Origin of the sequence: uncultured Bacteroides sp. (assembly GCF_902491285.1) — a bacterium.
Classification (GTDB): domain Bacteria; phylum Bacteroidota; class Bacteroidia; order Bacteroidales; family Bacteroidaceae; genus Bacteroides.
Genome location: NZ_CABUHK010000024.1, coordinates 1 through 57,671, shown reverse-complemented (window position 1 = coordinate 57,671; position 57,671 = coordinate 1). Strand labels below are relative to the sequence as shown.

Genomic DNA, 57,671 nt, shown 5'->3' with positions numbered 1-57,671 from the left:
CGATGCCATATCCCACTTCCAGATAAGGCTGAAGATGAGGCATAGCAAGGGCGCTGACGTAAATCCGTTCATTCTGTACGTAGCGGGTATATTTCATCAGATGCTTCAGTATAAGGAATGGAGCTTCATAAGTGAAATGTCCGCGTACATAACGGCGGGAAGAGTTGTACCAACGTCCGTCGAGCACCTGAAACACACCGCCAATTTCATCGTTCCAACCTACAGGAAGATTGTGACGGGAGAAGTTGGCAAAATCCACAAAATACAATTCATCCTGATTGGTGAATGCGCCAAATCCGAAACGATAATAGATATTACGCATCAGTCCCAACCGGATTTGATGTTGAAGGTCGAACTCTATCCTTTCATATTCGCCTGTACTTTTGAATACACCTTTGATGCCCCGCTCGTAATCGACCGAGAAGGTAGGATATAAAGAACGGAGATTTATCTTTCGTTTTCCATTCATGTAATAGTAGAGTCCCGGCGTCCATTCCACCCGGATACGAGGAGCGAAACTGATATAGGTATTCTTGAATTTCTCCATAAATTCCGGAGGCGGCATCGGATAATCACCGGTTATCACAAAGCGGGAAGGCTCCACAGCCGTTCTCTTGTGAGCGGAGAACCCCAGACTAATATCCAAACCGTTGACTACCTCCAAAGTATGCCGGAAGTTAAAATACAAGTCCTTGAAATAATCAAGATGAATCAAATCGAAATTAAAGATACTGTCCGGCATTGCTTTCAACTCGTCCAGCACCTTACTACTATAAATACGGTTACCATTACCCACATTCAGGCGGAAGAATCCCCGTTTCTGCGGCCAATATTCAAAGTCGGCATTCAATGACCAGTAGAACTCCTTGCGGGTAAAATTATATCCGAGTTTAGGCACTATACGGAGCAATTTATCTCCCCTGAAAAGACGGTTGTAGCGAAAATCCTGCCGATAAGACAAACCGTTGCTTCCACTATAACTGAACAGGAGCGGGTTTATAAACGGAGAGAAGCGGACACTTCCGATATTAGACAGATTGAATTTGTAATCTTCCACCATCAGGTCGCCCATTGTCCCCCAGAAAGACTGGCTCTTGGACGGTTTCTGTATAATAGCCGTATCACGCCTCAACCTATAATCACTGTACAGTTTCTTCTCGTTTTCATCCAAAGGGATAGGTCGCATGATGGCAAAAGTCGAAGCATCTGTCTTATAGGCATTCGTGTCGCATTGCAAAGAGAATGATTCCGACAGATTATAATTCGTCTTCTCTTTCTTGCGCACTTTCTTTTCTTTCAGTTCGATGGATTTGTAATCTAAAGAAGCGGTGTAGTTGCCATCAACCTTATTGCCAAGAAATTTAAAAAGGGCTTCCACATCATAACGCACAGGCAGAAATTCATTTTTCTTGCCTACGTCTCCCATCTTAATCCAGCAGGTGAATGTTATCAGTTCCGACCGTCCCGAAAAACGGATTTCCCGGACACTCCAGACATTACTACTGACAATCATGTAACCGCCTACCAACTGGTCACTCTTTGTCCGGGGAATAAAACGTACCCGATAATCCAGATTATTCGGGTCTCCCATCACACTGTCTATCCGGTATTTATAATATTTTTGCCCGTTCTTGGCCAATGGCGACAGTAACCGTTCGTCATTCAGCAGAGAAGAAGAGTAGATGTTCACATTAAAATATTCGAGCAATCCCGGCAGTCCTCTGTTTCCCCTTACAGTTCCCTGTGAGGCTTTTACTTTCTGATCGTATATATTGGGAGCGGTATAATGAAGGTCACTGTAAGTTTCGAGCAGATACTCGCGCACCCCCTTTTGCAAACGGAACATAGAAGGTACATAGCGAAGGATAAAATTCTTTTTCTGAATATCCATCTTACCCTTTATATATAGGTTGGCACGATAATCACTGACTATCGTTTCATATAAAGGCGCAAAAGTCATGACACGCCCAATGATGGAATCGGCAGAAATTTCCTGACGGGTATAAGGATTCATTATATAGTTACCAGCTGCCCCCTTTAAAGTAAAAGAGAACATGCATAGTATGCATCCTATCAGTATTTTATCTCTCAATCGTCGTATCTCCTTCATTAACGTAGGCAAATATAAAAAAGAATATCGAAAAGCAAGGAGATTGGGGTACTAAAAAGAGTTATTGAAGAAAACTAGTAATAAAAGACAGAGGGACTATCCAGCATTACAGATAGCCCCTCTCCTACATACATAACCATTTTAGTATAGGAAATAAAAGATAGCAAATTAAATATCATTCAATGAATTTTCATCTTCTTCTTTCTCCTTTATCTTCACATTTACTTTATCTTCATATCTAACCTGAATTTGTCCATACTGATTAATATCTACTATAATCCCCCCTTTGTCAAGTGTCCAAAAACTTATATAATTACATTTTTCTTTACGTAATGCTTGTAATTCATATCCGTCTCCTTCATAATATGGTGAAGAGAAAAACTCAAAATGATCTTTAGGCTCTCCATATTTTTTTGTAAAAAGTTCCACCATTTCATTATAATCACTTTTCAAAGATGTCCATGATTCCTGTTTTGAATAGTAAACACTAACCTTCCATACAGTCTTCGTTTTAGGAGAAGAGAGAATTAAGACTTCTACCCATTTGCCTGTAAACAAACCTTTCATTAAAGCCACATGCTCTCTTGGGGATTTTTGTAAAGTAAAACCATTCTTCTCCATTTTCTCCACAAAAGAAGACAAACTCCCATCTAAAGATATTCCCTTAAATTCAATATGAGAATCCTGAGAATAAATATAATTCGCTATAAATAGAACAAGAAACAAACTATATATCTTTTTCATAACTATATATTGATATTATTGTTTATAGATACCTCAAATAACACTTTGCCAGTTCTCTAATTAGAAATCATCTTCTATTGAAATATACTTATTATATTGAGTTAATATTGCATTGAACTCAGCCCGCAATTCATCCATCATTTCAATCGCTTTTTTCTTAGAAATTCCACGTCCCATTTTTTTAGTATCAGGAACATTATCTCCTGTAAAATATGGAATTAAAGGCACACTATATACCTTACCGGCACCCGTTTGTTCTGCTGAGACACAATTTATATCGTATATTTCTATTTTATATTTGTTATCTTTAAACCTAAACTTCGTCAAATACTCATACTTATATACACATTTTAGCCCCATCCCCACGCTAATAGAAAATTCTTTTTCCGTTTTAACTTGTATTATTCCACTATCTTTATCCTCATTCTGTATTGAATGTGTAGGATTATTCCATTTATCCGAAATAAACATCTTAGCTTTTGAGAACAATTCATTTTTGCTCAACGAAACTTCTTTGACCTCCTCTATTTTAGAAGAATTCTGCGCACATAAACCAATAGGCAAAACAACTAAAAGAAAAATAAGAATTTTATTCATAATCACATCTTTAATATTTAGAAATTCATTAAATGACAAGTACTGAAATGATAGATTAACTTATATAGAAAATCATTCTATTCTCTTATAAGTTCCACTTTCCTGACCATTGCTTATTTTCAAGACATCTTTTGAGAACAAACATTCCCATACTCTTTCCTGTCCCTCGAGCTTATTTCCACCATCAGAATAAGTGATTACAATATTAATATTGTTACCTGAGATTTTATAGGTAAACAAATAATTGGTTGCAAAATCAGCCCCGTTGAGAAGTGCGTAATATCCAGTCCCATCATTCTCGAATTTCAGGTATTTATGAACACCTTCCGTACCAGTAGACCATGTCCCTATTATTTCTTCAGAGTTCAAATCAATCCAGTCATCATCAGAAGAAGAGCAACTACCCAAACCCAATAGTATTGGGAATAACAGAATTAACACAAAATATAAATTCTTTTTCATCTTATATAAATATTTAGTTTGTTATATCGTTTGTGTTTTATTAGCAAAACCTCAAAAAGAAATAAGATTATTGCACTTTTTTTGATATAATATGGTTAGTGGAGGGATTCAGAGATAGTTTACCGTTATCTTCATCAATACTATTGTATCCATATAAAAATGATAATACCAGTAAGAAAAATAGACCTGTCTTCATATTGCCTGCTTTTAATTTGTGAATGATGCTGCAAAGTAACGTACTTCTTCACATATAATCAAACTTTTTATTATCTTTTTTCGAAAAAACGCTCTTTCCTTTGCCGCACAATATCTTTTTTCTACCTTTGCAATATTATAAACGACAAGATGTTTTTACCAATTCATAAGGAAGAATTAATCACTTCTACCACACAGATTAATAATTTCCCCTTATCTTTTAGCAATTTCATCCGCTTGAATTAATCTGTTGCACTTGGGCAACTAGCCAGATACACTTGTGCAACAATCCAGTTACACTAATCCATTCCGGTGAATGCCCAACTGCAACAAACAGTGATAATCTAAAAGGAATTATTATGAGCATACTTTACAAGACAACCCGCTTTGCAGATACTTTCAGTGGTGACAAAGAAACTAATGTACGGGTACAACTATTATCATGGGATACACTGGACACCAAAGCGTTCGTTGAGTATCTGGCCGACAAGCATAACATTTCCAAAGGCGATGTATACAAAATCCTCAGCATGGTATTGGAAGGCATAGAAGCCATTCTGAGAAATGGCAATATTCTCAATCTGGACGATTTTGGCAGTTTCTCCCTCAATGGCAGTTTCTGTGAAGACAAAGAGCCCGGCAAAAACCATCGCGCGGAATCCATAGAAGTGAAGAATATCGTATTCAAAGCGGAAAAGCGCTTGAAGAGACGGATAACTGCGGCAGGATTTGAGAAATACAATCCTGAAAGACATAACAAACGAAAATACTAAAACAATATGGAATACGACAGAACTTACTCCATCCGAAAAGGTGAGTACTTCGCGGATGCACTGAAACGCGCCGGTAAAGACTTTATCCCGACCAATTGTATCATCAACAAGTTACTGCCCGGACTGGGAGCTACACATTGCGAACTGACAGCACAGCGGAAATCGATCATTATCGAACCTAACGTACCTGTTATCGAGTCGAAAGCGAAGAAGCACAAGAACGCGCTGGCTGTCTACAAAGGGGTGACTATCCGGAAGGTAGCTGATTTTCTGGAAGAAAACCGTGATAAAGATTACAAGTTGTTGACTACTCCCGAAGGTTTCACGAAAATCAAGGAAGCAATGCAAGCGGTGGGGATAGATATGTACACAGAATGTTTCATCCTGTTTGATGAATGCGAGAAGTTAGTGCAGGACGTACATTACCGTGATTCTATCCGCGAACCGATGAACGATTTCTTTCATTTCCAAAACAAGGCACTGATATCCGCCACCCCTATCATACCCGAAAAGGATAATCGTTTCGACGGCTTTACACGCGTACTGATTAAACCGGATTACGCATATCGCCAAAAGCTGAAACTTATCACTACGAATAATGTACTGGAAACATTGCAGGAAGTGATTGAAGCGAAGCGCGGAACGGTCTGCATCTTCTGCAACAGCATCGACTCGATAGACAGTTTTTACCGATTGATACCCGAACTGAGTAATGCATGTACTTTTTGCAGCGAAGACGGGCAATACAAACTATGGAAAGGTAACCGACGCAAGAAATCAATGATGATTACCGAACTGGAACGCTATAATTTCTTCACCTCACGTTTCTATTCGGCAGTAGACATCGTGTGCAAGAATCCCCCGCATGTGATTTTCATCAGCGATTTATACGGCGCCGCACAATCGGTTATCGACCCGGCTACCGAAGCTATCCAAATCATCGGGCGTTTCCGGGGCGGAGTAAACAGTGTGACACATATTGCTTCTATCCGTCCGGAACTGGAATGTATGTCTTCATCGGAAATTGACTGCTGGATTCAGGGAGCAACTACCGTTTTCAACGGATGGAAAGCACAACTGGCACGGACGTCGAATATAGGCGAACGTACCTTATTGCAGGAAGCTATTGGAGAAAATTCCTATCTTCCTTATCTGGACGAGAACGGAAAACCCGATCCGTTCCTGATAGCTAATTTCTATGAGAAGGAACAAGTGAAACGTCTATATACATCTACCGAGCTGTTGTGTAATGCCTATCAGCAGACCAATTATTTTGAGTTCTCACATGAAGAACGCCTTATGCCGATTTCGGACAATGAGCGTATGGCAATCCAGCACCGACTGGCAAAGAAAAAGCGGGCGGAGCTTATCGTCCGCAAACTGGAAGAGATGGAGAAGATAAATAGAGCCACTGACAAGAAACTGCAAAAGCGTTACCAACGTATGTTAGGAAATCTGATTACTTCGACCGCCGACAGGTATATATACGATTGTTTCTGCCGGTTCGGAGCTGAATTTATCCGGGAATCCGATTATAACGAGAACAAACTGCGTACGGCATTGAATGTCAGCAGCGAACATACGATTAAGAAATCGGGACAAATGCGGACGGCCATCCAACGTACTTTTCCCGCAGGTTCCGAATTTTCCGTTCAGGAAATAAAAAGCATGCTCAAACAGGTATACAAGAAGATGGGACTGAATACGGGAAGAGGCATCACGACAAAGGAACTGGAACAATATGTAGAAGTGGAAAAAGGATGGAAACATGACAACAGAACAGTCAAAATACTGAAATTCAAATAATTGAAAAGAAAATGCAGTTTATCTTCCCAAAAAAGCAAAAACTCTATATAAGTTTTCTGTAAACTTCTCTTATTTCAGGGCTATTTTTAGTACTAAATCATTGATTATAAGCTCTGCCACATTTTTGTTTTTCCCCGTATAATACTTAAAATAAAAACAAAAATGTGGCATGGAATTACCCTAGTCTGCTAAATCCGTCTATTATACCAGAGGGGTATTTCTCAAAAAATATACTATTTCCCCAAATTACCCCCTAAAAAATAGGGGTACTTTCAGAAAAAACATATAATTTTGCGCCATCAACCGATAAAAAACAGACCATTTATGTCTAAAATGAGATTTTTTGCATTACAAGAGCTTTCCAACCGGAAACCTTTGGAAGTTACTGCTCCTTCCAACAAACTCTCTGATTATTATGGTAGCCACGTGTTCGACCGCAAGAAGATGCAGGAGTATCTTCCTAAGGAAGCCTATAAGGCTGTGACCGATGCCATCGAAAAGGGTACGCCTATCAGCCGCGAAGTGGCAGACCTGGTTGCCAACGGTATGAAAAGCTGGGCCAAGTCACTCAACGTCACTCATTACACACACTGGTTCCAACCTCTGACAGACGGAACAGCCGAAAAGCATGACGGCTTTATCGAGTTTGGTGAAGACGGCGGAGTTATCGAACGCTTCTCCGGAAAATTACTTATCCAGCAAGAACCGGACGCTTCTTCTTTTCCCAACGGTGGTATCCGCAATACTTTCGAGGCACGCGGTTATACGGCATGGGATGTCTCTTCACCGGCATTCGTAGTAGATACGACTCTTTGTATCCCTACCATCTTTATTTCTTATACGGGCGAAGCACTGGACTACAAGACTCCGTTGTTGAAGGCACTTGCTGCCGTAGATAAAGCGGCTACGGAGGTATGCCAGTTGTTCGACAAGAACGTGACGCGCGTCTATACAAACTTGGGATGGGAACAGGAGTATTTTCTTGTCGACTCTTCCTTATATAATGCACGCCCCGACCTCTGTCTGACCGGACGGACATTGATGGGACATTCTTCTGCCAAAGACCAGCAGTTGGAAGACCACTATTTCGGTTCTATCCCGCCGCGCGTCACTGCATTTATGAAAGAACTCGAAATAGAATGTCATAAACTGGGGATTCCCGCCAAGACCCGTCATAACGAAGTAGCACCCAACCAGTTCGAGCTGGCTCCTATCTTCGAGAACTGTAATCTGGCAAACGACCATAATCAGCTCGTCATGGACTTGATGAAACGCATTGCCCGCAAGCATCACTTCAACGTACTTCTGCACGAGAAACCTTACAGCGGCGTGAACGGCTCCGGCAAACACAACAACTGGTCTCTTTGCACCGACACAGGCGTCAACCTGTTTGCACCGGGCAAGAATCCGAAAGGAAATATGCTATTCCTTACTTTCCTGGTGAATGTGCTGATGATGGTTTATAAGAACCAGAATCTATTGCGTGCTTCTATTATGAGTGCCAGCAACAGTCACCGCCTGGGAGCCAACGAAGCTCCTCCCGCTATTCTTTCCTGCTTTCTGGGTTCACAACTTTCGGCAACTCTTGACGAAATTGTACGCCAGGTGGGAAACGAGAAAATGACCCCAGAAGAAAAGACAACGCTGAAACTGGGTATCGGACGTATACCCGAAATTCTGCTCGACACAACCGACCGTAACCGTACCTCCCCTTTCGCCTTCACCGGAAACCGGTTTGAGTTCCGTGCCGCAGGTTCTTCTTCCAACTGTGCCGCCGCCATGATTGCTATCAACGCTGCCATGGCAAACCAGTTGAACGAATTCCGCGCATCGGTGGAAAAGCTTATGGAGGAAGGAGTAGGCAAAGACGAAGCTATCTTCCGTCTGCTGAAAGAGACAATCATCGCTTCCGAACCGATCCGTTTCGAAGGCGACGGCTATTCCGAAGAATGGAAACAGGAAGCTGCACGCCGCGGACTGACCAACATCTGCCACGTCCCGGAAGCTCTGATGCACTACGTTGACAATCAATCCAAATCCGTACTTATCGGCGAACGCATTTTCAACGAAACGGAGTTGAACAGCCGTTTGGAAGTGGAATTGGAGAAATACACCATGAAGGTTCAGATTGAAGGCCGTGTATTGGGCGACCTCGCTATCAACCACATCGTGCCGACTGCCGTGGCTTATCAGAATCGCCTGCTCGAAAATCTTCGCGGAATGAAGGAAATCTTCTCTGCCGAAGAATACGAAGTGTTGAGCGCCGACCGTAAAGAGTTGATTCGTGAGATCTCCCACCGGGTGACCTCCATTAAAATACTGGTCCGTGAAATGACCGAAGCGCGAAAAGTAGCCAACCACCTTGAAAACTACAAGGAAAGAGCATTTGCATACGAAGATAAAGTGCGTCCGTATCTCGACCAGATACGAGATCACATCGACCATTTAGAAATGGAAGTAGACGATGAAATATGGCCTCTACCGAAGTATAGGGAACTGTTATTTACTAAATAAAATGTTTTCAAGATTGCACGAAAGCTACCGCTTTTGTGCAATCTTTTTATAGATTCGTTCATTTTCTCATTTTTTATTTTTACTTTTGTGCTGTATAACACAGTTTTGTAGCACCCATGGTAAAAATGAACATGTCAGACATCGATATTTCGGAACCACTATCCGATATGATAGCTCCTTTGAATAATGAACAAAAGGAGTTTCTGATGAATAATTATACGATACAGACCTACAAAAAGAATGAAACCATCTATTGTGAAGGCGAAACACCATCTCATCTGATGTGCCTCATCAGTGGCAAAGTCAAAATCTTTAAAGATGGCGTAGGGGGTAGAAGTCAGATTATCCGCATGATTAAGCCACGCGAATACTTTGCCTATCGTGCCTATTTTGCCAAACAGGATTTTGTAACTGCCGCCGCTGCTTTCGAGCCTTCTGTTGTCTGTCTTATACCAATGAGTGCCATTACTACTTTAGTTGCCCAAAATAATGACTTGGCAATGTTCTTTATCCGCCAGCTTTCTATCGACCTTGGCATCTCCGATGAACGCACTGTCAATCTGACCCAAAAACATATCCGCGGACGTCTCGCAGAATCCTTGATTTTCCTGAAAGAAAGTTATGGACTGGAAGAAGACGGTTCAACCCTGAGTATTTACCTGTCACGCGAAGATTTGGCAAATCTTTCGAATATGACTACTTCGAACGCTATCCGCACGCTGTCCCAGTTTGCTACGGAGAGACTGATTACTATCGACGGAAGAAAGATAAAAATCATCGAAGAAGAGAAATTGAAGAAAATAAGCAAGATTGGATAACATACCGCTTATCGCAATCCGACTCTAAATAGTGAGCATATATATAGAAAATATCATTGCAGACATAAAACGGGGTAACAAAAACGCTTTCAAAAAGCTATTTGATGACTACTACCCTATTCTTTGTGTTTTCTCCTCCCACTATATTGATGACAAAGAAGTCTGCAAAGATATCGCACAAGATGCATTACTAGCATATTGGGAACGAAAAGAAGATTTCAATGACATCCCGAAAGTAAAAAGTTTCCTTTATACCGTCACCAGAAATAAATGTCTGAATCATCTCAAACATGAACAATTAGAAATTCCTGTTTTCTCTGGACAAGAAGAGTTTGATAACGGTTTCGAAGCAGCCATAATTGAGCAGGAAACATTCCGCATAGTTCGCAAAGCGGTAGAAGAATTGCCTACTCAAATGCGGAATATCATCTTATATTCTATGAAAGGCTTAAAAAACCATGAGATTGCTAACAAATTGCAAATCTCAGAAGGGACTGTCCATACGTTAAAAAAAATAGCCTATCGCAAGCTCCGCGAAACTCTCAAGGGCATAAATTATACCTTATTACTCTTTTTATGTAAATAAAGTGACTTTTTGATTACCCCGTTTTTTCGATTGGATTGTTTTATATACAAACAAATCCTAAAAACGATGAATTCATTCAAAGAAAACTTTAGAATTGCAAAAATCCTTGCTTCTCTATTCACTCATTCATCTATCCCGGAGGAAGAAAAAGCCTACCATGAATGGATTAATGAAAATCCGGAGCATCAAAAGCTAGCCAAACGAATATTGAATGAGGAAACGTATGAAAGAAACACACAGTTAATTAAAAGTTTCTCTTCGCAAAAAGCATGGGACAGAATCTACCCGCTACTAGGAGGAGAAAAATCATCCGGTTTCCTTTCATGGAGAAAAAGTCTGAAATATGCGGCTCTTATCCTGCTGCTGATAATACCGGTTTCCTACCTTTTATATAATTGGGTATCCGGAGAACCAATCGGCGAAATCACTCCGGGAACCCATGGTGGAGAATTGACTTTAAGTAATGGAACCACTTTCAATCTTTTTGATAATATTCTACCGGAAGGTGCAACTGAAGTATTCATCATTGACTCCAAAGGGATTAATTATCAGACTCCTGCCAACAATCCCAAAGTGAAGGATATCAAAAATACGCTTCGTACATTGCATGGAATGGAATGTCACATTGTCCTTTCGGATGGAACAAAAGTACATTTGAATGCAGAATCCCAACTGACTTACCCGATTTGTTTCAACGATAATGAACGTATCGTACAGGTTGAGGGTGAAGCTTATTTCGATGTTGCTCCAGATAAAACACATCCGTTTATCGTGCAAACACCGCATACTTCTATTCAGGTGACAGGAACTTCTTTCAACGTAAGGGCTTATGCGGATGAAGAAGTAGAAAGTACAACACTAGTCAGTGGAGCTGTAAAAATTAACAGTGAAAATGACGTATTTGAATTAATCCCCAACCAGCACTACACTTATAATAAAAGTACTAACACAAATATTGTCACTAATATAAACACAGACCTGTATACATCCTGGAAGTCCGGTTCATTCATCTTTTTAAATATTCCTCTTGAGAATGTAATGTCATATCTTTCTAAATGGTATGGATTCCAATATTCATTCGAAGATGAAACTGCCAAACAAGTACGAATCGGGGCTTACCTTAATCGTTACGAAAACATGAACCCGATTATCGACATGATAAAAGGATTAAACTTGGTAAATATCAAGCAACGAGAAGGCATCTTACATATTTCCTATAAACAATAATAATATACATATATAACTAACGCATTATGAAAAGACGAACGCAATTCCTATCACGGGAGATATCTCATGTAAGCAGAAACATTGTGAAACTCTGCTTTTTATGGATACTCTCCCTTTCTTCACTTATGATTCAAGCGCAAGACAACCAAAGAATCTCTATCGACTTAAAAGGAGAAACTTTGGAATCAGCACTTTGGTATCTACAAAATCGTACAAAATTTATCTTTATGTATGCCACGGAAGATATTGCTAATGTAACTGATATCACTGTTAAGGCTAAAGATAAAACTATTACTGAAATTCTAGATGAATGTCTGGAAGGTACAAATTTGACTTATGAAATTTCCGGTAGTGCAATCGTAATAAAGAAAAGGCAAAATCAAAAAGTAACCATCAGCGGTTGGATTCGCGACACCAGTGGTGAGGCATTACCTGGGGCCACTGTTACAATCCGGGGATCTAAACATGGGGCTATCGCCGGACTAGACGGACATTATACTTTCAATATTCCGGCACAGGAGGGATTGATCCTTACTTTTTCTTTTATCGGAATGGAAAAGAAAACGGTAAAATATACGGGTAAGAAAACAATCAATGTCACCTTAAGTGGTTCCAGTACAGAAATTGATGAAGTTGTAGTGACCGGATATCAAAATATTCAACGTCGCGACCTCGTAGGTTCTATAACTACGATCAAAGCGAAAGATATTATAATGCCTTCTTATACTACTATTGACCAGATGTTGCAAGGACGTGTAGCAGGTATGGTTGTCACTAATTCAAGTAGCCGTGTAGGTACTGCTCCTAAAATTCAGATTCGAGGAACCAGTACGCTGCAAGGAAATCGTGATCCATTGTGGGTAGTAGACGGCATTATCCAAGAAGATTTCCAAGTAACACTAGATAACGGTGAACTGATGACCAAAAACTTAAAGGATATCATCGGTAATCAAATTTCATGGCTAAATCCTGCCGACATCGAAAACATCACAATTTTGAAAGATGCTTCCGCCACTGCTATCTATGGTTCGAAAGCATCTAATGGGGTAATCGAAATCACAACTAAAAAAAATACTACTGACAGACTGACAGTGAACTACTCTACCAATTTCAACATCGGACAACGTCCCAATTATGGAATGTTCAATTTTATGAACTCTCAAGAACGTATCCGTTTTTCACAAGAGGCATTCGATGCCGGCATCTCTTACATAACAATGCCCTACAAAGATCCTAACACTTATGAAGGTCTGTTACGTATGTTACAGGAACACGATATTTCAGACATCGAATACAGAGCACTTTATAACGCCATGGAAACCCGCAATACAGACTGGTTCAAACGTCTGACACGCCGCTCGTTCAGCCATACTCACAATATTAGCGTTTCTGGTGGAACAAATAAGTTCAGCTATTCGGCATCTATGGGGTATAACAACAGCGAAGGTCAAGAAATAGGGAATGATAACGAACGTATGACCGGACGTATCGCCCTCATGTTACGTCCAATAGAAAAACTAACTATCAGCCTGACATTAAACGGTAGTGTTTCTACCACCAACGGTTTCTTCGATAATGTCAATCCTATGAGTTACGCCACTAGCACGAACCGTGCCATTGATCCAGACGCTTACTATATGCAAGAGAACGGATACCACTATAAAACAGGTAATAAAGAAACTCTTTCATATAATTTCATCAATGAACGAGATAACAGTGGCTCGAAAGCGCGTTCAAATTTTATGTCCGCCTCTTTAGATGTAAACTGGCATATCCTCGACTGGTTAACCTATCAATTTACCGGAGGTTATTCAAACAATAATAGTACCAATGAAAGCTGGGCTACTGAACGTACATACTACATAGCCAACGAGTATCGTGGATACGATTTTAATTCCGTAACTCCAACCAGCCCTGAATTTAAGGCCGCACAACTTCCATTCGGAGGTAAATTGTATACAAATGATAATAATCAGTACTCTTACAATATTCAGAACAAATTACAATTCAGCAAGGCATTCAACGCTGACAACCGATTAAATGCATTATTAGGTATGGAGCTCCGTTCCTCTACAGCCAAAGGGACCGCCAATACCGTCTGGGGATATGTCCCGGACAGAGGCGAACGCATCGTAGCACCTACCATACCAAGCGAAGTAGTATCACCGGAAGGAAGTCCTACAGGCTGGGGAATATTAAAAGAAATCTATAACAGAGGTTGGCAAAGAACAAACAACACCAACAACTTCCTTTCGTTTTTTGCCACTTTCGCATATTCATTCAAAAACCGCTATGTAGTGAATGCCAATGTGCGAAATGATGCTTCCAATGTATTCGGACAGGATATCAATCACCGTATCGACCCGACTTATTCATTCGGTTTCTCCTGGAGGGCATCAGAAGAAGCTTTCTTCCAAAAGTATCTGTCATGGATCACTACACTTAATTTCAGAGGAACATTCGGTATTCAAGGGAATGCTTTGACACGCGAAAGTCCCGAACTAATCTTAAATCAACAGGGAGTACAACCCGGATACAACCGCTACTACTCTACTATCAGCCAGATCCCCAACCCATACCTTTCATGGGAACGTACCAAGAACTGGAATTTTGGTGTGGATCTAGAACTATTCCGCATGTTTTACATGAACCTAGAATATTACACCCGACGTTCCAATGCAGTAATCGGTGTTGATTTGCCATTCGAATACGGAATTGACCAGATGAAACGTAACGGTGGAATTATTTACAATAGAGGTATTGAATATACATTATCATTCACACCTATTCAGAAACGTGATTTCGCCTTGAATGTTAACCTGAATGCCTCTAAAAACTGGAATAAAGGCGGAGAAACCAAGATTGACAGAAACACAACAATGTACCTGAATGGAAACGGCACCCAAATCTTAAAAGAGGGGTATCCGTTAAGTGCATTCTGGTCATACTCTTTTGCAGGTCTTGACGGAAGTAATGGTAAACCGACATTCAACTACGTTGAAGTTCCGGAAGAAGAAAAAAGTAAAGACATCGATCCGACCACTTACCTTGTATATTCCGGAGAAAAAGAGCCGTTCTTCACCGGAGGTCTCGGTTTAAGTTTCCGCTACAAGTCTTTGTCATTGAACACTAGCTTCTCCCTTTTATTAGGTAGCCATAAACGTTTGCCGTCACCTTACAATGATTTCCGAGGGGATCATAATATGATGCCCGATCCGACTAAGAATATAAACCGGGATTTACTGAATCGTTGGCAAAAACCAGGGGACGAAGCTCACACAAATATCCCCGGACTACCGACATGGCCGTTAGGAATAGCCTGGACTTTGCCTAACACAGATAACGGAGAATCTGCCATTCCAATGTGGGAAAAATCAGATGCTATGGTAGTTAATGCTTCATTCCTGCGTTGCCGCAACATCGGACTATCCTGGCAAATGAAAAAAGAATGGTGCGACAAGATACATGCCAAAAACCTGTCTGTCAATTTCAATATGGACAACATATTTGTAATAGCCAGCAAACGCTTTAACGGCTTCGACCCGGAATTAGAGAACAGCATCATGCCACGCTCTTTTTCATTGGGACTTAATATCGGATTTTAAACAATAAACAAAGAGAGATATGAAACTTAAATATTTAATTTATACAATAACACTTACCAGTCTCACCGCTTGTGGAGATTTTTTAGAGCCCAAGTCACAGAGTCAATACATCCCCAAAGACGCTAACGCATTACAAGAGATGCTTATTGGAGAAGCTTATCCCCGACAGCAGGACACTAGATTTCTCAACTATCTGGAAATACTCGCAGATGATATCGAGCAGAATCAGGTGGAAGGCTACGGATTCACTGAAAATGACCAGGCAAAGATGGAAGTTTTTGAAATTCTGTATAGTTGGCAACCCAATATGTTCGAAATACGGGAGAAATTAGGATACCAAACGGTCAATACATGGGAAAACCTCTATGAATATATTTTAGGAGCTAATGCCGCACTTGACTATATTGATGAAGTGTCTGGTACAGAATCCGAAAAAAATTATATTAAAGCACAAGCCTACGCTTTAAGGGCTTTCTATTATTACATGCTGGTCAATCAGTATGGACTTCCTTATAATTATAACAAAGAATCGCTGGGAGTTCCTCTCAAACTGGATAGTAAAATGAGGGATGAAGGCAATATATTGATAAAACGGAACACGGTAGAAGAAGTATACCTGCAGATTGTTGCCGATATCAACGAAGCAGAACGCTTATTTCTAACTCTCTCTACCACACAGCAATATGAACCGAACTACCTCGTCAGCCTACCTATGGTGCAATTATTAAAGTCACGTGTAGCACTATATATGGAAAATTGGGCAGAAGCGAAAACGTATGCAGAGAAAGTTATCAAAGACTGGAATTTTTCATTACGTGACCTGAATACAATTCCTGCACCGGAAGCAGGTATGAAAGAACCTTATTATACATTCAATACCTATGATTCACCGGAAGTTATTTGGAGTTATGGAACCATAAGAGATCTAACAGGCGAATACGAAGGTTATATCGAAAAAAAAGACAATAATTCCGATGGAGAAGAGAACAGAAGAATGTTTAAAGCTGCAGACGAGTTGCTCAAGAGCTTCCAAGAGGGGGATTTACGCAAAGATCGTTACATCACCAGAGAGGTACAGTACAACGAAATGGTACCGGAAAACAGTACTTTTTATGATACTTATCTTCCTTATGGCAAATACAAAACACTCCGTTCTGTTCCCACTTCAGGAAGTAGTGATTATTTTGCCCTCTCTTTCCGAATAGCAGAAGCTTATCTGAACTATGCAGAAGCTGCTGCCATGAACAAGTCTGAAGGAGACGCCATAACTGCAATGAACACATTACTGGAAAAACGATACGTTGAAGGAAACGCACCTTCCTTTTCGGGATTAAGTGGAGAAGTTCTCATCACTAAAATACGTGAAGAACGCAGAAAAGAACTTTGTTATGAAGGCCAACGTTGGTTCGACTTACGTCGCTACGGTATGCTTCCCATACAACATAAATGGGAAGGAAAAGTGTATACACTGACAAAGAATGATCTTTCGTATGTATTACCTATACCTCAAGAAGTTATACAAAAGAACTTATTACTAGAACAAAACTCATTCGGACCGCAACGAACCGGAGTTCCCGTCATAGACTAAAATATAAATAACAAGAAACAATGATTACCAATTTTAAACAACAGAGAATTATGAAGCCAATATATAATGTATGGATATTACTATTCTGTCTCACATTCTCTTCCTGTTATGATGAAGATATAATCGAGCCGACACCAGACCCGCTAGCACTTGCCGGAGGGTTCGAATTTCCTCAAGGAGACAACCCGTGGGACAATGATGCTATGGAAATCTATAAGAATTTCGGAGTCAAACTGATATATAAAAATATAACAGAAAAAGATCTCAATAAAAACTGGACCAATGGCGGTCTCGGTGGTAGTTCATCAAAAACATTCGAAAATTGTCTTAATGATGAAATGGGGGCATTTTATATCACCTTTATGAAAAGCCATGTATTTCCTTATCTTAATCGGGAGGTAACTGATAGAGTATTTCCTATGTATTGGTATTTTGTATACAATTATTCTGTATTTACATCCATAATACCCGGAATATTGGAATACTACGTCGCATTATCCGAACATGATGAAAGCCAAACCGACTGTTGGATAACTTGCTTTTGGGGAGATGCTGCTCACAGTACATATGAAGCCCCAATTCCAGCATGGAGAAGCCCCATTGCCAACGATCAAGATAGCTATGCAATACGCCGTTTTAAAATTATTGATGAAGTCATACGTACAGCTATCACAAGAGGGAATATTATCATACCAGAAGACGAATTTGACGCAGGATTCGACCATTCAACTCCACTTGTAAGAGATGAAGCTATTGAAAGCAAAGCTGATCCTAACTACTATCTTAAAAGAGGATATCCAGGTTATATAAATTCATTATCTGGAAAATATTCTGAACCAAATTCAAATAATCCTCCAACAGCCAAAGAAACATTTATCGGTTATCTGCAAATAGCCATGCGATTTACAAAAGAAAAACGCGAAACGATGTGGCCTTCGGCAACTTATCCATTCTTAAGTACTAAGTTTGATTTTGTAACAAACTATCTAAAAAAATATAATATTGATTTGGAAGCTATTGCCCAAGGACCGGAAGATTGGGATATCAAACCTTATCCAGAACTACCGGAAACTGATGAAGGAGATGACGACGATGATGACCCTTGGCCAGGCTGGGATTGGTGAAATGACTGATAAAAAACTCTCTAACTATATTAAGATAATCATCTTATTAAAGAATAGACTAAATAATAACAAGATATTTTACTGTATCTTATAAACCCAAAATCATGAAATTAATAAAAAGACTTTCATTTATATTATTATTCTTATGGAGCACTACTCCTCTATGGAGCGACGACGGGTTACTATTCAAAGGAAAGTTGAGACTACTCAAACCAACCACTTTACAAGTTAAGGATTTGAATGGAAACCTCATTTTAAGTTGTTCCATTAACCAGAATGGAGTATTCGAAACTGAAAAGAAAAATATTTTACCTGATATATATACACTATATATTGGGAATACAGAGCAAAACATATACCTCGAAAACGTTCCTGTAAGTATTAATGGTTTTTTTGATGAAAAGAACCCCGAACAAAGTTCGCTTTCATTCACCGGTATCGATCCGTTTCTGACCTTGCAAACCTATATGCCCACAGAAAGAGATCCGGATATAGCAACGATTTCTACTTCTGTCAAAGGAAAACTCACTCCCAGCATGGCAGCTGCATTAGCCTATCTGGCAGATATAAATGATTACCAATCCAACAAAATGCTATTGGACATGATACCAGAGCAAGACAGAAAGTCCTTATCTGCCAAATGGTTGGTAAACAGAGTAGAGGTCCTATCCCACCAAATTATCGGTGCAGAATGTCCCGACTTTACTTTCATAGATGCCAACGGAAAAAATGTAAGTTTGAAAGACTTCCGTGGAAAAATTGTCGTACTGGATTTCTGTGCTTCCTGGTGTGGTCCCTGTCGCAAAGAAATGCGTAGTATGCTAACCATATACAACGAACTGAAAGCTGATGACCTGGAATTCATCAGTGTCTCGCTGGATGACAGCGAAGCAAAATGGAGAAAAATGCTGGATGAAGAAAAGCTTCCGTGGGTGATGCTGTGGGATAAGACAGGATTCCCTAAAAACAGTAAAACTCCAAGTGCTATCCAGAATGCTTATGGCTTCTACTCTATCCCTTTCCTTGTAGTCATTGACAAAGAAGGCAAACTTGCAGCACGAAATGTTCGAGGTGAACAAGTGCGCGAAGCCATATTAAAAATTAGAAAATAAATAAACTGTATAAATTATAACTCATCCAACAATGAAGAAACTTATATTTCCTATTGTATGCTGTTTTGTCAGCATTGCAGCATCGGCCCAATTAGTCAAACAAAAGGTAGAAACACAAAAGAAACAATCCGAACTGGACTGGTTTAACTGCTCTTTCGACCAGGACAGTGTGTACGGAGCCGAAGTAAACAAAGCATATGATTACCTGAAAGCCAACAAAAAGAAAGCTAAAAAAAGACCGGTTGTTGCATTGATTGGAACTGGAATGGACGTAGAACACGAGGACTTGAAACATGCTATCTGGATCAACCCGAAAGAAAAACAGAACCAGAAAGACGATGATAAGAACGGATTTGTTGACGACATCAATGGATGGAACTTCATCGGCGGCAAAGACGGACAGGTTATGGAAGCTCTGACACGCGAAGGAGAACGTGAATTCTTCCGCCTCAAGGATAAATACGCTGATTATGTCTTTGATGGAAAGAAATATTATAAAATCGTTAACGGAAGACGTCAGGAGGTTCCCGCACCGGAAAATATGGAAGAATACAATTACTATCGTTTTAAGGTTATGCCGGAATCCAGAATTGGAGGTACATATGGCGGCTTGCAACTTTCTTATGTTATAGAAGAATATGTTGAAAAGTTCGACAAGGACATGAAAAAACGTTTTCCGGGAAAAGAATTAACCGTTGAGGATTTCCAAAGTTGTTATGATCCCAAAGCAGAAAGAGACAGTCTTTCTGAAGTCGCCTTTGTGTTTACAGCCTACTACTTCAGTCTCTATAATACAGACAAATGGGAACCCGTATATCAGAATATGGGGAAGAAAAGCGTAGAGACAGCTAAAGCAGCCTATGCAGATGCCTTAAAGAAATATGGTACAGACAACCGTAAAGAAATTGTAGGTGACAATCCTATGGATATTAATGACACGCATTACGGTAATAACGTACTGTTAACATCAGATGCAGCAACCGGTGTAATGAAAGCAGGTGTCATTGCAGCTAAACGTGACAACGGTGTTGGAAGTAACGGTATAGCTGACAATGCGGAAATCATGACCTTGCGCATCCATCCGGGAGAAGGAGAACCTTACTTGAAAGATATGGCACTGGCCATCCGCTATGCAGTAAACCATGGAGCAGATGTTATCTTACTGCCGGAACAGAACTCCTTATATCCAGAAGAACAGAAACAATGGGTAACAGATGCACTGAAAGAAGCAGAAAAAAAAGGAGCATTAGTTATTGTTCCTGTATGGGATCTATCAGTAGACATGGATAAAAGCGAATTTTTCCCAAACCGGAAGATGAGCAAAGATGGTGAGCTTACCAATTTCATGGTGGTTGCTTCATCTGACAAGAAAGGTAATCCTGTATTGAATACGAATTACGGCGCAACGGCTCTTGATATTTATGCTCCGGGAACGGATATCTATTCTTCCTATATGGGCGATACTTACCAGAAAGGAACTGGCGAAGGAATGGCTTCAGCTACCGTAGCCGGCGTAGCTGCCCTTGTGAAATCTTATTTCCCAAAACTGACCGGTTCTCAAATCCGTGATATATTATTGAAAAGCGTCACCTCACGCAAGGGAGTAGAAGTAGAAAAAGGAATACGCGTGAACAATAGTCCTTCACAAGATTTGTTCCTTTTTGATGATCTATGTATTTCCGGAGGTATCGTAAATGCTTATCAGGCAATTTTGGAAGCAGAAAAAGTCAGTAAATAAAGATTAGCCTATGAAGTATACTCGTTTAACTGGAACCGTCATCGCCTTTTGCATGGCGGTCCCTTTATTCGCCCAACAATATAAAGCAACCATACCCTATCGGATGGTAGGCGAAAAAATGATTGTCGAAATGAAAGTAAACGGCACTGGACGCACTTTCATCTTTGATACCGGAGGACGCACTGCTCTCACGACTAAAGCTTGCCAAACATTACAAATAGTGGCAACAGACTCGATGAAGGTGACAGATGTGAACAACGTGGAAAGTTATTACAAAACTGCACGAATAGAAAACCTGACAACTCCCGATAATGTTATCAACTTTAAACATGCCCCATCACTGATCATCGACGAGGTAAAAGGTTGGGAATGTTTTGGAGTAGACGGTATCATCGGCAGCGATTTATTTGCAAATACCATTGTCAATATTGATTCGCAGACAAAAAATATCATAGTCACCTCTGCAGAAAAACCTTCTACGGTATCTTTACGGAAAATGTTGAATTTCACGAAAGAAGGTGGTATGCCAATTGTCAATGTGCAGATAGCTCCGGTCAGCAACATTACTGTATTATTTGATACAGGTAGTCCCAGCCTACTATCCCTCATTGAAAGTGATTTTGAGAAAATAAAACAGGAGGCATCCTTAGAAGTCGTTTCCGAAGGATATGGAGAAGGAAGCATCGGAGTAGCCGGACAAGCGGATAAAGCTTCTTCTCATAGAGTATATATCCCCCTGTTGTCAGTAGGAGCCACCAAATTTCGTAACTTGACGACCAATACGAACAAACATCCTTATACGTTACTAGGTGTCAAATTGCTGGAATACGGTAAAGTTACCATCGACTATCCACGAGGAAGATTCTATTTTGAAGCTTTCCAACCGGATAATAAGATCAACAATCAATGTAATAACTTCGATTTGACGGTCAAAGACGGAGACTTATATGTATCTACCGTCTGGAGCAGCACGAAGGGGGAGATAGAAGTAGGGGACAAAATTATTAAGATTAATGGCAAACCTACTAAAAAATATGACTTCTGCGAAAGTATTCTGAACGGAATACCGGAATTGAAAGAGAAAAAACAGACGAAGCTAACAATACAGACAGCTTCCGGAGTAAAAGATATTATCTATAAAAAAGAATGATATGAAAAGAATAGGAATACTGACCGGCTTATGGCTGCTATTATTTCTAAACTGCGGACTAGAAATGGTAGCGCAAATCCAAAATAAGGTTTGCGATACCATTCCTTATGAATTCATCCATGAGAAAATCATCATACCCGTCACCGTTAATGGCATAAAAGTAAAATACATCGTCGATACCGGAGGAAGAACAGGGACCATGTATGATGCAGCAACGGAAATGAAAGCTACTGCCGCAGGATATATGCGTATTTCTGATGTGAATGCACAAGGCTCCAACTATCAGGAAGCCCACGTACAGAATATCTCTATCGGAAAAAGCTATAAAATCAAACAGTTGAAAACGATGGTGCTACCTAAAAGCCCATTCTTCACAGAACTGGGAGTTGTCGGAATTCTTGGAGGAGATGCCTTCGCACAGTCGGTTGTGACATTCGATTCCCGTTCGAAAATAATGGTTATTAACTATCCGTATCGTCCCGAAAGGTTAAAAGTAACAGACGGACTTCCATTATTGGATGAAACAGAACATCATTCCATAGTCAATGTCCGATTAGGAGATAATGATTTAAAAGTGTTGTTTGACACAGGCGCCGGAGGCTTCCTGCTTTATTCTACGGACGACTGCAACAGACTGGCTGATGTTTCGCAAGTTACCAATCATGGATATGGTATCGTAGCTGCCGGGATTACAGGTCTGGGTAAACCGGTGGATATAAAGAAAGTAGCTGTTCCCTCAATCAACATTATGGGAAAAGAGTTCACGAACGTAGGTAGTACAACGACTGTCATGAACGGGACTATCATCGGAGTGGATCTACTGAAATATGGCAAAGTAATCATTGATTATATGCGCAGACGTTTTTACTTTTTACCGTTCGAAGAAGGAAAAATCGATATGGGTGGTGCTCCCGCTCTTTGGAATGTGAGTATATTGCCGCGCAATGAGAGATTCGAAATCACAACAATATGGGACAGCATGAAAGATAAAGTTGCTTTCGGCGATGAAGTGATTAACATCAACGGAACTTCTTTGAAAGATTGTCCCATGAGCCAGATGGCGGTGGAAGAAATTATGAATGCCATACCTGGCGATAACGGCTATATTATCATCAAAAAAGACAATCAAGAGAAAAGGATTGAAATCAGGAAAGAGAAATGAACTTTAAACAAAAAAATATGAAACAAATAATAACAAAAATGTATCTCTGTCTACTTGCATTCTGTATTGCCGGAGGCATCAGCGCACAAACACAGAATAGTATGACAGAGGTCATTCCATTCAAGACCATCGATGGAAAGATTATCGTAGAAGCTACCATTAATGGCGAAACGGCAAACTTTGTTCTTGACTTATCGGGACATAATGCCCTACTTCCTGAAGCTCTCAGGAAATTACGTATTAACACAGAAAAAAAAGGTACTTTCAGTTCTTATCAAGATTTTGTATTCAAACAAGTACCTGTTGGAGAAGTATATGAAATAGCAACAGTGGCTATTGGCAACAATACATTTGCCAACGATCTTCCGGCCTTCGCCCTGGAAGACGAACCCTATCTACGCAAACTGGGGGTTATGGGTGTGTTAAGCGGAGCTGTCTTCCGCACTTCTGTTCTGACCATTGATATGAAGAGGAAAAAAATTACGGTCACCCAACCCTACCGTCCTTCCTACATGAAACTAAACTATCGGGAAAACTTTAATCTGATAACTGGATTGGGAATAGTATGTCCGATAAACATTCAGGGAAAGCCTGTTTTTCTTGTATTGGATACATGGAGTGACGGACTAGTGAATCTTACCGAAGAGGATTTCAAAACATGGAGTACACAATATACAAAAGGAACCAACCAAAAAGTTTCCAATGGATATAAAGAAGCAACTCAAGAAGAGGAAGGTCTCATCTTACCTGAAACGATGTTTGTAAAAACAAAGATTGAAGATGCCATGGCAGTGAAAAACCCATTCTTGAAACGTTCCGTATTAGGTAAGAAGATCCTGGACTACGGAATTATATCCATCGACTATATTCATCAGAAAGTTTATTTCCAACCATTCGATATGGTTCCCATACCGGAAGCAGAAGCTAAAGTTACGGAAACCCGAATTGAAGACGGCAAGCTGAATCCGATTACCCGCCAATTCTTCCTTGAACACATCTTTGACTACAGAAAAGGAAATGATTTCATTTATAACGGAGACAAACCGGTAGTCATTGATTTCTGGGCTACATGGTGCGGACCTTGTATGCGCCTACTTCCGGAAATGGAGAAACTTGCTGATAAGTATAAAGGAAAAGTGATATTCTACAAAGTTAATGCTGACAAAGAAAAAGATTTATGCAGCCACTTTGGTGTACAAGCATTACCTACGTTATTCTTTATTCCTGTCGGTGGAAAACCGATTATTGAAGTTGGTGCCACTCCGGAGAAGTATGTACAAATCATTGAAGAACAACTCCTGAAATAAAAATTCTCTCTTTTATTATACAACTATAGTAATCTACAACTTTAACTAAGAGCCGGAATTAATTCCGGCTCTTTTATTTTCATATTATTGGAACTTATCATTTAAACGAGTACATTTGTCCTGTCAATTCTATTTATAACTTAACACATATTTTGACCATGAAGAAAAGTATTTCTCTTCTTCTTTTGTCTTTACTAATGATTACCCCCAGTTGCCAAAAGACAAAAGAAGCGGTGAACGAGTACAACATCGTTCCCAAACCCAACCAAATTATCCCGAGGGAAGGGCGTTTTAAATTAAGTAATAAGGTCAGACTGGTAGTTCCCCCCGATGCACCCGAAGTAAAAGAAATCGCTAATGGATTAGCCGAACGGCTGAAACTGACAGCCGGAATTTCGCTGAAAGAAACGGAAAACGCAAACGGAAAACCGGCCATCTGCTTCGTAGTAGAAGAAGGTATGTCGAAAGAAGGTTACAAGCTATCCGTCACCTCCAATCTCATTACGCTTAGCGCTTCCCAGCCCAACGGATTTTTCTATGGAGTGCAAACCATTTTCCAACTACTTCCCCCGGCAGTTTATGGAAAACAAATGGATAAAAAAGCCAACTGGTCGATTCCTGCCGTAGAAATTGAAGACGCTCCGCGTTTTGCTTACCGCGGACTGATGCTGGATGTATGTCGTCATTACGTACCGATAGAGTATATTTATAAGTTCATCGACCAGTTGGCTATGAACAAGATGAATACTTTCCACTGGCATCTGACGGACGACCAAGGATGGAGAATCGAAATCAAGAAATATCCCAAGTTGACAGAAGTTGGATCTAAACGCGAAAAGACACTGATTGACTACTATTATGTAAATTATCCGCAAGTGTTTGACGGAGAAGAACATGGAGGATATTACACGCAGGAACAAATCAAAGACGTAGTTGCGTATGCCGCAAGCAAATATATTAATGTTATTCCCGAAATCGAAATGCCGGGACATGCATTGGCTGCCCTGGCTTCTTATCCGGAATTATCCTGTGATTCTACACAGACATATAAAGTATCTCCTACCTGGGGGGTATTCGAACAAGTCTTCTGCCCAAGCGAAACGACTTTCAAGTTCTTCGAAGGGGTAATGGATGAAGTGGTGGAGCTATTCCCCAGCGAATACATTCATATCGGTGGGGACGAATGTCCCAAGACGGCATGGAAGAACAGTACTTTCTGCCAGCAGCTAATCCGTCAGTTAGGCCTGAGAGACGATGTAACTCCGAGTAAGGTGGACGGTGTGAAACATAGTAAAGAAGATAAACTACAGAGTTACTTTGTCACCCGTATGGAGAAATATCTGAATGGCAAAGGACGCAACATCATCGGTTGGGATGAAATTCTGGAAGGCGGTCTGGCTCCGAATGCAACCGTCATGTCATGGCGTGGTGTAGAAGGTGGACTGAACGCTGCCAAAGCCGGCCATAACGCCATTATGACTCCTATGCCGTATGCTTACCTGGACTTCTATCAGGAAGACCCAGCCATCGCCCCGACTACTATTGGCGGATATACTACTTTGAAAAAGACATACAGTTATAATCCTGTGCCGGACGACGCAGACGAGTTAGTGAAGAAGCATGTCATTGGTATGCAAGGTAATATTTGGAGAGAATATATGAAAAACTCCGACCGCACGGATTATCAGGCTTTCCCACGTGCAATGGCTATCGCGGAAACCGGATGGACACTGGATGCCAACAAGAACTGGAGGAATTTCTGCGAACGTATGGTTACTGTGTTTGAGCGTCTGAAAGTAATGGATACGAAACCGTGCCTCAACTTCTTTGAAGTAAACGTAAACACTCATGCAGACGAAAACGGACCTTTAATGGTATTACTGGAAAGTTACTATCCGAATGCAGAAATCCGATATACGACGGACGGCAGTGAACCTATTCCAACTTCGACTCTGTATGAATTACCTTTCGTACTCGAAGGAAATATCGACCTGAAAACCGCTGCTTTCAAAGACGGTAAAATGCTAGGCAAAGTCACTCACAAGCCGCTATATGGCAATTTATTAGCAGGAAAACCGTTTACCGCCAATTATAAGATGGGATGGACAGGCGATATATTCGATGAGAATGATGTAATGGGAGCAGACAAGACTACTTTTGGCCTGACTAACGGTAAACGAGGAAACGGTGCTTCTTATAATCCATGGAGCAGCTTCGCCGTCACTGAAGGGAAAGACTTGGAATTCACTGTAAATTTGAATCAGCCGACTTTGGTCAGCAAAGTTACTTTCGGTTCTTTGTTCAATCCTGCCATGAGAATACTTCCTGCCGGTGGAGTTGCCGTAGAGGTATCTACTGACGGAAAAGAATATACCCGGATAGCAGAAAAAGCCCTGCAACACGATTATCCGGAAACAGGAAGAATCGCTTTCACCGATTCTATCGAATTTGAACCGACACAGGCTACTTTCTTGAAAGTTAAGATTAAGAGTGGCGGACCATTGCGCAATGGCGTTAATTTCGAGAAGAACAACGGTCCGGAAGTTATTCCTGCTGAATTGTGGATTGATGAAATCGAGGCTTATTAAGCAAGTTAATCAATAAATAAAACGAGACTTTCATTTTAGACAGTCTCGTTTTTGTTTATTCTTGAAAAAGTAAATGTTCCATGATAGACTTCAAAGCCTTTGGCTGCTAAATGAGCAAGAAAACTTCTCTTAATTTTAACTGCGTTAAATATATTTGTCGTTCAACTGTATGGACGGATATATTCATTTTGCAAGCTATCTCTTTATGGCTTACGCCCCTAAAACGGCTGAGTTTAAATATACTCCTTCTCCGTTCCGGAACAGTTTCCAGTAATATATAGATGTTTTGCAGCATTTCCCGACGGTATATGTCCGCCCAAAAATTATCATTATTAGCTAGTTCATAGAATGGGAACTCCTGCACAAAACGCTCTTGATATTCCTGTTTTATCCGTTGGTGTTTGAGGATGTTTAAAGCAATATTTTTAGTCATAACCAAAAGATAGGAGTCTAGTTTTCTCTCATTGTTCACCCATATTTCCTGTTGTTCCCAAAGTTTGACAAACACGTCCTGTGCCACATCTTCTGCATCATACTCTGATTTCAGCAATCTATAAGCGTACTTTCTTATCTTAGAATAGTTTTCTAAAAAAAGAGCTGAAAATTTGTTTTCTACCTGGTTATTGTTATCTATCATGGTAATAAAAAATTTGGAGATGTAGGTAAAGCCCATCACTTTGAAGAACACAAAAAAATAGCCCCAGCATTACCTCGTATTCTCACGGATACTCGAATAAACCGGGGCTTCCCTTGTGTATTACCAATACCTATTTCACATTATTATGTAAAAAAGTCGTTTATTTTTTATCGAAGCGGACATCATGTTCCCAACGTCTGACAAGACCATCACCTGCAGTCATATCACGTCCTTGTCCGGTAGCATCCTTGAATGTATTGCCTTCGCCCTCATCCAATGGCCAAAGACCAATCAGGTTCGGATTCTTCGGATTCACTTCGAAGAACATATTATTCTGAATTTCAGCCTCCGAACGAGCATAACTCCAGAAACGTACCTGACTCATAGCACATTCAGCCGGGAAATACGTAGCACTGCTGGAAATCATCTGCAAGCCGTTAATCACCATTCCACCCTTCGGTGCGGGCACTTGCTTTCCTGCCACACGCAATCCGTCACGATAAATAATGAGTTCACTTCCATTATAAACGATAGCTAAATGATACCATTGATTGGTATTCCAGTCTCTTGCCGTCTCTGTTCCACCGTCACCATGCGCCTTAACCTGCAAGTAATTGTAAGGAGAGTTGGCATCACCAAAGCGAACATAGACTTCATTGTTGGCACGAACATTAAAAATAGCCTGATTATTCTTATTCAATTTACTCATACGTACCCATGTTTCTAGCGTATAAGTTTCAACAGAAACGCCCCAGTCAGTATCCGGATCTGTCTCCGCTTTTTCAGAACTCTGGGGTTTCATCACCGGAACAGATACATTCAACGGTTTAGACAATACATAGATAAACCGACCTTGTGCAGCAGATTTTGCAACATTTCCTTTCAATACATTGCCCAATGTCAAGGGAACGGCATAAGTAATACCATTTGTGGCGAAGTCGTCAATATGTAACTGGAAAGTGGCACTAATTTCACCGGCAGGAATAGTAACCGTAGCCCCCTGCGGCAATTGTTCCGCTGGCAACGCTTCATACTCCGTACCATTATTAGCATTATAACCTGCAATTATTTCCGGAGTAAACCCGATTTCCACTTCTACGTCTTCCGCAAGCTTTTGAGCCAGACGCACTGTGACGCTAATATCTGCACCACCGTCCATCGTGATTGTTGCAGCTTTGGCTGTACCGGCAGCATCTGCAATATACAGGCTATTTCCCTGAGCTTTGTAATCTGCATTATCGCATCCTGCAAACAGAAATGCCGACAGTACAACTATAAGACTTGATAAATAGATATATTTCATAACTTTTATGCTTATAAGATTCATTTAACCGTTATTTATTCTTCCTCACCGCCATTGGCTGTGCCATTCAGACGATCATAATAGATGCTATAAAGAGTAGTGATACCTTTACGCAAGAAATAGTATTCCGGAGAACCGTCATAATCTCCCTTGCCCTGATTATAATCGAAACCACAACGATAGAGTCCACAACCACCAATTTGCTGGTCAATATTAACCGTTTCGCCTTTTATATTATACGTCCCTTTATAAATATAATTAGCCATTGTAGTTAGGAATCCTCCACCAGTGCTGGCATAAGACTCAAAATTCTCGGTTACGATAGTTCTGCGAACAATCTCGTCAGGAGTAATGATACCTTGCTGAATCCAGTCATCCATATCTCCAAACACACCCGTCATTCTCCAATCAGCCATTCCACCATAAGCTTGTAGTACAAAGTAGTCTACATAATAAGAAAGCCATTCTTTATCCATACCGGTGCGAACACCAACTTCGCCATCAATCAAGAAAAGAAGACGTTTTTCCGGCATAGCACGGTCGCCACGGTCGCGATTGGGATCCATTGCTCCATGTCCGAACCAATAAGAAAGTTCCTCTACAAAAATGGTTCTTTGCACTGGATTAGCCCAAAGTTGCCCACGTCCCATTCCTCCTCCTGGTTCATAGTCCCAGTCATAGCCATCATAACCACACTCCAGACATGCTCTATACAAGTCTTCTGCATATGCTTTGATAGCAGGTCTAACCACTTCCGGATCCCTACTTGTACCTGCCGTATGATAAATCTCCTTATCCGGCAGGTCATCACCGACATTCTGTGAGAACAACGTTACAACAACTTTTGTCCCTTTCACTTTTTGCACATATTCCATATCAGCTCTTCTTTCCGGAGTCAGTTCGAATTTCGGATGACCGCCCCAGTTGGAAGCAATCGTTACCGAATCAGGCAAACCGCGCAAACTAGTTTCCCCTGTAGGCGTAATGCCAGTCCAACTGTCAAACCATACGAACACCTGCGGCAGTCCCGGTGTCTGTTTCCACTCGCGTAAAGCGGCATAGTATTCATCCGTCTTGACGGTTCCGTTCAAGTCAACATTATTAATAGACTCCACATCCGTACAGCTTGCTGCAAACAGCGCAACCGCAAATGAGAATCCTATAGTCTTGATATTTTTCATTTTCATATTCTTGAAATAATTTAAAGATTAATTCTTTTTAGCCCACCACAGATCCGTACTACCATTATCCGGACCACCCAACATAGAAATTGCAGCTTCCACATTTGCAGAGTTGCTGTCCTTTTCCGTAGAAGGATAAGGCAGACGGCGCACCATGCGACTGTCGGTAATAGTTCCTATATAACCGGCTGAACTTAAATTATTCTTCGGAGGAACCATTTCCGGATAACCCGTACGACGGAAGTCATTCCAAGCCTCGAAGCCGATCGGGAAGTTGGCAATCCACTTTTGGGTAATGATTTTCTGAAGTTTGTTGTCCCCATCTTCCCAAGATACAGAAGCGGCAGTTGTTGTAAATGTGTAACTATCACTACTATTTATCGCATCTGTGAATCCAGTCGGTTTCGTTGTACTCGACAGATAGTTGCCTATGCTCACACTATATTGCTCCATAGAAGTCTTGATACCTTGTTCATAATACCCCTTAGCAGCGGCTTCTCCACCGGGAATCCAGCCTTGCAAAGCAGCTTCCGCCTTCAAGAAATAGGTTTCAGCAGCATAAAAGACAGGCATCGGTGAATTACTTTCAAATGCGGGTTTTGAATAATTGGCACTTGCTCCAACAACACCCGGCTGCCCATAATTATTTTTGAAATTATCACTGTTATTACCCATACGTGCCCCACAAAAATTCTGTTTGGAAGTTGTCATGTATTTACCGATTCGAGGATCGCTATATCCGTTCATGTACGCAGAAATTGTGGCATTGACAGTCAAATCTCCCCAGTCTTGCGAAGCCAGACGGAACGGGTTATTGATAGTCTTCAAATAAGCATTATCACTGTTGGATTCAATCACCCCACTTTGAATAGCTTCCGCCATCACTTGTTTGGCATATTCCGTATCCACATCGGCAATACGCACTGCCATACGTAGTTTCAGGGAATTGGCATATTTCACCCATTTGCTGAAATCTCCCTGATACATTACATCATAATCCGCATATGCAGTGGAAGTTCCGCTAACGCCAGAAAGTACTTCAATACTCTTTGTCAAGTCAGCAATCATATTGTGATAGAGTTCCTTAGTATCATCATAAGCCACAGCAAATTCTCCCTGCCCCATCTGAGAATAAGGGATAGGACCATATGTGTCGGCTACACGGAGCATTACGCCTACCCGTATAATAGAAGCCCAAGCATAAATCGTTCCGGTACCTCCGGTCTGCTCTTTCACCTTCAGGAAGTTAGGATAGAAATCTGTAAACATATCCTTGAAAGGAGTGTCCACCCAGTTGAGTTGAGGATTGAACGAGCTGAAGTTGGTGCCATTCCATTTATTAGTACACGTAAAATAACCGCCATACTGTGAGCCTACCATCTGTTCTGTCATCTGGCTGTTGTTTTCCTGCTGCGGATTCAGCAGATAGGTCATCACGGGAAATACCGAACCGACCTTTTCAATTTCGGTCATCTGGTCATCATAAACATCCGTGGGATGCGTATTTAAATCTTCAAAGTTTCCTGTACATGAAGCCAGCAACAACGATGACGCGAAAGTTACTGCGCTTGCAGTCTTAATCATATTGATTTTTCTCATAATTCGTTCCATTTTTTTAGAATTGTACTTTTACACTGAAACCCATGTTTCTCAAACTAGGCTGCATGAAATAATCTACCCCCGTGTAGAACGTACTGGTAGACGATGCCACCTGTTCAGGGTCGAACGGAGCCTTGCAATAAATCATGGCAAGATTGTTTCCAATTAAGCCCAACGTTACATCGGCAATATTACGCAGTTTCTTTTTGGAAATAGTATATTCTAAACTTACTTCCTGCAAACGAATGTTGGTAGCGTCGTACACATAGAAGTCACTTTCACCAGAACCGGCTGCCACAATACCCAGATAATCTTTAGCGGAGATAGTTCGTCCGTTAATCACTACCCCACCGGCATCACGTAATTTCGCACTATATTCCGACACTCCGAAACGGTCCATAAACGCCTGTATACCGGAAACCACGTTACCACCGAAACGTCCGCTCAATAATACATTCAGGCGGAAACCTTTATAAGTGAACGAGTTTCTCCAACCCATATTGACTTTAGGCAGTACGGAACCAATCTTTCTGTGTTCTGTCTCAATCATAGTAGGCAATCCAGTTTTGGGATCCTGGCTGATATAACCGTTGTTGTCACGCTTGAAGTCACGGTTAGTATAAATATCACCCATAGAGCCGCCTTCTACCAAACGCAACGTCGGAGCGTTTCCGCTACCCAAACGTGCCTTTTCAACAAAGTCCATTTGAATCAGTTCACCGGTATAAGGATTCTGCACGCCATTTGCCAGCGATTTGATTTTATTCTTATTGTAAGTAAATGTCAGGTTAGAGCTCCAACCGAAATCTTTCCATTCATTGTTATAGCCCAACGCCATCTCAATACCCTGGTTCTGTACACTACCAGCCTGAATAGCTACGTCTTTGAAACCGGAACTTGCAGGAAGTGGTGCGTAGAACGTCTGGTTCTTAGTGTCAGAGGTATAGTAGGTAATATCAAAGTTCAGCGAATTGTCGAAGAAACGCATATTCAAACCAGCTTCGAAAGAGTTGGTTTTTTCCGGTTTCAGGTCAGAATTCGGATAGTGGGACATCACCTTGTAGGCATGATTCTGCGGATCGTATTCATAACGCACTTTAGTCATATACGGATCATAAGAGTTACCCACAGAGGTGTAAGATACACGCGCCTTCAGGAAGGTGAACCAATCGGGCAGTTTAATAACTTCACTCAGAATGCCGGAAAGACCTATGGAAGGATAGAAGAAAGCCTTGGTTCCTCTGTCGGAGAACGCAAATGCAGAATCCCAATCCGAACGTCCTGTAAGACTCAAATAAAGGAAACTTCTCCAACCGATTTCCGCATTGGCAAAAACTGACTGTGTCTGCCGTTTCAAACCGTCAGCTTCTACTTTATAATTATTGGTACGAGACAGATTCTCAATTGTAAAATGATTGGTCACCAATTCCAAGTTTCCGGTTATTACACTGGATTTCATACGAGTATCCTTGATAGAGGCACCAAGGTTGGCAACTATATTGAAGTCACCGAATGTCTTATTGAAATTAGCCATCACATCAGCATAAGTTTGACGGTCGAGACGGATATCCTCTTTATAGTGTCCCTTTGGGCCGGAGAATGTAGCCAATGTCCCAGCATAAAACTTTTCCGTAAAGATATTTTCGGTATTGTCAATGCTGACACGTCCCTGTACATTCAGTCCTTCCATAATGTTATATTGCAGACTGGCAGCCAGTTTATAACGCCTTCTTTCCGTCTCACGGTTCATACGGTTCATCGTCCAGTAAGGATTCTGCTGGTCAAGCCCCATTTGACCGTAAGGCCAAAATTGCGTTGTGGCACCTGTCAACGGATCGAAGTGCTCGTAAGTGGCAACATCGTCGAAACTTTCGCCACGCGGAAACAGATAAAGAGCCGGAAACGGAGACATATAAGATCCTTGGGAAATCATGTTCTTATCATTCTGAATGATATAATTCGCACTGGTATCCAGAGTAAACTTATCATTCAAAAAATTAACTGTGTTGCGAAACGTAAAGTTATAACGGTCGTAATCGTTATTAGGCAGAATACCTGTGGCATTAGTGGCAGCTACAGAAAAATAGCTCTGACTCTTGTCGGTACCGGTAGAAAGAGCTACAGAATTAGTAATGTTCGCTCCTGTGTTGAAGAATCCGGAAGGATCATAGCGATAATCCGTAGGATTCCCCCAACTATCCGATTCACCTGTCATATTACCATATCTGTTCTGAAATTCAGGCATCATCAGCGGATTGCTGAATGTAGCACTCAAACTATAACTTAAACTCGTTTTGCCGCTACGACCTTTTTTAGTAGTAATGAGCACTACTCCGTTAGCACCTTCATAACCATAAAGGGCAGCTGCAGAAGGACCAGTCAACAGTGACATACTCTCGATATCATCCGGATTAATGTCGGCAATAGATTCCGTACTACCACGAGAATTCATTGAATCCCCACTACTTGACGTATTGACGTTGTACATCGGAATACCGTCAATCACATACAACGCATTATTGTTCTGACTGATAGATTTGGCACCACGCATCACTACCTTTACACCACTACCGGGACCTGATGAACTATTATTAATCTGTACACCGGCAGCCTTACCTGCCAACGAGCTCATGAAGTTAGAACTCTTTACAGCGGTCAATTCATCACCTTTCACCTGCTGTACGTTGTACGTCAACGCCTTTTCAGAACGCTTGATACCCAAAGCTGTGACCACCACTTCATCCAATACTTCCGTATCTTCTTCCAATACAATATTTAAAGGATTAGCATTGGCTACCGTCACAGATTGGGCAGCATAGCCAATATACGAGAATTCAAGGACATCACCGGTGGAAACTTTCAAGGAGAATTTTCCATCCAGATCGGTTACCGTACCATTAGTCGTACCTTTCACCAGGACACTTACACCAATCAGAGGCTCTCCTTTGGTATCTTTCACAATACCGGAAACACTGATTACATTGTCTTGCACTTGACTGACAGCATGCGAGTCGGATGCATACACACTCCCACCACCTGCAAGCAACAAAAAGCTAAAGAGCAGATAAAAGCCTTTGCGATTCAGAGTTGTTTTCATTCAATAATAAATTTAAAATTAAAAAAGTTATTTACATGCAATAAATATATTTATTTACATAAATATTAATACAAACTATATTTTAAGCAAATAAGCACATACCCCTGAAATATCAGAAGCATATTCACCATGAGGTAATATTTCCACTTTTACCCCATCTTAAAGGTTTAACGCCACAAATATACTCATTACGAGCAAAGACACAATAAAATATATGTTAAATATCCGACAAAAACCAGCCCATTACACACAAATAAATTTTCAATACAAATCATAATATTATTAGCATACATTTTTTATTGAAGAAATTATAAATAAGCCAAACAAACTCATAAATAGTTATGGCAACGTCACCCTGCAAAAAATAACCCTTATGTACGTTATCGATTAAAAGAAGCATATACAAAACAGCACCAGGGAGATACTTATAATAAAAATCGCTCAAACCTTACCCAAGATACGAGTTTCAACGTACCTTAGGTAAAATTTAAGCGATTCTTTCTGAAGAGGACTTAAAACTTAACCTCTTACTGTTCAATTATAGTCGGAGAAAGTTATCGGATAACTTCCTCTATATTAGATAATTCCTTTTGCGGAAAGATAACGTTCAGCTTCAATAGCTGCCTTACAACCACTTCCTGCCGCTGTAATAGCCTGGCGGTAATGGGGATCGGCTACATCCCCTGCAGCAAATACTCCGGGTACCTTCGTACGTGGACTATCACCATCGGTAATAATATACCCCACTTCATCCGTGTCGATATAATCCTTGAATATATCAGAATTCGGTTTATGACCGATAGCCAAGAAGAAACCGTCAATAGGCAAATTGTAACGTTCTTCATCCGGTTCACCCCAGCGTCTTACAAGGTTTACGCCTTCTACGCCATTATCCCCATACAGACCGACAGCATTGTGTTCAAAAAGAACTTCAATCTTCTCATGATTCATCACACGCTCCTGCATAATCTTCGATGCACGCAAAAAAGGCTTACGCACAATCAAGTATACTTTGGATGCAAGTCCGGCAAGATAGATCGCTTCTTCACAAGCAGTATCGCCACCACCGACTACGGCAACCACTTTCTTGCGATAGAAAAATCCGTCGCAAGTAGCACAAGCACTGACACCCATTCCGGCATATTTCTTTTCGTCTTCCAATCCCAGATATTTAGCAGTCGCCCCGGTAGAGATAATCAACGCTTCCGTTTCGATTTCCTTTTCTCCGTCAATCGTTATTTTATAAGGAGTTTTACTCAAATCCGCCGCAGTAGCAATACCGAAACGAACATCTGTTCCGAAACGGCTGGCCTGCGCACGCAAGTCTTCCATCAACTGCGGGCCGCTGATGCCTTCCGGATAACCGGGGAAGTTCTCAACATCCGTAGTAGTAGTCAACTGACCACCAGGCTGTAATCCTTCATAAAGCACCGGACATAAATTTGCACGTCCTGCATAAATCGCTGCCGTGTATCCGGCAGGTCCTGAACCAATAATCAAGCACTTAACTTTTTCTATTTCTGCCATTTTATTATACCTTTATTGTTCTGTTATTCAAAAATATTTTATCTCAAATCAATAATCTCCACACCCGGATATTGTTTCCGGTCGAAGGTAAAAATACCATCCGCATAATTCTGCCGGGTTTGATAACTCGTAACGGTTATTTCACTACGTGTCTGTTGCCCACGTTGTTGAAGCAGAATATACAGAGGATCGTAAGTATCCTGCGTCACATAAAGAATGATACGTTCCAAATCCTGTTTCTTATCCTTAGCCGTAAGAACCACTTCCCAAACAGCCTTCCCCCGATATGTTTTCACTGCTCCCAGCTTATAAGAGAATCCTTTCTGATAGATATAAAGGAATGTATACGGATTAATCTGCTGCAATTCTTCCTGAGTCGGGGTACTGACATTCACTTCATCATTCTTTATCACATAGCTCCACTGCGTCTTCCCGTCAAACCAAGTAACTACATCAGAGGTTTTCAGCACAAACTTTTCTCCCTTCAATTGAATAGTTCCACTCTCCGATCCTTCCGCCAAACCGTTCGTCACAGCCTTTATAGTAAAATCCGCTTTCACCCCACCTGCTTTCCGAAACGCTTCGGCTGTTTTATCAAGAACAGCTTTAGCCTGCGACTGCTGTTGTTGAGCAATCACAGGCAATGACAGTAAAGCTATTAAAACACTAAAAATGTATTTTCTCATTTGTTTAATAAACGATTGATTACTGCAAATTGTTCAAACGCATTTCAAGATCATTATCATCGATGCAAAGCACATCACGCGCCTTGCTTCCTTGTGTCGGACCGACGATTCCCGCTTTTTCGAGCTGATCCATAATACGACCGGCACGATTATAGCCGATAGAAAATTTACGCTGAATCAACGAAGTGGAACCTTGCTGATGAATCACCACCAGTCGGGCAGCATCTTCAAACAACGGGTCAAGACGTCCCATATCAATCTCTCCTACTTCACCGCCTCCATCTTCACTTACATATTCGGGCAGGAAGAACGGAGTAGGATAACTTTGCTGACGGGCAATAAACTTCGTGATTTCTTCTACTTCCGGCGTATCGATAAAGGCACATTGCACACGCACCGGGTCGGCCCCCTGCAAGAAGAGCATATCTCCCTTACCAATCAGACGGTTTGCCCCCGGACGGTCAAGAATAGTACGGGAGTCCATCATAGCAGATACACGGAAAGCAATACGGGCCGGGAAGTTGGCTTTAATCGTACCCGTGATAATATTGGTAGTCGGACGTTGCGTAGCGATAATCATATGAATACCGACAGCACGTGCCAACTGGGCGATACGGGCAATCGGAAGTTCCACTTCCTTACCCGCGGTCATAATCAAATCACCAAACTCATCAATGACAACTACGATATATGGCATAAACTTATGCCCCTTCTCCGGATTCAGACGACGGTTGATAAACTTCTCATTGTATTCTTTAACATTACGTACATGAGCCATTTTCAACAAGTCATAGCGGGTATCCATTTCCACGCAAACCGAATTCAGCGTTTGCACCACCTTCGTTACGTCCGTAATAATCGGCTCACCCCCATCGGGAAGCTTGGCCAGGAAATGATTCTCAATAACAGAGTAAATACTGAACTCCACTTTCTTCGGGTCCACCAGGACGAATTTCAGTTCAGCCGGATGTTTCTTATATAATAAGGAAGTAATAATCGCATTCAATCCGACAGATTTACCCTGACCGGTTGCACCTGCCACCAATACGTGCGGCATCTTGCAAAGATCAAACATAAAGACCTCATTTGTGATAGTCTTACCCAACACAATCGGCAGGTCAAACTTGGATTCCTGAAATTTCTTGCTGCCGATAACGCTTTGTCCGGAAACAATCTTCGGATTCTTGTTCGGCACTTCAATACCAATAGTACCTTTACCCGGTATCGGAGCGATGATACGAATCCCATCGGCGGACAGACTCAACGCAATATCGTCTTCCAATCCGCGGATCTTGGAGATACGCACACCTTGTTCGGGAGTGATTTCATACAAAGTTACCGTAGGACCCACCGTTGCTTTAATTGTACTAATTTCAATACCGAAACTACGCAACGTATTGATGATACGGTCTTTATTCGCATTCTGCTCATCCATATCAATCGTCGGGTCATCATTTTCAAAATGCTTCATCAGGTCGATAGTAGGGAAACGATAGTTTTCCAAATCCTTAGTCGGATTGTAAGGCTCCATTTCCGGTCCCTGATATTCTTCTTCCGAAGCGGCTGGCTCCACTTCAAACCCAGGTTCTTCATCCTCAACAGTTTCCTTTGGTGTTGGTGAAACCGGATTAGAAACAGTCGGTTCAAACACCATAGTTACCCCTTCACTTTCGTCAGATAAAGGAGAAAGTTCTTCCGTCTCCGACCTGCTCACCAGGAAGTTTTCCTCTTCTTCCGGTTCTTCAACCTGTACATCCATCACAGGTGCCGGCGGCGTCTGCCTGTAAGTCCGCTTCAGGTTAAATTCCACCTCCTGCGGTTGAGAGTTCGTAAACTCTGGATTATTGGCATCTGCCGGAGTCGCCTCCACCTCTTCTTTCTTCTTACGTTTCAGAAAACTTAATGCGAAAAGTTTGCGCAACCAGATAACCGTGCGTGCACTAATATATATAAAGAAGCAGATAGCCGTTATCAACAGAATCATCCATACACCGGGCACACCCACCTGAGAAATCAACCAACGGCTGACATTATACCCGTGCATACCACCCAGATAGATGAAAGAATCCTGATAATGGTCCATAAAAGCAAATCCGAAAAACACCGAGAACCAGACCAGCAGCAACGTACACCCTATAAACCACTTCCATAGCCGGACAACACGTACGCGCATCAATTTCAACCCCGCCACTGCCAGAAAAACAAGGATAAAGAAAGAAGAGATACCAAAACAGTCGTTAATCAAATAACTGGCCAATTGCGCCCCACGTGAACCTGCGTAGTTCTTCACATGATTGTCGACCACCGACAGGTCAGCCGGATTTCCACTGTCAATAATACTTTGGTCGGCCGCTCCCGTAAAAAAGAACGAAGAAAAAGCCAACAATAAGTAAACGGAAAAGATGACCAGCATCAGTCCGATGACAAAATGTACAGTTTCACTTTTAACTATTGCTACGATTTTACTTGGGGAAGAGGGAGTGCGTTCCGCCTCCTTATCTAATTTCTTCTTTGCCATGAGTCTTTTATTCTATTTATAAAATTGGAATCAGATTCTGAGCTGCAAAAATAATAAAAAAATAACGAGCGCTACGCTCATTCAATCCTTTTTCTTACCTTTGCGTTTCAAATCAACGCTGATTATGGAAAAAGAAAGCCAAACGATATTTGATAAGAATGTAATTGAGTTCGTAACGGTAGCCGCCGAATTTTGCGCATTCCTCGAACGTGCCGAACGCACGAGGCGAAGCGACTTTGTCGATACATCCCTGAAAATACTCCCCCTACTCTATCTAAAAGCCTCCATGCTCCCAAAATGTGAGACTATCGGGGACGAGTTACTCGAAACGTATGTTACAGAGGAAATCTACGAGATTCTGCGCATCAACCTTTCGGAGTTACTGGGCGACAAAGACGATTATCTGGACGTATTCGTACAAGATATGGTTTATAGCGACCAACCTATCAAGAAGTCCATTTCGGAAGATTTGGCAGATATCTATCAGGATATCAAAGACTTCATATTCGTCTTCCAATTGGGACTGAACGAAACGATGAACGATTCACTGGCTCTCTGCCAGGAGAACTTCGGAATGTTGTGGGGACAGAAGCTAGTAAACACGTTGCGTGCACTCCACGATGTGAAGTACAACCAGCAGGACGAAAATGAAGTAGCGGAAGAGGATACTGAAGAAGGATTTTACGAACCAAGCGATGACGACAATTGTTGTGAAGCAGACGGTTGCCATTGCCACGAGGACGATTGCCACTGCCACGAGGACGGTTGTCATTGCCATCACGATGAATAAATAACAATGATTGTAAGAAGAACCATAGATAAAGATGAATTAAAGGAACTCCCGAAAACTATTTTTCCGGGACGGATTCATGTTATCCAGTCGGAAGCGGAAACGGAAAAAGCAGTAGCTTATCTGCAATCCAGGTCTGCAATAGGTATTGATAGTGAAACACGTCCTTCCTTCACTAAAGGACAATCACACAAAGTAGCACTCCTTCAGATTTCTTCCGAGGAATGCTGTTTCTTGTTTCGTCTCAATATGACCGGATTAACCCAACCATTAGTCGACTTATTGGAAAATCCGGGGGTGATTAAAGTCGGCCTTTCACTAAAGGATGACTTCATGATGTTGCATAAACGCGCGCCCTTCAACCAACAGAGTTGTATCGAGTTGCAAGATTATGTACGCCAGTTCGGCATTCAGGACAAAAGCCTGCAAAAGATTTACGCAATCCTGTTTAAAGAAAAGATTTCCAAATCACAGCGCCTCTCCAATTGGGAAGCCGATGTACTGAGCGACGGGCAAAAACAATATGCCGCTACCGACGCCTGGGCTTGTCTCAATATCTATAACCTGTTGCAAGAGTTGAAACAGACGGGCAATTATGAAATAGCCCCCGAAGAAAAGAAAGAAGAACATTTAATTGAATCAGATAAATAAAACATCATGCATAAAGTATACCTCAAACCCGGCAAAGAAGAGTCTCTCAAAAGATTTCACCCCTGGATTTTCTCCGGCGCAATCTCCCGTTTCGACGGAGAACCTGAAGAAGGTGAAGTCGTAGAAGTATACACCTCTAAAAAGGAATTTATCGCCGAAGGACATTTCCAAATCGGAAGTATTGCCGTACGCGTACTTTCTTTCCATCAGGAACCGATTGACCATAATTTCTGGAAACATAAGTTGGAAATAGCATACGATATGCGCCGCAGCATCGGCATCGCCACCAATCCGACGAACAACACCTATCGTCTCGTACATGGCGAAGGAGACAATCTTCCGGGATTGGTTATCGACATTTACGCCAAAACCGCTGTCATGCAGGCCCACTCGGCAGGAATGCACGTAGACCGCATGGCAATCGCCGAAGCCCTATCCGAAGTGATGGGGGATAAAATCGAAAACATCTATTATAAATCAGAAACAACGCTTCCTTTCAAAGCCGACCTTTTCCCTGAAAACGGTTTTCTAAAAGGAGGAAGCAGTGACAATATCGCGCAAGAATATGGTCTGAAGTTCCATGTAGACTGGCTGAAAGGCCAAAAAACAGGATTCTTTGTAGACCAGCGTGAAAACCGTTCTTTATTGGAACGTTACGCCAAAGACCGTTCAGTACTGAATATGTTCTGCTACACCGGCGGGTTCTCATTCTACGCCATGCGCGGCGGTGCGACACTCGTCCACTCTGTCGACAGTTCCGCCAAAGCCATTGATTTAACGAATAAGAATGTAGAATTGAACTTCCCCGGCGACCCCCGCCACGAGGCTTTTGCCGAAGATGCCTTCAAGTACCTTGACCGTATGGGTGACCAATACGACTTAATCATCCTCGACCCACCCGCTTTCGCCAAACATAAAGATGCTTTGCGAAACGCCCTGCAAGGCTACCGGAAACTGAATGCCAAGGCATTCGAGAAAATCAAACCGGGCGGCATATTGTTTACTTTTTCCTGCTCACAAGTAGTAACCAAGGATAATTTCCGCACTGCCGTATTTACCGCTGCAGCCATGTCAGGACGCAGTGTGCGTATCCTGCACCAGCTTACCCAGCCTGCCGACCATCCGGTAAATATCTACCATCCCGAAGGAGAGTACCTGAAAGGATTAGTACTCTATGTAGAGTAACCGACAAAGCGTCGGAGTCAGGTTTCCATTCAGACATCAGTCATTTCTCCGTCAGAAACCACTCCGTTGGTATAGCCAAACAGATGCTTGTAACAGAAAAAAGGAAACACTAAAGTTAATTAGAGTTAACAAACAGAAGATTTACAAGAAAACATTATGTTGTATAACATAAAACCCTTTATCTTTGCACTGTGTTTTTCATGGTATTAGATTTAAGGTTAACAAAGATTGGCTGTCTGGGATAGATAGCCTTCTTTTTTTTACACCCCCTGCTTCTTAGATTTCAACTCCAAATCTCTTCGTTTCTTAGCATTTATGCCTTTTTTATCCCCTTTTTCTCAAATTACTAGTCCACCTATTCAATGAAAATATTATATTTGCATCTATTATCAACAAAAGAGAAACACAAATTAAAAAAGTCATGAGTATAAAAGTTCGTTTGATTATTATGAACTTCCTGCAATTCTTTGTTTGGGGGTCATGGTTAATATCACTAGGTGGTTATATGGGTAGAGAACTCCACTTCGAAGGTGGACAGATCGGAGCCATTTTCGCTACTATGGGTATCGCTTCTTTGGTGATGCCGGGAATCATCGGTATTATTGCCGATAAATGGTTTAATGCAGAACGTTTATATGGACTTTGCCATATTGCAGGAGCAGCCTGTCTCTTCTATGCTTCCACGGCAACAAGTTATGACCAGATGTATTGGACAATGCTGCTTAACTTATTGGTATATATGCCGACTTTATCACTAGCGAACACTGTATCATACAATTCCCTGGAACAATATAAGTGCGACCTCATCAAAGACTTCCCTCCTATCCGCGTATGGGGAACTATCGGCTTTATCTGTGCCATGTGGGCAGTAGACCTTACGGGATTCAAAAATTCGAGCGCACAGCTTTATGTGGGTGCCGCTTCTGCATTGTTACTCGGATTCTATTCTTTCACCTTGCCGGCCTGCCGACCCACTAAATCGGAAAACAAATCACTGCTTTCAGCCTTCGGGTTGGATGCACTGGTATTATTCAAGAGAAAGAAAATGGCCATTTTCTTCCTTTTCTCCATGCTTTTGGGGGCAGCTTTACAGATTACCAATACGTACGGCGACCTGTTTTTGGGTAGCTTCGCCAGTATTCCTGAATTTGCAGAATCCTTTGGAGTGAAACATTCGGTTATCCTGTTATCTATATCCCAAATGTCCGAGACATTATTCATTCTTGCCATACCTTTCTTCCTGAGGCATTTCGGTATCAAACAAGTAATGCTTATCAGTATGTTCGCATGGGTATTCCGTTTTGGACTGTTCGGCTTCGGAGATCCGGGCAACGGACTGTGGATGCTTATCCTTTCCATGATCGTTTACGGCATGGCCTTTGATTTCTTCAACATTTCCGGTTCGTTGTTTGTTGAACAAGAAACCAGTTCTTCCATCCGTGCCAGTGCACAGGGATTATTCTTTATGATGACCAACGGATTGGGAGCAATCATCGGCGGATATGCCAGCGGTGCTGTGGTAGACGCATTCTCTGTATATGCCGACGGTAAACTGGTAAGTCGTGAATGGACGGATATCTGGCTGATATTTGCAGCTTATGCGTTCGTTATCGGCATTCTGTTTGCTTTAGTATTCAAATACAAGCACCAGCGGGAGAGTCACACCAATTAAGTAAGAAAGACAATGGATAAAAAGGTAGAATTACAAGTCATAAATATCACAAACAGCCAGGCTCAGGTAGGCGCATTTGCCATGCTATTAGGCGAAGTGAGCGGTGAACGGCAACTGCCCATCATCATCGGTCCGGCAGAAGCTCAAGCCACCGCTTTATATTTGAAGGGGGTTAAAACGCCCCGCCCGTTGACACACGATTTATTCATTACTACTCTCACTGTGTTAGGAGCCCATCTGATACGTGTGTTAATCTACAAAGCGAAAGATGGTATTTTCTACTCTTATATTTACCTCAAAAAAGATGAGGAAATTATACGTATCGACGCGCGTACCTCGGATGCAATAGCCTTGGCTGTGCGTTCCGACTGTCCAATCCTGATTTACGAATCTATCCTTGAACAGGAATGTCTGCGTATATCCGACGAAGAAAAAGTCCGTTCCGTAGAAAAAGAGAATGGCGAAGAATCTGAAGAAAGACGCAATTCATCCGGTTCCTCTTCCATATCTCTGGAAGAGGCTTTACAACAGGCTGTTAAAGACGAGAATTACGAATTGGCCGCACAGATACGGGATCAGATTAATTCAAGAAACAAAAATCAGTAACTTATATTATGCACGTATTTTATACTCCCGATATACAAAAAAGCAAAGAACTACCTGAAGAGGAGGCACAGCATTGTACCCGTGTTCTACGGCTGAGTATCGGAGATAAAATAACCCTCACCGATGGTAAGGGTTATTTCTATAAAGCAGAAATCACGGCTGCAACCAACAAACGTTGCCAGGTAACCATCAAAGAAACGATCTTTCAAGAACCGCTTTGGCCGTGCCACTTACATATTGCCATGGCCCCAACCAAAAATATGGACCGTAACGAATGGTTTGCAGAGAAAGCTACCGAGATAGGCTTTGATGAATTGACTTTCCTCAACTGCCGTTTCTCCGAACGTAAAGTCATCAAGACCGAACGAATCGAGAAAATTCTCGTTTCAGCAATCAAGCAATCACTCAAAGCCCGTCTGCCGAAACTGAATGAAATGACCGATTTCAATAAGTTCATTGCTCAGGAATTCAAAGGACAGAAGTTTATAGCCCATTGTTACGAAGGAGAGAAACCGATGTTGAAGGATATCCTGAAACCCGGAGAAGACGCCCTTGTACTGATAGGCCCCGAAGGAGATTTCAGTGAAGAAGAAGTGAAGAAAGCCATTGAGCGGGGATTCACCCCTATCAGCCTGGGTAAATCACGGCTTCGTACAGAAACAGCAGCACTGGTAGCTTGCCACACGCTGAATCTGTCAAATCAATAACCGTCCGAATCAATGATTATACAACTTTAAATAATATAAGTATGGCAAAGAAAATGATTTCACGACTCTCGGTACTGGTAGTACTGATTGTTTTTCTGGCAGCATGTTCCAAGACATCAGAGTACACCAACGTGATACCGGCTGATGCCTCGGTAGTCGCTTCTATCAACCTCAAATCCCTCGCCAGCAAAGCGGGACTGGATAATAAAGAGAATGAAGCCGCCAAACAAAAAGTACTGGAAGCACTGAAAAGCGGAATGAATGCCGCTACTTTCCAGCAATTGGAAAAAGTCATGAAGAATCCCAGCGAATCGGGTATTGATGTAGAATCCCCATTCTATGCGTTTTCCTCCTCCTCTTTTCCATATTCGACTGTTGTAGGTAAGGTAAACAATGAGGATAATTTGCACACTTCATTGGACGTGATGGCTAAAGAACAAATCTGCCAACCGGTCAGCGAAGCTGACGGATACAGCTTCACAACAATGAAAGGTAGTTTGCTTGCTTTCAACAACTTTACCGTAATGATTGTTACTGTCAACGGTACTTCCCAAATAGAAAAAGCCAAAGAAGGCATCACTGCCCTGATGAAACAGTCTGCAGACAACAGTGTTGTGAAATCCGGTGCTTTCCAAAAAATGGAAAAACAGAAAAGTGACGTTAACTTCTTCGCTTCTATGACAGCTATTCCCGCAACTTACCGCAATCAGGCAAGTATGGGCTTACCCACTGAAGTGAAGCCGGAAGACATCACTATTGTAGGCGGACTGAATTTTGAAAAAGGAAAGATTGCCCTCAAAACCGAGAACTATACAGAAAACGAAGCAGTAAAAGCACTGCTGAAAAAACAGAAGGAGTCATTTGAAAAGGTCAACGGTACTTTTGTTAAATATTTCCCTGCATCTACATTAATGTTCATTAATGCAGGTGTAAAAGGAGAAGGACTTTACAACTTATTAAGCGAAAACAAGGATTTCCGTAATACGATATCTATCGCTAAAGCGGACGAAATGAAGGAATTATTCAGTTCGTTCAATGGTGATATTTCTGCCGGACTGATTAACGTAACCATGAACAGCGCTCCGACCTTCATGCTATACGCAGATGTAAAAAACGGAAACGCACTCGAAGCTCTTTATAAGAACAAACAATCGTTGGGCTTGAAAAGAGGAGAAGATATTCTGGAACTGGGAAAAGACGAATATGTCTACAAGACCAAAGGTATGAATATATTCTTTGGAATCAAAGACAAGCAAATGTATGCCACCAACGATGAATTACTCTACAAAAATGTGGGCAAGGCAGCGGACAAGTCCATCAAGGAAGCCCCTTATGCATCGGAGATGAAGGGAAAAACAGTTTTCTTTGCCATTAATACCGATGCTATACTCGAACTTCCTATTGTTAAAATGGCAGCAGGTTTCGGCGGTCAGGAAGTGAAGACTTATCTTGAACTGGCCAATAAAATATCTTTCTTGTCTATAAGCACTGAAGGAGAAATCTGCGAAATGGACCTCTGCCTGAAAGATAAAGATGTCAATGCCCTTAAACAAATTGTGGACTTTGCCAAGCAATTTGCCGGCATGTAATAATCTGTAAACAAACGGTATGAATAGTATTCACCTACAGCAAACACTTCCCCAAGTGTTTGCTGACCGTAATTCGGTGACCTCAGACGTATGGCATCAGGATCTTATCTTCCGGAAAGGAGAAATGTACCTGATTGAAGCTGCTTCCGGCACCGGAAAATCGTCATTGTGCAGCTATATCTACGGCTACCGCAACGACTATCAGGGGATTATCAATTTCGATGAAACCAATATCAAAGCATACTCCGTGAAGCAATGGGTCGACCTGAGAAAACATTCACTGAGTATGCTTTTTCAAGATTTACGCATCTTCACCGAACTTACCGCTTTTGAGAATGTGCAACTGAAAAACAACCTTACCGGATACAAAAAGAAAAAGGAAATCCTTCGATTTTTCGAGCAACTGGGTATCGCAGATAAAACAAACGCCAAAGCCGGTAAACTTTCTTTCGGGCAGCAACAGCGTGTCGCCTTTATCCGCGCGCTCTGCCAGCCGTTCGATTTCCTGTTTTTGGATGAGCCTATCAGTCATTTGGACGATGACAATAGCCGTATCATAGGAGAACTCATTATTGCCGAAGCCGAAAAGCAAGGAGCCGGAGTAATAGCGACTTCCATCGGCAAGCATATAGAATTGCCTTATCAACATATTCTCAGCTTATAAAAGAAATGGCTATGCATTATCATAAAGTAATTAGGCACGTATTAAAATTATTAAGTATAAAACAATGAATACCCTTGTCTGGAAACTTCTCCGCCAACATATCAGTATCGGTCAACTAGCCGGTTTCTTTTTAGCCAATCTATTCGGTATGATGATTGTATTGCTCAGTGTGCAGTTTTATAAAGATGTAATCCCGGTATTCACCGAAGGCGACAGTTTTATGAAGCAAGACTTCATCATAGCAACAAAGAAAATCAGCACACTCGGCTCCTTTGCCGGAAAGAACAACACCTTTACTGCCGAAGACATCGCCGACCTGAAAAAACAGCCGTTCACCAAGGCCATAGGAACATTCACTCCTTCCCAATTCAAAGTATCGGCAGAACTGGGAGTGCGGGAAGCAGGTATTCATCTCTCCACAGATATGTTTTTCGAATCGGTTCCAGATGAATTTGTTGACATCAAGCTCGACAAATGGCACTTTGACGAAGAGACTCATACAATCCCTATCATCATCCCCCGCAACTATCTGAATCTTTATAACTTCGGTTTCGCCCAAAGCCGAAGCCTACCTAAACTATCGGAAGGATTAATGGGTCTTATCCAAATGGACATTATGATGCGCGGCAACGGACGGGTAGAACAGTACAAAGGAAATATTGTCGGTTTCTCCAACCGCCTGAATACCATCCTTGTTCCCCAAGCCTTTATGAAATGGGCCAACGAAAATTTCGCCCCGAACGCGGAAGCACAGCCTGCCCGATTGATTATCGAAGTCAACAATCCGGCAGATTCTTCCATTGCCAGCTATTTCCAAAAGAAAGGATATGAAACGGAAGACGGAAAACTGGATGCCGGAAAAACGACATATTTTCTCCGCCTTATCGTAGGCATCGTATTGGGAGTCGGTTTATTTATCAGCATCCTTTCATTCTATATCCTGATGCTAAGTATTTTCCTATTGCTGCAAAAGAATACGGCCAAGCTGGAAAGCCTGCTGCTGATTGGATACAGTCCCGGCAGAGTAGCATTACCCTATCAGTTACTCACAGTAGGACTGAACACTATCGTACTCGTTCTATCCATCGGACTGGTCTGCTGGCTACGCAGCTACTACCTTGACAGTATCAGGCTACTTTTTCCGCAACTGGAAACAGGCACCTTATGGGCAGCCATCAGCATGGGCATCCTTCTATTCATCATAGTATCGGTAATCAACATACTTGCAGTCAAAAGAAAGATACTTTCCATCTGGATGCACAAGGCATAGATGCAATAATATTGCAAAAGTTTATAATATCATACACATTCAGTATTGTTTCGATAAATCCTTTTTGCGTTCTCGAAATAAGTGGTACTTTTACGCAGTTTTCACAAAGACATATATGATATGAAAAGCAAGACTACGTTCCTTACAGATAAAGGTTTGAAGGTTTTCTTTGCCGGAATATTTTCAAGCCTGTTTACGTTATCTGCATCCGCACAAAATATGCAGGATACGATTATTGCGTATTTCAATCTCCTGAAAAATGTACCTCAGGAAAAGTTGTACCTGCATCTTGACAAACCATTCTATGGAGCTGGAGAGAAAATATGGTTCAAAGGATATTTGGTAAACGCAGTCACACACCAAGATAACACACAGAGTAATTTCATCATTACAGAACTCATCAATCGTTCCGACTCCATCATAGGACGGAAAAAGATTCGCAGGGATTCCTTAGGCTTTCACAATGCCTTTGCTCTCCCGCCTACCCTTCCCGCCGGCGATTATTACCTGCGGGCATACAGCAATTGGATGCTCAACCAAGAACCGGAATTCTTTTATTCACATAACTTGAAGATTGGTAATTCTATTGATAACACCATCGTTTCGAATATTGAATATCAGAAAGAAGACGAAACGCATTATACCGCTAAAGTCAAATTCGCAAGTAATATCCAGGAAGCTTTTAAAAACACCACCGTTCACTACCGTTACATTGAGAATGGCAAAGTAAAAGACAAAGGCAAAAGAAAGACAGATGAGAGCGGATTGATTTCCATCTCCTTACCGGATTTAAAGTCCACAGCAACGCGACATATCGAAGTCGAGTTTGACGACCCGCAGTATATATATAAGAAGACCTTTTATCTGCCTTTATTCAACAAGGACTTCAACGTTCAATTCTTCCCGGAAGGTGGCGCTTTATTGGCTGTCGCTCATCAAAACATTGCTTTCAAAGCTCAGGGAACCGATGGCTTCTCGAAAGAAATAGAAGGATTCCTGTTCGATGCCAAAGGGGATACATTGACCGCTTTCCGTTCAGAACATGATGGCATGGGAGTGTTCACATTAAATCCAACCAACGGAAACTCCTATTATGTGATAGCCAAAACCAACGACGGCATCAGCAAACGATTCGACCTGCCCGCAGTAGAGCAAAAAGGAATCGGACTGTCCATATCACATTACAAAAAGGAAATACGCTATGAAATTCAGAAAACGGAGACTACCGAATGGCCGCAAAAGTTATTTTTAATAGCACATACCCGTGGGAAACTAGCTATTCTTCAACCAATCAATACCGACAGGACTTTCGGAAGAATGAATGATAGCCTCTTCACCGCAGGCATTACCCATTTTATGCTCATCGACCAACAAGGAAACGCACTCAGTGAACGGTTAGTCTTTGTGCCCGACCGGAATCCCCACCAATGGCAAATCCAGTCCGATAAACCTACATACGGGAAAAGAGAAAAAGTATCCCTACAAATTTCAGCAAAAGATAATAACGGTAACCCCATAGAAGGCAATTTCTCTATCAGCATCACTGACCGGAGAAGCATCCAACCGGATTCTCTCGCAGATAATATCCTATCAAATCTGCTACTGACTTCTGATTTGAAAGGATATATAGAAGACCCCGGATATTATTTTCTTCATCAAGACCCCAGGACACTAAGAACACTTGACTTCTTAATGATGACTCACGGATGGCGCAGACATCACATAAAAAACGTACTGACTGCCCCCTCACTGAATCTCACTAATTATATGGAAAAAGGGCAAACCATCAGCGGACGAATCAAAGGCTTCTTCGGAAGTAATGTGAAGAAAGGGCCTATTTGTATCCTGGCTCCCAAACAGAATATCATTGCCACTACCACCACAGATGAAAAAGGAGAATTTATCGTGAATACATCCTTCAGGGATAGCACGACTTTCCTCGTCCAAGCGCGTACCAAAAGAGGATTTGCCGGAGTAGACATAGAAATCGACACTCCCAAATACCCACTTGCTTCGCACAAATCTCCATTCCGCGACGCCACGGCAACTTTCATGGAAGACTATCTGCTCAACACACGCGACCAGTATTATATGGAAGGCGGTATGAGAGTATATAACCTGAAAGAAGTACTTATCACAGGCAACCGTTCCAAGCCCCGTTCAGAAAGTATCTACACGGGCGGAATCAATACTTACACCATCGAGGGAGACAAACTCGAAAGTGGTGGAGCCCAAACCGCCTTCGATGCGGTAAGCAGACTTCCGGGAGTCAGTGTAACCAACGGCAACGAAATACATATCCGCAATAATCCCGAACAACCGGTCATTGTCATTGACGACGTCGTCTATGAAGACGACAACGACATACTGACCATGATACAAACCAGCGATATGTCTAGTCTGAGTCTTCTTCGTGGAGCCGATGCCGCCATATTAGGTTCCCGTGGTTCGGCAGGTGCCATTGTCATTACATTAAAAGATGGAAAAGACCTTCCCGCAAAACCTGCACAGGGTATTATCACGTGCACACCGCTAGGATATAGTGATTCAGTTGAATTCTACGCGCCTGCTTATGATACTCCCGAAAAGAAGAATACACAGCGTTCAGACCTACGGAGCACTATTTACTGGAATCCGTTACTGCAACTGGATGAGGAAGGAAAAGCAACCATCGAATATTATACTCCGGACAGTACTGCACCGGAAGACATAATTATAGAGGGCGTGGATAAAAACGGGAAGGTATGCCGGATAATACAAACTATAAACAAAGAATGACATACCCCGATTTATTTATCAAGCAATCCTGTTATAAAAAAGGCTTCGATAAAAAAGCGACTGAATCCCAAACAAGTAAAATTTATTTCGTAATTTTGCGGATATAAAAGAATGAAGCTATGCCGGACTATGATTTAATCGCCATACTCGGACCTACAGCCTCGGGTAAAACACCTTTTGCCGCTGCTTTGGCCAATGAACTCAACACGGAAATTATCAGTGCCGACTCCCGACAGATATACAGGGGGATGGATCTCGGCACAGGAAAAGACCTTGCCGATTATACGGTAAACGGACATGCTATCCCCTATCACTTGATTGATATTGCCGACCCCGGATATAAATACAATGTATTTGAATATCAGCGTGATTTCCTGATTTCTTACGAATCAATCAAACAAAAAGGCTGTCTCCCCGTTTTATGTGGAGGGACAGGTATGTATCTTGAATCCGTACTGAAAGGATACAAGCTCATGCCCGTGCCGGAAAATCCGGAATTGCGCGCCCGCCTGGCAAATCATTCTCTGGAAGAGTTGACGGAAATATTAAGCCGATATAAAACGTTACACAACTCTACTGACGTAGATACCGTGAAACGTGCCATCCGCGCCATAGAGATTGAAGAGTATTATGCAACCAACCCTGTTCCCGAACGGGAATTTCCCGATTTGAACAGTCTTATTATCGGTGTGGATATCGACCGGGAACTGCGTCGCGAGAAGATTACCCGACGACTGAAACAACGGTTGGACGAAGGCATGGTGGACGAGGTACGACGATTGATCGGACAAGGCATCGCGCCGGATGACTTGATATACTACGGGCTGGAATACAAGTATCTGACCTTGTACGTCATAGGCAAACTGACTTATGAAGAAATGTTCAACGGGCTGGAAATAGCGATTCATCAGTTTGCCAAACGGCAGATGACTTGGTTCCGTGGCATGGAAAGAAGAGGATTTACCATCCACTGGATGAGCGCGGAGCTGCCGATGGAAGAAAAGATAGCCTTTGTAAAAGAAAAACTGGAAGGGATTTAGTATCTTTGGCAGTTATTTATAGTGAGATTTTAAATACAGTAGGATAGAAATACGGATATGAGTGTAGAACCGAAGAAATGGGGGGTGATTTATAACCCGAAAGCCGGTACCCGAAAGGTAAAGAAGCGCTGGAAAGAAATCAAGGAATACATGGACAGCAAAGGCGTTGACTATGATTATGTGCAATCCGAAGGTTTCGGTTCGGTAGAACGTCTCGCTAAGATTCTAGCAAACAACGGCTATCGCACGATTGTCATTGTGGGCGGTGACGGTGCATTGAACGATGCCATCAACGGTATCATGTTGTCCGATGCCGAAGATAAAGAGAATATCGCCCTCGGCCTTATACCGAACGGTATCGGGAACGATTTTGCCAAATACTGGGGACTCAGCACTGAGTATAAGCCGGCTGTTGACTGTATCATCAACCACCGGCTGAAGAAAATAGACGTAGGATACTGTAATTTCTATGATGGAAAAGAACACTGCCGCCGTTATTTCCTTAATGCCGTCAATATCGGTTTGGGTGCACGGATTGTGAAAATCACCGACCAGACCAAACGTTTTTGGGGAGTAAAATTCCTTTCATATGTTGCCGCCCTATTCTCACTGATATTCGAGCGGAAACTATACAGAATGCATTTACGTATTAACGACGAACATATCCGCGGACGTATCATGACGGTATGTGTAGGCAGTGCATGGGGATGGGGACAGACTCCGAGCGCTGTTCCCTATAACGGATGGCTGGACGTATCCGTAATCTACCGTCCTGAATTCCTGCAAATCATTTCCGGCTTATGGATGCTTATTCAGGGAAGAATCCTGAACCATAAAGTAGTGAAAAGCTACCGGACGAAGAAAGTGAAAGTACTCCGGGCGCAAAACGCGTCTGTGGATTTGGACGGACGTTTATTGCCCAAGCATTTTCCTTTAGAGGTGGGCATACTTCCTGAAAAGACGACACTTATTATTCCGAATTAATAAATTCAGGCACGGATTACGCAGATTACACGGTTTCCAGTAAATCAGAATCTGCAAAAGCCGCGTAATCCGTACCTAAGAAATAAACTAATAATAGCATAAAAATGATAGAACTTAAAAACAATCCTGCCGGTAACTTCTTCCTACTTGCCGGACCATGTGTGATAGAAGGTGAAGAGATGGCAATGCGTATTGCCGAACGAGTGGTCAAAATCACCGAGACATTGCAGATTCCTTATGTATTCAAAGGCTCCTACCGCAAAGCAAACCGTTCACGACTGGATTCGTTTACAGGTATCGGCGACGAGAAAGCGCTGAAAATACTGCAAAAGGTACGTGATACGTTCGGAGTTCCTACCGTGACAGATATCCATAGCGCAGAAGAAGCGGAAATGGCAGCCGAATATGTGGATATCCTTCAAATTCCTGCTTTCCTCTGCCGACAGACAGACTTGCTGGTCGCAGCCGCCAAGACCGGGAAGACGATTAACATCAAGAAAGGGCAGTTCCTCTCCCCTTTGGCAATGCAGTTTGCTGCGGACAAAGTGGTGGAAGCCGGAAACAAAAATGTGATGCTGACCGAACGCGGAACAACTTTCGGTTATCAGGATTTGGTAGTTGACTATCGTGGTATCCCCGAAATGCAGACATTCGGTTATCCTGTTATCCTGGATGTCACCCATTCATTGCAACAGCCCAACCAGACCAGCGGAGTGACCGGCGGAATGCCGCAACTGATAGAAACCATAGCCAAAGCAGGCATTGCCGTAGGCGTTGACGGCATTTTTATCGAAACGCACGAAAATCCTGCCGTAGCCAAAAGTGACGGTGCCAACATGCTCAAATTAGACCTGCTGGAAGGGTTGCTGACTAAGTTAGTCCGTATACGGGAAGCTGTAAAATAACGTTTTTTCCCTGTCTATTTGTGATTTGCGGCCAAATACAACGACAAATTACTCAGAAACATTTATTTAAATTAAATAGAACATGAAACATTTATTACGTGGATTATTCATTGCAGTACTTATCATATGCTGCAATTTTCAGCCCGTACTTGCACAACCCATGCAGCAACTGCCTGTGGACAAAAATGTCCGTATCGGCAAGTTGGACAACGGACTTACTTATTACATTCGGCACAACGCACTTCCGGAGAAGCGCGTAGAATTCTACATTGCCCAGAAAGTAGGTTCCATTCTCGAAGAACCGCAACAACGCGGTCTGGCTCATTTCCTGGAACACATGGCTTTCAACGGAACAAAGAATTTCCCGGGCGATGAAACCGGACTAGGCATCGTACCCTGGTGCGAAACGAAAGGTATCAAATTCGGAACCAACCTGAATGCATATACCGGTGTCGAGCAAACAGTCTATAATATCAGCAACGTACCGACAGAGAATGTCAATGTCGTAGACTCCTGCCTGCTCATCCTTCACGACTGGTCAAATGCCATCAACCTTGCCGACAAGGAAATCGACAAAGAACGTGGGGTCATCCGTGAAGAATGGAGAAGCCGCAACAGCGGTATGCTCCGCATCATGACAGACGCACAGTCCACCCTGTATCCGAACTCCAAATACTCCGACTGTATGCCTATCGGAAGCATCGACGTTATCAACAACTTCCCTTACCAGGACATCCGCGACTACTACGCAAAATGGTATCGTACAGACTTGCAAGGAATTATCATTGTCGGCGACATCAACGTGGACGAGATAGAAGCGAAACTGAAAAAGGTTTTTGCCGACGTAAAAGCTCCGGTCAATCCCGCCGAACGTATCTACTATCCGGTAGAAGACAATCAGGAACCGCTTATCTACATCGGTACTGACAAAGAAGTGAAGAATCCTTCTGTAAACATCTTCTTCAAGCAAGACGCTACGCCGGATTCCATGAAGAATACCATTGCCTATTATGCTACCCAATATATGCTCAGCATGGCTATGAATATGCTGAATAACCGTTTGAACGAACTTAGTCAGACAGCCAACCCACCTTTCACCAGTGCAGGCGCAGGATACGGTGAATTTTTCCTTGCCAAGACCAAAGAAGCATTCAGCCTGAGTGCAGGCAGCAAAATAGACGGCATCGACTTAGCGATGAAAACCGTATTGGAAGAAGCTGAACGCGCACGCCGCTTCGGATTCACCGCTACTGAATATGAACGTGCACGCGCCAACTATATGCAAGCTGTAGAGTCTGCCTATAACGAACGTGAAAAGACAAAGAGCAGCGCATACGTTGACGAATATGTGAACAACTTCCTTGACAAAGAACCGATTCCGGGCATCGAATTCGAATATATGCTTGTCAACCAGATGGCACCGAACATTCCGGTAGATGCAATCAACAAGTTTATGCAGCAGCTAATCACAGACAACAATCAAGTGGTTCTGCTTGCCGGCCCCGAGAAAGAAGGCGTGAAATATCCCAGCAAGGAAGAAATCGCAGCCCTGCTGAAAGAGATGAAGTCATTCGACCTGAAACCATATGAAGACAAGGTTTCTAACGAACCGCTTATCTCCGAAGACATCAAAGGTGGAAAGATCGTATCCGAAAAAGCCGGAGACATTTATGGCAGTACGAAACTGGTACTTTCCAACGGTGTGACAGTGTACGTGAAACCGACAGATTACAAAGCTGACCAGATTATGATGAAGGGGGTAAGTTTCGGTGGAACAAGTGTATTCCCGAACGAAGAAATCATCAATATTTCTCAATTGAACGGTGTAGCCCTGGTAGGCGGAATCGGTAATTTCAGCAAAGTCGATTTAGGCAAAGCCCTTGCCGGCAAACGTGCTTCCGTAGGTTCGGGTATCGGCAATACGACCGAAACAATTTCCGGTAGCTGTTCTCCGAAAGATTTCGAGACAATGATGCAGCTTACTTACCTGACATTCACGTCTCCGCGCAAAGACAACGAAGCATTCGAATCTTACAAGAACCGTCTGAAAGCGCAACTTCAGAATGCAGACGCCAACCCGATGACGGCATTCAGCGACACAGTGACACGTGCTTTGTACAGCAATCACCCGCGTGCTATCAAGATGAGAGAAAACATGGTAGACCAAATCAACTACGACCGTATTCTTGAAATGTACAAAGACCGTTTCAAAGATGCAAGCGACTTCACTTTCTACCTGGTAGGAAACGTGAACCTGGAAGAAATGAAACCTATGATTGCCAAATATCTGGGCGCCCTGCCGTCTATCAACCGCAAGGAAACTTTCAAAGACAACAAGATGGATATCCGCAAAGGACAATACAAAAACGAGTTTGCCAAGAAACAGGAAACTCCGATGGCTACCATCATGTTCCTTTACAGCGGTACCTGCAAATATGATTTGCGCAACAATGTCCTCCTCAGCTTCCTCGACCAAGCCTTGGATATGGTTTACACAGCAGAAATCCGTGAAAAGGAAGGCGGTACATACGGCGTAAACTGTAGCGGAAACCTCGGCAAGTATCCGAAGGAAGAACTGGTTCTTCAGATTGTATTCCAGACCGACCCAGCCAAGAAAGATAAATTGTCTGCTATCGTTGTAGAACAGTTGAACAAGATGGCAAAAGAAGGCCCGTCTGCCGAACATATGCAGAAAATTAAAGAATATATGTTGAAGAAGTACAAAGACGCCCAGAAAGAAAACGGCTACTGGCTCAATAATCTGGACGAATACTTCTACACCGGCATCGACAATACAAAAGACTATGAAAAGTTGGTCAGCAGCATCACAGCAAAAGAAGTTCAGGATTTCCTTGCCAAACTGCTGAAACAGGACAACGAAATTCAAGTCATTATGACCATGCCGGAAGAAAGCAAATAATATTCCTTTAGCATATCAACAGAATGATGATACTCAACGAACTACGCAAACATGGAAGGCTTGCCGCCAAACGGCATCCGATGTATGAGAAGAACAAATTCGCTAAAATACTCGGTTATGTCATGGGCGCATTCTGGGCCGGTTACCTGATATTCT

General features: G+C 42.1%; 41 protein-coding genes (1 of these 41 running past the window's edge). 29 read left to right on the top strand and 12 right to left on the bottom strand.

The window, feature by feature from the left end:
- The 4 genes from RDN93_RS08510 to RDN93_RS08495 form a co-directional block, all read right to left on the bottom strand.
- Positions 1-2,110, bottom strand: partial view of a DUF5686 family protein gene (locus RDN93_RS08510; RefSeq protein WP_374047380.1) — the 5' portion only. 98 nt of this gene lie to the left of the window's left edge; 2,110 of the gene's 2,208 nt are visible here — the first part of the coding sequence; the start codon lies at positions 2,108-2,110; its stop codon lies beyond the left edge, outside the window.
- A 168-nt stretch (positions 2,111-2,278) separates the two neighbouring features.
- On the bottom strand, positions 2,279-2,854 hold the full coding sequence (locus tag RDN93_RS08505; protein ID WP_308745113.1) for a hypothetical protein: 576 nt from the start codon (positions 2,852-2,854) through the stop codon (positions 2,279-2,281).
- A gap of 60 nt (positions 2,855-2,914) precedes the next feature.
- Complete coding sequence (locus RDN93_RS08500; protein ID WP_308745112.1) at positions 2,915-3,451, bottom strand: DUF4468 domain-containing protein; 537 nt, start codon at positions 3,449-3,451, stop codon at positions 2,915-2,917.
- A gap of 72 nt (positions 3,452-3,523) precedes the next feature.
- On the bottom strand, positions 3,524-3,913 hold the full coding sequence (locus RDN93_RS08495) for a DUF5640 domain-containing protein (protein ID WP_308745111.1): 390 nt from the start codon (positions 3,911-3,913) through the stop codon (positions 3,524-3,526).
- 554 nt (positions 3,914-4,467) lie between these two features.
- Between RDN93_RS08495 and RDN93_RS08490 the strand changes: the two genes are divergently transcribed.
- The 15 genes from RDN93_RS08490 (at position 4,468) to RDN93_RS08420 (ending at position 27,206) form a co-directional block, all read left to right on the top strand.
- The gene (locus RDN93_RS08490) at positions 4,468-4,881 is read left to right on the top strand and encodes an HU family DNA-binding protein (protein ID WP_308745110.1); all 414 of its coding nucleotides are present in this window, start codon (positions 4,468-4,470) and stop codon (positions 4,879-4,881) included.
- A gap of 6 nt (positions 4,882-4,887) precedes the next feature.
- On the top strand, positions 4,888-6,687 hold the full coding sequence (locus RDN93_RS08485; RefSeq protein WP_308745109.1) for a hypothetical protein: 1,800 nt from the start codon (positions 4,888-4,890) through the stop codon (positions 6,685-6,687).
- A gap of 324 nt (positions 6,688-7,011) precedes the next feature.
- Positions 7,012-9,201, top strand: a complete 2,190-nt coding sequence (locus RDN93_RS08480) for a glutamine synthetase III (RefSeq protein WP_308745108.1) — start codon at positions 7,012-7,014, stop codon at positions 9,199-9,201.
- A gap of 116 nt (positions 9,202-9,317) precedes the next feature.
- Entirely contained in the window at positions 9,318-10,019 is a 702-nt protein-coding gene (locus RDN93_RS08475; protein ID WP_073347808.1) for a Crp/Fnr family transcriptional regulator, read from the top strand.
- 31 nt (positions 10,020-10,050) lie between these two features.
- Positions 10,051-10,605, top strand: coding sequence for an RNA polymerase sigma-70 factor (locus tag RDN93_RS08470; RefSeq protein ID WP_308745107.1), 555 nt, complete (start codon positions 10,051-10,053; stop codon positions 10,603-10,605).
- A gap of 66 nt (positions 10,606-10,671) precedes the next feature.
- Positions 10,672-11,832 carry a FecR family protein gene (locus tag RDN93_RS08465; protein ID WP_308745106.1) on the top strand — a complete coding sequence of 387 codons (1,161 nt, stop codon included), beginning with the start codon at positions 10,672-10,674 and terminating at the stop codon, positions 11,830-11,832.
- Positions 11,833-11,858: 26 nt separating this feature from the next.
- The gene (locus RDN93_RS08460; RefSeq protein ID WP_308745105.1) at positions 11,859-15,437 is read left to right on the top strand and encodes a SusC/RagA family TonB-linked outer membrane protein; all 3,579 of its coding nucleotides are present in this window, start codon (positions 11,859-11,861) and stop codon (positions 15,435-15,437) included.
- 19 nt (positions 15,438-15,456) lie between these two features.
- A complete protein-coding gene (locus tag RDN93_RS08455; RefSeq protein WP_308745104.1) occupies positions 15,457-17,025 on the top strand; it encodes a RagB/SusD family nutrient uptake outer membrane protein in 1,569 nt (522 codons plus the stop codon).
- A gap of 50 nt (positions 17,026-17,075) precedes the next feature.
- Positions 17,076-18,149 carry a hypothetical protein gene (locus RDN93_RS08450; RefSeq protein ID WP_308745103.1) on the top strand — a complete coding sequence of 358 codons (1,074 nt, stop codon included), beginning with the start codon at positions 17,076-17,078 and terminating at the stop codon, positions 18,147-18,149.
- Between the two features lie 104 nt (positions 18,150-18,253).
- The gene (locus RDN93_RS08445; RefSeq protein ID WP_308745102.1) at positions 18,254-19,261 is read left to right on the top strand and encodes a TlpA disulfide reductase family protein; all 1,008 of its coding nucleotides are present in this window, start codon (positions 18,254-18,256) and stop codon (positions 19,259-19,261) included.
- Between the two features lie 31 nt (positions 19,262-19,292).
- Positions 19,293-20,999 (top strand): S8 family serine peptidase, encoded by a 1,707-nt coding sequence (locus RDN93_RS08440; protein ID WP_308745101.1) that lies wholly within the window; start codon positions 19,293-19,295, stop codon positions 20,997-20,999.
- Positions 21,000-21,009: 10 nt separating this feature from the next.
- Positions 21,010-22,149, top strand: a complete 1,140-nt coding sequence (locus RDN93_RS08435) for a hypothetical protein (protein ID WP_308745100.1) — start codon at positions 21,010-21,012, stop codon at positions 22,147-22,149.
- Between the two features lies 1 nt (position 22,150).
- Positions 22,151-23,311 (top strand): hypothetical protein, encoded by a 1,161-nt coding sequence (locus tag RDN93_RS08430; protein WP_308745099.1) that lies wholly within the window; start codon positions 22,151-22,153, stop codon positions 23,309-23,311.
- Positions 23,312-23,328: 17 nt separating this feature from the next.
- Positions 23,329-24,618, top strand: coding sequence for a thioredoxin domain-containing protein (locus RDN93_RS08425; protein ID WP_308745098.1), 1,290 nt, complete (start codon positions 23,329-23,331; stop codon positions 24,616-24,618).
- A gap of 158 nt (positions 24,619-24,776) precedes the next feature.
- Positions 24,777-27,206, top strand: a complete 2,430-nt coding sequence (locus RDN93_RS08420) for a family 20 glycosylhydrolase (RefSeq protein WP_308745097.1) — start codon at positions 24,777-24,779, stop codon at positions 27,204-27,206.
- A 106-nt stretch (positions 27,207-27,312) separates the two neighbouring features.
- On the opposite strand, the gene RDN93_RS08415 is transcribed toward RDN93_RS08420, so the two are convergent.
- The 8 genes from RDN93_RS08415 to RDN93_RS08380 all read right to left on the bottom strand — a co-directional run bounded on the left by RDN93_RS08415 (position 27,313) and on the right by RDN93_RS08380 (position 39,754).
- Entirely contained in the window at positions 27,313-27,843 is a 531-nt protein-coding gene (locus tag RDN93_RS08415) for an RNA polymerase sigma-70 factor (protein ID WP_308745096.1), read from the bottom strand.
- Positions 27,844-28,003: 160 nt separating this feature from the next.
- Complete coding sequence (locus tag RDN93_RS08410) at positions 28,004-29,146, bottom strand: DUF1735 and LamG domain-containing protein (protein WP_308745095.1); 1,143 nt, start codon at positions 29,144-29,146, stop codon at positions 28,004-28,006.
- Positions 29,147-29,181: 35 nt separating this feature from the next.
- A complete protein-coding gene (locus RDN93_RS08405; protein WP_308745094.1) occupies positions 29,182-30,333 on the bottom strand; it encodes a glycoside hydrolase family 18 in 1,152 nt (383 codons plus the stop codon).
- 21 nt (positions 30,334-30,354) lie between these two features.
- The gene (locus tag RDN93_RS08400; protein ID WP_308745093.1) at positions 30,355-31,926 is read right to left on the bottom strand and encodes a SusD/RagB family nutrient-binding outer membrane lipoprotein; all 1,572 of its coding nucleotides are present in this window, start codon (positions 31,924-31,926) and stop codon (positions 30,355-30,357) included.
- Between the two features lie 16 nt (positions 31,927-31,942).
- Positions 31,943-35,023: a TonB-dependent receptor gene (locus RDN93_RS08395; protein WP_308745092.1), complete on the bottom strand. Its 3,081-nt coding sequence runs from the start codon at positions 35,021-35,023 to the stop codon at positions 31,943-31,945.
- Between the two features lie 576 nt (positions 35,024-35,599).
- Positions 35,600-36,550, bottom strand: coding sequence for a thioredoxin-disulfide reductase (trxB, locus tag RDN93_RS08390; protein WP_308745091.1), 951 nt, complete (start codon positions 36,548-36,550; stop codon positions 35,600-35,602).
- 38 nt (positions 36,551-36,588) lie between these two features.
- On the bottom strand, positions 36,589-37,236 hold the full coding sequence (locus RDN93_RS08385; RefSeq protein WP_308745089.1) for a LolA-like putative outer membrane lipoprotein chaperone: 648 nt from the start codon (positions 37,234-37,236) through the stop codon (positions 36,589-36,591).
- 19 nt (positions 37,237-37,255) lie between these two features.
- Positions 37,256-39,754, bottom strand: coding sequence for a DNA translocase FtsK (locus tag RDN93_RS08380; RefSeq protein WP_308745088.1), 2,499 nt, complete (start codon positions 39,752-39,754; stop codon positions 37,256-37,258).
- A gap of 124 nt (positions 39,755-39,878) precedes the next feature.
- Between RDN93_RS08380 and RDN93_RS08375 the strand changes: the two genes are divergently transcribed.
- The 14 genes from RDN93_RS08375 (at position 39,879) to RDN93_RS08310 (ending at position 57,515) form a co-directional block, all read left to right on the top strand.
- Positions 39,879-40,544, top strand: a complete 666-nt coding sequence (locus RDN93_RS08375) for a DUF5063 domain-containing protein (RefSeq protein ID WP_308745087.1) — start codon at positions 39,879-39,881, stop codon at positions 40,542-40,544.
- A 6-nt stretch (positions 40,545-40,550) separates the two neighbouring features.
- Positions 40,551-41,195, top strand: a complete 645-nt coding sequence (locus RDN93_RS08370; protein WP_308745086.1) for a 3'-5' exonuclease — start codon at positions 40,551-40,553, stop codon at positions 41,193-41,195.
- 6 nt (positions 41,196-41,201) lie between these two features.
- Positions 41,202-42,380: a class I SAM-dependent rRNA methyltransferase gene (locus RDN93_RS08365; RefSeq protein WP_308745085.1), complete on the top strand. Its 1,179-nt coding sequence runs from the start codon at positions 41,202-41,204 to the stop codon at positions 42,378-42,380.
- 421 nt (positions 42,381-42,801) lie between these two features.
- Complete coding sequence (locus tag RDN93_RS08360) at positions 42,802-44,052, top strand: nucleoside permease (protein ID WP_308745084.1); 1,251 nt, start codon at positions 42,802-42,804, stop codon at positions 44,050-44,052.
- 12 nt (positions 44,053-44,064) lie between these two features.
- Positions 44,065-44,658, top strand: a complete 594-nt coding sequence (locus RDN93_RS08355) for a bifunctional nuclease family protein (RefSeq protein WP_308745082.1) — start codon at positions 44,065-44,067, stop codon at positions 44,656-44,658.
- Positions 44,659-44,666: 8 nt separating this feature from the next.
- Entirely contained in the window at positions 44,667-45,365 is a 699-nt protein-coding gene (locus RDN93_RS08350; protein ID WP_308745081.1) for a 16S rRNA (uracil(1498)-N(3))-methyltransferase, read from the top strand.
- Positions 45,366-45,406: 41 nt separating this feature from the next.
- Entirely contained in the window at positions 45,407-46,954 is a 1,548-nt protein-coding gene (locus RDN93_RS08345; protein WP_308745080.1) for a DUF4836 family protein, read from the top strand.
- A gap of 19 nt (positions 46,955-46,973) precedes the next feature.
- The gene (locus RDN93_RS08340; RefSeq protein WP_308745078.1) at positions 46,974-47,618 is read left to right on the top strand and encodes an ATP-binding cassette domain-containing protein; all 645 of its coding nucleotides are present in this window, start codon (positions 46,974-46,976) and stop codon (positions 47,616-47,618) included.
- 64 nt (positions 47,619-47,682) lie between these two features.
- Complete coding sequence (locus RDN93_RS08335) at positions 47,683-48,888, top strand: ABC transporter permease (RefSeq protein ID WP_308745077.1); 1,206 nt, start codon at positions 47,683-47,685, stop codon at positions 48,886-48,888.
- A gap of 120 nt (positions 48,889-49,008) precedes the next feature.
- Positions 49,009-51,666 (top strand): TonB-dependent receptor plug domain-containing protein, encoded by a 2,658-nt coding sequence (locus RDN93_RS08330; protein ID WP_308745076.1) that lies wholly within the window; start codon positions 49,009-49,011, stop codon positions 51,664-51,666.
- A gap of 119 nt (positions 51,667-51,785) precedes the next feature.
- Positions 51,786-52,706, top strand: coding sequence for a tRNA (adenosine(37)-N6)-dimethylallyltransferase MiaA (gene miaA / locus RDN93_RS08325; protein ID WP_308745075.1), 921 nt, complete (start codon positions 51,786-51,788; stop codon positions 52,704-52,706).
- 57 nt (positions 52,707-52,763) lie between these two features.
- The gene (locus tag RDN93_RS08320; RefSeq protein WP_308745074.1) at positions 52,764-53,690 is read left to right on the top strand and encodes a YegS/Rv2252/BmrU family lipid kinase; all 927 of its coding nucleotides are present in this window, start codon (positions 52,764-52,766) and stop codon (positions 53,688-53,690) included.
- Between the two features lie 104 nt (positions 53,691-53,794).
- Positions 53,795-54,595: a 3-deoxy-8-phosphooctulonate synthase gene (gene kdsA / locus RDN93_RS08315; protein ID WP_308745073.1), complete on the top strand. Its 801-nt coding sequence runs from the start codon at positions 53,795-53,797 to the stop codon at positions 54,593-54,595.
- An 82-nt stretch (positions 54,596-54,677) separates the two neighbouring features.
- Positions 54,678-57,515 carry an insulinase family protein gene (locus tag RDN93_RS08310; protein ID WP_308745072.1) on the top strand — a complete coding sequence of 946 codons (2,838 nt, stop codon included), beginning with the start codon at positions 54,678-54,680 and terminating at the stop codon, positions 57,513-57,515.
- Positions 57,516-57,671 lie beyond the last annotated feature (156 nt).

Coding starts and splice junctions, on each gene's coding strand:
- RDN93_RS08505 (WP_308745113.1), bottom strand. CDS start 2,854: ATGAAAAAGATATATAGTTTGTTTCTTGTTCTATTTATAGCGAATTAT.
- RDN93_RS08500 (WP_308745112.1), bottom strand. CDS start 3,451: ATGAATAAAATTCTTATTTTTCTTTTAGTTGTTTTGCCTATTGGTTTA.
- RDN93_RS08495 (WP_308745111.1), bottom strand. CDS start 3,913: ATGAAAAAGAATTTATATTTTGTGTTAATTCTGTTATTCCCAATACTA.
- RDN93_RS08490 (WP_308745110.1), top strand. CDS start 4,468: ATGAGCATACTTTACAAGACAACCCGCTTTGCAGATACTTTCAGTGGT.
- RDN93_RS08485 (WP_308745109.1), top strand. CDS start 4,888: ATGGAATACGACAGAACTTACTCCATCCGAAAAGGTGAGTACTTCGCG.
- RDN93_RS08480 (WP_308745108.1), top strand. CDS start 7,012: ATGTCTAAAATGAGATTTTTTGCATTACAAGAGCTTTCCAACCGGAAA.
- RDN93_RS08475 (WP_073347808.1), top strand. CDS start 9,318: ATGGTAAAAATGAACATGTCAGACATCGATATTTCGGAACCACTATCC.
- RDN93_RS08465 (WP_308745106.1), top strand. CDS start 10,672: ATGAATTCATTCAAAGAAAACTTTAGAATTGCAAAAATCCTTGCTTCT.
- RDN93_RS08460 (WP_308745105.1), top strand. CDS start 11,859: ATGAAAAGACGAACGCAATTCCTATCACGGGAGATATCTCATGTAAGC.
- RDN93_RS08455 (WP_308745104.1), top strand. CDS start 15,457: ATGAAACTTAAATATTTAATTTATACAATAACACTTACCAGTCTCACC.
- RDN93_RS08450 (WP_308745103.1), top strand. CDS start 17,076: ATGAAGCCAATATATAATGTATGGATATTACTATTCTGTCTCACATTC.
- RDN93_RS08445 (WP_308745102.1), top strand. CDS start 18,254: ATGAAATTAATAAAAAGACTTTCATTTATATTATTATTCTTATGGAGC.
- RDN93_RS08440 (WP_308745101.1), top strand. CDS start 19,293: ATGAAGAAACTTATATTTCCTATTGTATGCTGTTTTGTCAGCATTGCA.
- RDN93_RS08435 (WP_308745100.1), top strand. CDS start 21,010: ATGAAGTATACTCGTTTAACTGGAACCGTCATCGCCTTTTGCATGGCG.
- RDN93_RS08430 (WP_308745099.1), top strand. CDS start 22,151: ATGAAAAGAATAGGAATACTGACCGGCTTATGGCTGCTATTATTTCTA.
- RDN93_RS08425 (WP_308745098.1), top strand. CDS start 23,329: ATGAAACAAATAATAACAAAAATGTATCTCTGTCTACTTGCATTCTGT.
- RDN93_RS08420 (WP_308745097.1), top strand. CDS start 24,777: ATGAAGAAAAGTATTTCTCTTCTTCTTTTGTCTTTACTAATGATTACC.
- RDN93_RS08415 (WP_308745096.1), bottom strand. CDS start 27,843: ATGATAGATAACAATAACCAGGTAGAAAACAAATTTTCAGCTCTTTTT.
- RDN93_RS08410 (WP_308745095.1), bottom strand. CDS start 29,146: ATGAAATATATCTATTTATCAAGTCTTATAGTTGTACTGTCGGCATTT.
- RDN93_RS08405 (WP_308745094.1), bottom strand. CDS start 30,333: ATGAAAATGAAAAATATCAAGACTATAGGATTCTCATTTGCGGTTGCG.
- RDN93_RS08400 (WP_308745093.1), bottom strand. CDS start 31,926: ATGAGAAAAATCAATATGATTAAGACTGCAAGCGCAGTAACTTTCGCG.
- RDN93_RS08395 (WP_308745092.1), bottom strand. CDS start 35,023: ATGAAAACAACTCTGAATCGCAAAGGCTTTTATCTGCTCTTTAGCTTT.
- trxB (WP_308745091.1), bottom strand. CDS start 36,550: ATGGCAGAAATAGAAAAAGTTAAGTGCTTGATTATTGGTTCAGGACCT.
- RDN93_RS08385 (WP_308745089.1), bottom strand. CDS start 37,236: ATGAGAAAATACATTTTTAGTGTTTTAATAGCTTTACTGTCATTGCCT.
- RDN93_RS08380 (WP_308745088.1), bottom strand. CDS start 39,754: ATGGCAAAGAAGAAATTAGATAAGGAGGCGGAACGCACTCCCTCTTCC.
- RDN93_RS08375 (WP_308745087.1), top strand. CDS start 39,879: ATGGAAAAAGAAAGCCAAACGATATTTGATAAGAATGTAATTGAGTTC.
- RDN93_RS08370 (WP_308745086.1), top strand. CDS start 40,551: ATGATTGTAAGAAGAACCATAGATAAAGATGAATTAAAGGAACTCCCG.
- RDN93_RS08365 (WP_308745085.1), top strand. CDS start 41,202: ATGCATAAAGTATACCTCAAACCCGGCAAAGAAGAGTCTCTCAAAAGA.
- RDN93_RS08360 (WP_308745084.1), top strand. CDS start 42,802: ATGAGTATAAAAGTTCGTTTGATTATTATGAACTTCCTGCAATTCTTT.
- RDN93_RS08355 (WP_308745082.1), top strand. CDS start 44,065: ATGGATAAAAAGGTAGAATTACAAGTCATAAATATCACAAACAGCCAG.
- RDN93_RS08350 (WP_308745081.1), top strand. CDS start 44,667: ATGCACGTATTTTATACTCCCGATATACAAAAAAGCAAAGAACTACCT.
- RDN93_RS08345 (WP_308745080.1), top strand. CDS start 45,407: ATGGCAAAGAAAATGATTTCACGACTCTCGGTACTGGTAGTACTGATT.
- RDN93_RS08340 (WP_308745078.1), top strand. CDS start 46,974: ATGAATAGTATTCACCTACAGCAAACACTTCCCCAAGTGTTTGCTGAC.
- RDN93_RS08335 (WP_308745077.1), top strand. CDS start 47,683: ATGAATACCCTTGTCTGGAAACTTCTCCGCCAACATATCAGTATCGGT.
- RDN93_RS08330 (WP_308745076.1), top strand. CDS start 49,009: ATGAAAAGCAAGACTACGTTCCTTACAGATAAAGGTTTGAAGGTTTTC.
- miaA (WP_308745075.1), top strand. CDS start 51,786: ATGCCGGACTATGATTTAATCGCCATACTCGGACCTACAGCCTCGGGT.
- RDN93_RS08320 (WP_308745074.1), top strand. CDS start 52,764: ATGAGTGTAGAACCGAAGAAATGGGGGGTGATTTATAACCCGAAAGCC.
- kdsA (WP_308745073.1), top strand. CDS start 53,795: ATGATAGAACTTAAAAACAATCCTGCCGGTAACTTCTTCCTACTTGCC.
- RDN93_RS08310 (WP_308745072.1), top strand. CDS start 54,678: ATGAAACATTTATTACGTGGATTATTCATTGCAGTACTTATCATATGC.